Source organism: Candidatus Eisenbacteria bacterium, assembly GCA_016235265.1.
Lineage (GTDB): Bacteria > Eisenbacteria > RBG-16-71-46 > RBG-16-71-46 > JACRLI01 > JACRLI01.
Window position 1 is genome coordinate 115,343 of record JACRLI010000019.1, and the last position, 57,671, is coordinate 173,013.

Annotated in this window: 36 protein-coding genes (2 of these 36 running past the window's edge); 28 read left to right on the plus strand and 8 right to left on the minus strand. The window is 71.3% G+C overall.

The features are described 5' to 3' along the window. The 3 genes in view from gatE to HZB25_11460 are tightly spaced (at most 34 nt apart) and all read left to right on the plus strand, a layout consistent with a single transcriptional unit that may run on beyond the window. Positions 1 to 697, plus strand: the 3' portion of a protein-coding gene (gene gatE / locus HZB25_11450) for a Glu-tRNA(Gln) amidotransferase subunit GatE (GenBank protein ID MBI5837853.1). Its footprint begins 1,385 nt before the window's first position; the window shows 697 of its 2,082 coding nt (coding positions 1,386–2,082); its start codon lies beyond the left edge, outside the window; the stop codon is at positions 695 to 697. Then, positions 694 to 2,082 (plus strand): Glu-tRNA(Gln) amidotransferase subunit GatD, encoded by a 1,389-nt coding sequence (gene gatD, locus HZB25_11455; protein MBI5837854.1) that lies wholly within the window; start codon positions 694 to 696, stop codon positions 2,080 to 2,082. The genes gatE and gatD overlap by 4 nt, the downstream gene beginning before the upstream one ends. A gap of 34 nt (positions 2,083 to 2,116) precedes the next feature. Further along, entirely contained in the window at positions 2,117 to 3,580 is a 1,464-nt protein-coding gene (locus HZB25_11460) for a glutamine synthetase (GenBank protein ID MBI5837855.1), read from the plus strand. A gap of 39 nt (positions 3,581 to 3,619) precedes the next feature. Here the strand turns inward: HZB25_11460 and HZB25_11465 are convergent, their stop codons facing one another. After that, positions 3,620 to 4,168: a BMC domain-containing protein gene (locus HZB25_11465; GenBank protein MBI5837856.1), complete on the minus strand. Its 549-nt coding sequence runs from the start codon at positions 4,166 to 4,168 to the stop codon at positions 3,620 to 3,622. A gap of 20 nt (positions 4,169 to 4,188) precedes the next feature. Next, complete coding sequence (locus HZB25_11470) at positions 4,189 to 5,535, minus strand: 4Fe-4S dicluster domain-containing protein (GenBank protein MBI5837857.1); 1,347 nt, start codon at positions 5,533 to 5,535, stop codon at positions 4,189 to 4,191. Between the two features lie 153 nt (positions 5,536 to 5,688). On the opposite strand from HZB25_11470, the gene HZB25_11475 reads away from it, so the two are divergent. Next, on the plus strand, positions 5,689 to 5,970 hold the full coding sequence (locus HZB25_11475; GenBank protein MBI5837858.1) for an Lrp/AsnC ligand binding domain-containing protein: 282 nt from the start codon (positions 5,689 to 5,691) through the stop codon (positions 5,968 to 5,970). Here the strand turns inward: HZB25_11475 and HZB25_11480 are convergent. Further along, positions 5,919 to 6,368 (minus strand): hypothetical protein, encoded by a 450-nt coding sequence (locus HZB25_11480; protein ID MBI5837859.1) that lies wholly within the window; start codon positions 6,366 to 6,368, stop codon positions 5,919 to 5,921. The two genes, HZB25_11475 and HZB25_11480, sit on opposite strands and share 52 nt — an antisense overlap. 118 nt (positions 6,369 to 6,486) lie before the next feature. On the opposite strand from HZB25_11480, the gene HZB25_11485 reads away from it, so the two are divergent. Continuing rightward, the gene (locus HZB25_11485) at positions 6,487 to 9,144 is read left to right on the plus strand and encodes an alpha amylase N-terminal ig-like domain-containing protein (GenBank protein MBI5837860.1); all 2,658 of its coding nucleotides are present in this window, start codon (positions 6,487 to 6,489) and stop codon (positions 9,142 to 9,144) included. Between the two features lie 46 nt (positions 9,145 to 9,190). Here HZB25_11485 and HZB25_11490 read toward each other — a convergent pair whose 3' ends face one another. Then, the gene (locus tag HZB25_11490) at positions 9,191 to 9,973 is read right to left on the minus strand and encodes a hypothetical protein (protein ID MBI5837861.1); all 783 of its coding nucleotides are present in this window, start codon (positions 9,971 to 9,973) and stop codon (positions 9,191 to 9,193) included. Positions 9,974 to 10,821: 848 nt separating this feature from the next. Here HZB25_11490 and HZB25_11495 point away from each other — a divergent pair. From HZB25_11495 to HZB25_11550, 12 genes are all read left to right on the plus strand, one after another. Continuing rightward, positions 10,822 to 11,883, plus strand: coding sequence for a LacI family DNA-binding transcriptional regulator (locus HZB25_11495; GenBank protein MBI5837862.1), 1,062 nt, complete (start codon positions 10,822 to 10,824; stop codon positions 11,881 to 11,883). A 148-nt stretch (positions 11,884 to 12,031) separates the two neighbouring features. Next, positions 12,032 to 13,951 carry a T9SS type A sorting domain-containing protein gene (locus HZB25_11500; GenBank protein ID MBI5837863.1) on the plus strand — a complete coding sequence of 640 codons (1,920 nt, stop codon included), beginning with the start codon at positions 12,032 to 12,034 and terminating at the stop codon, positions 13,949 to 13,951. Positions 13,952 to 14,045: 94 nt separating this feature from the next. Next, complete coding sequence (locus HZB25_11505; protein MBI5837864.1) at positions 14,046 to 16,712, plus strand: TonB-dependent receptor; 2,667 nt, start codon at positions 14,046 to 14,048, stop codon at positions 16,710 to 16,712. Positions 16,713 to 16,732: 20 nt separating this feature from the next. After that, positions 16,733 to 20,071: a hypothetical protein gene (locus tag HZB25_11510; GenBank protein MBI5837865.1), complete on the plus strand. Its 3,339-nt coding sequence runs from the start codon at positions 16,733 to 16,735 to the stop codon at positions 20,069 to 20,071. 14 nt (positions 20,072 to 20,085) lie between these two features. Next, a complete protein-coding gene (locus tag HZB25_11515; GenBank protein ID MBI5837866.1) occupies positions 20,086 to 21,108 on the plus strand; it encodes a PorV/PorQ family protein in 1,023 nt (340 codons plus the stop codon). 38 nt (positions 21,109 to 21,146) lie between these two features. Continuing rightward, positions 21,147 to 22,673, plus strand: coding sequence for a Tat pathway signal protein (locus HZB25_11520; GenBank protein MBI5837867.1), 1,527 nt, complete (start codon positions 21,147 to 21,149; stop codon positions 22,671 to 22,673). 28 nt (positions 22,674 to 22,701) lie between these two features. Continuing rightward, complete coding sequence (locus HZB25_11525; protein MBI5837868.1) at positions 22,702 to 26,628, plus strand: glycosyl transferase; 3,927 nt, start codon at positions 22,702 to 22,704, stop codon at positions 26,626 to 26,628. A gap of 265 nt (positions 26,629 to 26,893) precedes the next feature. Next, positions 26,894 to 28,237 (plus strand): Tat pathway signal protein, encoded by a 1,344-nt coding sequence (locus tag HZB25_11530; protein MBI5837869.1) that lies wholly within the window; start codon positions 26,894 to 26,896, stop codon positions 28,235 to 28,237. A 53-nt stretch (positions 28,238 to 28,290) separates the two neighbouring features. Next, on the plus strand, positions 28,291 to 29,628 hold the full coding sequence (locus HZB25_11535) for a sugar ABC transporter substrate-binding protein (protein MBI5837870.1): 1,338 nt from the start codon (positions 28,291 to 28,293) through the stop codon (positions 29,626 to 29,628). Further along, the gene (locus HZB25_11540; GenBank protein MBI5837871.1) at positions 29,625 to 30,521 is read left to right on the plus strand and encodes a sugar ABC transporter permease; all 897 of its coding nucleotides are present in this window, start codon (positions 29,625 to 29,627) and stop codon (positions 30,519 to 30,521) included. The genes HZB25_11535 and HZB25_11540 overlap by 4 nt, the downstream gene beginning before the upstream one ends. Before the next feature lie 77 nt (positions 30,522 to 30,598). Further along, positions 30,599 to 31,339: a carbohydrate ABC transporter permease gene (locus tag HZB25_11545; GenBank protein ID MBI5837872.1), complete on the plus strand. Its 741-nt coding sequence runs from the start codon at positions 30,599 to 30,601 to the stop codon at positions 31,337 to 31,339. Positions 31,340 to 31,343: 4 nt separating this feature from the next. Continuing rightward, positions 31,344 to 34,544, plus strand: a complete 3,201-nt coding sequence (locus tag HZB25_11550; protein MBI5837873.1) for a discoidin domain-containing protein — start codon at positions 31,344 to 31,346, stop codon at positions 34,542 to 34,544. 55 nt (positions 34,545 to 34,599) lie between these two features. Here the strand turns inward: HZB25_11550 and HZB25_11555 are convergent, their stop codons facing one another. Then, positions 34,600 to 35,958: a beta-glucosidase gene (locus HZB25_11555; GenBank protein ID MBI5837874.1), complete on the minus strand. Its 1,359-nt coding sequence runs from the start codon at positions 35,956 to 35,958 to the stop codon at positions 34,600 to 34,602. A gap of 251 nt (positions 35,959 to 36,209) precedes the next feature. On the opposite strand from HZB25_11555, the gene HZB25_11560 reads away from it, so the two are divergent. After that, on the plus strand, positions 36,210 to 38,378 hold the full coding sequence (locus tag HZB25_11560) for a protein kinase (GenBank protein MBI5837875.1): 2,169 nt from the start codon (positions 36,210 to 36,212) through the stop codon (positions 38,376 to 38,378). 105 nt (positions 38,379 to 38,483) lie between these two features. Here HZB25_11560 and HZB25_11565 read toward each other — a convergent pair whose 3' ends face one another. Further along, entirely contained in the window at positions 38,484 to 39,290 is an 807-nt protein-coding gene (locus tag HZB25_11565) for a hypothetical protein (GenBank protein ID MBI5837876.1), read from the minus strand. A gap of 476 nt (positions 39,291 to 39,766) precedes the next feature. On the opposite strand from HZB25_11565, the gene HZB25_11570 reads away from it, so the two are divergent. The 10 genes from HZB25_11570 (at position 39,767) to ppk2 (ending at position 55,222) form a co-directional block, all read left to right on the plus strand. Then, positions 39,767 to 42,520 carry a S8 family serine peptidase gene (locus tag HZB25_11570; GenBank protein ID MBI5837877.1) on the plus strand — a complete coding sequence of 918 codons (2,754 nt, stop codon included), beginning with the start codon at positions 39,767 to 39,769 and terminating at the stop codon, positions 42,518 to 42,520. Positions 42,521 to 42,724: 204 nt separating this feature from the next. After that, positions 42,725 to 43,765, plus strand: a complete 1,041-nt coding sequence (locus HZB25_11575) for a class I SAM-dependent methyltransferase (GenBank protein ID MBI5837878.1) — start codon at positions 42,725 to 42,727, stop codon at positions 43,763 to 43,765. A 102-nt stretch (positions 43,766 to 43,867) separates the two neighbouring features. Next, on the plus strand, positions 43,868 to 45,406 hold the full coding sequence (locus HZB25_11580; GenBank protein ID MBI5837879.1) for a S1 RNA-binding domain-containing protein: 1,539 nt from the start codon (positions 43,868 to 43,870) through the stop codon (positions 45,404 to 45,406). A gap of 12 nt (positions 45,407 to 45,418) precedes the next feature. Further along, positions 45,419 to 46,414 carry a prolyl aminopeptidase gene (gene pip, locus HZB25_11585; protein MBI5837880.1) on the plus strand — a complete coding sequence of 332 codons (996 nt, stop codon included), beginning with the start codon at positions 45,419 to 45,421 and terminating at the stop codon, positions 46,412 to 46,414. 181 nt (positions 46,415 to 46,595) lie between these two features. After that, positions 46,596 to 49,598, plus strand: a complete 3,003-nt coding sequence (locus HZB25_11590; protein MBI5837881.1) for a serine/threonine protein kinase — start codon at positions 46,596 to 46,598, stop codon at positions 49,596 to 49,598. 67 nt (positions 49,599 to 49,665) lie between these two features. Then, positions 49,666 to 50,343 (plus strand): hypothetical protein, encoded by a 678-nt coding sequence (locus tag HZB25_11595; protein MBI5837882.1) that lies wholly within the window; start codon positions 49,666 to 49,668, stop codon positions 50,341 to 50,343. A 151-nt stretch (positions 50,344 to 50,494) separates the two neighbouring features. Then, entirely contained in the window at positions 50,495 to 51,136 is a 642-nt protein-coding gene (locus HZB25_11600) for a cobalamin B12-binding domain-containing protein (protein ID MBI5837883.1), read from the plus strand. A gap of 16 nt (positions 51,137 to 51,152) precedes the next feature. Beyond that, complete coding sequence (locus tag HZB25_11605; GenBank protein ID MBI5837884.1) at positions 51,153 to 52,085, plus strand: homocysteine S-methyltransferase family protein; 933 nt, start codon at positions 51,153 to 51,155, stop codon at positions 52,083 to 52,085. Continuing rightward, on the plus strand, positions 52,082 to 54,214 hold the full coding sequence (locus tag HZB25_11610) for a trimethylamine methyltransferase family protein (protein MBI5837885.1): 2,133 nt from the start codon (positions 52,082 to 52,084) through the stop codon (positions 54,212 to 54,214). Before HZB25_11605 ends, HZB25_11610 begins: the two co-directional genes overlap by 4 nt. 132 nt (positions 54,215 to 54,346) lie before the next feature. After that, positions 54,347 to 55,222: a polyphosphate kinase 2 gene (gene ppk2 / locus HZB25_11615; GenBank protein ID MBI5837886.1), complete on the plus strand. Its 876-nt coding sequence runs from the start codon at positions 54,347 to 54,349 to the stop codon at positions 55,220 to 55,222. Here ppk2 and HZB25_11620 read toward each other — a convergent pair. After that, positions 55,147 to 55,722 (minus strand): hypothetical protein, encoded by a 576-nt coding sequence (locus tag HZB25_11620; protein ID MBI5837887.1) that lies wholly within the window; start codon positions 55,720 to 55,722, stop codon positions 55,147 to 55,149. The two genes, ppk2 and HZB25_11620, sit on opposite strands and share 76 nt — an antisense overlap. Positions 55,723 to 55,852: 130 nt before the next feature. Continuing rightward, a protein-coding gene (locus tag HZB25_11625) for an OPT/YSL family transporter (GenBank protein MBI5837888.1) crosses the window boundary here: on the minus strand, positions 55,853 to 57,671 show its 3' portion. It continues 185 nt past the right edge of the window; 1,819 of the gene's 2,004 nt are visible here — the last part of the coding sequence; the start codon falls outside the window, past its right edge — the gene reads right to left on this strand; its stop codon occupies positions 55,853 to 55,855.

Here is a 57,671-nt window from a genome sequence, read left to right on the forward strand (position 1 = left end):
CGCCGAGACCCGCCAGTCGCATCCCGACGGCACCAACGGCTTCGAGCGCATCCTGCCCGGGGCCGACCGCATGTACCCCGACACCGACACCCCGCCCAAGGCCATTCCGGACGCGTGGGTGCACGAGATCACAGCGCGCCTTCCGGAGCGCCCCTGGGACCGAGAGGACCGCTACCGGGTGCTGGGCCTGGACGGGGCGCTGGCGGCGGCCCTGGCGTGCGCGCCGCCGGCTGCGGCGCTCTTCGACGCGGCGGAGCCGCCCGCGGGAGCGCACGCGCGCCGGGTGGCGGGCGCGCTGCTGAAGCTCCCGCCGCGGAGGCTGCGCCGCATGGGCGCGATGCCGGACCCCGGGCCGGAGCGGCTGAAAGCGCTGGTGGCGGCGCTGGCGCGCGGCGACTTCCGGCCCGAAGCGTTCGATCGGGCGCTGGAGCGGGCGCTGCGCCAGCCGGCGCTGGCGGTGGGCGACATCGTGGCGGCCTTTCGCCCGCGGGCGGGCGACGACGCGGAACTGGACGGCCTGGTCCGCGCCACCGCCGCCGCCGCCGCGCGGGAGGCGCGCAGCCCGGACGCCGGGGCGAGGTTGCGCTGGGCGCTCGGCCGGGTGACCCCCGCGCTGCTCGGCCGGGTGGAGCCGGGAGTGATCCGGGAACGGCTGGAGGCGGCGCTGCGGGGGATCCCGGTGGAGGCGGTGCCATGAGCGACAATCCCCACAAGGGCTACCGCGAGCCGTGCCGGGCGGTGATGGAGCGCTTCGGGATCACGGTGTGGTGCGAGGTGCGCGCGCACACCACGCGCGGCGAGTTCGAGGGCCTGGTGCTGCCGCGCTCCGAGACCTCCGATCCCCTGCACCTGGTGCTGAAGCTGGGCAACGGCTACAACGTGGGCCTGCGCCACGACACCGTGCTCACGCTGGAGAAGACCGGCTACCGGGAGGCGCACTACAAGATCCCCGAGAAGGCGTTCCCGGTGGACCCGCGCAAGCCGAAGGTGAAGCTGCTGGGCACCGGCGGCACCATCGCCTCCCGCCTGGACTACCGCACCGGCGCGGTGATCCCCGCGTTCAGCCCCGGCGAACTGTACGGGTCGGTGCCGGAGCTGGCCGACATCTGCAACCTGGACACGCACAAGCTGTTCGGCGTGTTCTCCGAGAACATGGGCCCGGAGGAGTACCTGGCGCTGGCCGAGCACACCGGCCAGGCCATTCGCGCCGGCTACGACGGGGTGGTGGTGGGGCACGGCACCGACACCATGCACCACACCGCGGCGGCGCTCTCCTTCATGGTGCAGCGCCCGCCGGTGCCCATCGTGATGGTGGGCAGCCAGCGCTCCTCGGACCGGCCCTCCTCCGACGCGGCGCAGAACCTGATCAACGCCACCTGGGCCGCCGCCCACGGCCAGATCGCCGAGGTGATGGTGTGCATGTTCGGTCCCACGTCGGACCGCTACAACCTGCTGCACCGCGGCACCCGCGTGCGCAAGATGCACAGCAGCTACCGGAGCACCTTCCGCACCCTGGGCGACATCCCGCTGGCGATGGTGGAGAACGGCAGACTCACCCCGCTCAAGGACGACTTCGCGCCCCGGCGGCGCGACCGGGACGTGACGGTGCAGGCGGCGTTCGAGGAGAAGGTCACCATCGTCTACTACTACCCCAACATGCACCCGGACCTGATCGACGCCCTGGTGGAGAAGGGCTACAAGGGCATCATCATCGCCGGCACGGGGCTGGGGCACGTGAACCGCAAGATCTACCCGGCGCTGGAGCGGGCCCACCGGGCGGGTGTACAGTTGTACATGGCGCTGCAGACCCTGTGGGGCTTCGTGCAGATGTACGTGTACGAGACCGGGCGCGAGATCCTGGAACTGGGTGTGGTGCCCCTGGCGAACATGCTGCCGGAGGTGGCCTACATCAAGCTGGGCTGGGCGCTGGGGGTGCACCCGCACGACCCCGCCGCGGTCCGGGAGTTGATGACGCGCAACGTGGCGGGGGAGACCACCGAGCGGGAACCGCACGACGGCTACCTGGTGTTCCAGGGCGGCGTGCCGGAGATCCACGAGTTCCTGGGCAAGGTCTGGAAATAGGGCGGCGGGGACGCCGCCCGGGGCGGGGGGTGCGATGATCGAACAGGGTGCGATGCCGGGCACGGGGGACGGGCCGGAGGGCGGGGTGGCGGGAGCGGCCGGCACGCCTCCCCGGGTGGGGCAGGGCGGGGCGTTCCCCGCGTGCGCGCTGGAGCGGCTGCTGGGCCGGCCGGCGGCCGCGTGGGCGGTGGATGACCTCGTGGACCTGGTGGCGGAGCGGGGCATCCGCCTGGTCAGCCTGATGCACGTGGGTGGCGACGGCTGGCTCAAGACGCTGGACTTCGCTCCGCGCGACGCGGGCCACCTGCGGGACATCCTCGAGGGGGGCGAGCGCGCCGACGGCTCCAGCCTGTTCAAGGGCCTGGGCATCCGGACCGGCGCGTCGGACATCTTGCTGCGCCCGCGTCTCGCCACCGCGTTCCTCGATCCCTTCTCTCCCCTGCCCACGCTGGCGGTGCTGTGCGGACACGAGGGCCGCGACGGCGCGCCGCTGCCGCAGTCCCCGGACACCATCGTGCGGCGCGCCGCCGTTCGCGCCCGGGCGCGGGCCGGCGTGGAACTGCACGCGCTGGGCGAGGTCGAGTTCTTCCTCGGCCACCGGCCCTCCGACTTCGACATCTACGGCGCCGACGACCTGGGCTACCACGCCACCTCGCCGTTCGTGTTCGGCGAGGGACTGCGGCGGCGCGCCCTGGGTCTGCTCGCCGACATCGGGGTGCCGGTCAAGTACGGCCACAGCGAGGTCGGCTACGTGCAGGCCGGCGAGGCCGAGGGCTGGATCTGGGAGCAGCACGAAGTGGAACTGGCCCTCGCGCCGCTGGAGCGCGCGGCCGATGGGGTGGTGCTGGCGCAGTGGGTGATTCGCAACCTGGCGCGGCGCGAGGGCATGCGCGTCAGCTTCGATCCCATCCTGTCCCGGGGGCATGCCGGCAACGGGCTGCACTTCCACGTGTCTCCCGCGGTGGAAGGCGTGCCCCGCGGGGGTCGCGGTCCCGACGGGCAGCTGTGGCCGCAGGCGAAGTGGCTGATCGGCGGGCTGGTGCGGATGGGCGGAGCGCTGATGGCGTTCGGCAACCGCGGCGAGGAGTCCTTCGTGCGGCTGACGCAGGCCAAGGAGGCTCCGGGCAGCGTGTCGTGGGGCGAGTTCGACCGCCGCGCGCTGGTGCGCCTGCCGGTGGTGGCGGCCACGCCGGAGGGCCGCCCGGTATCCCCGCCGACGGTGGAGTTCCGCCTGCCCGACGGATCGGCCCAGCCGCACCTGCTGCTGGCGGGCCTGGCGCAGGCGATGCTCGCCGCCCGGTCGGAGGCGGACCTCGAGGGCCTGCTGCGCGCCACCGCCTCGGCCTCGCGCGGCGCGGCCGCCTCGCAGGGGGTGCGCGTGCCGCGGAACCTGCGGGAGGTCGCGGTGGAACTGGAACGCCACCGGGCGGCATTCGAAGCCGACGGAGTGTTCCCCGCCGCGATGCTGGACGGGGTGCTGGCCAGGCTGAAGGCCTAGCCGGGAACCCCCGCCCCGGGGCGGATGGGACCACCCCGCCTAGATGAACTGCTGCAGCACTTCCTTGCGCGGCGAGGGGATGACCACCGTCTGCACCAGCAGACCCTTGCGGGCGACCATCGCCGCGCCCGCCTCCACCGAGGCCTCCACGTCGGCGACTTCGCCGGTGAACAACACCCAGCCCTTGCCGCCGATGGCCATGGCCAGGTGGATCTCCACCAGCGTGATGTCGCTGGCCTTGGCGGCGGCGTCGGCGGCCTCCACGATGGAGGCGACCGAGAACGCCTCGATCACGCCCAGTGCGCGGGGCTCGGGCACGTGCGTGGTGCACGCGATCGCGGGGAAGACGCTCGGGTGCACGTTGGGGATGAGCAGGCTGTCCACCACCTGGTGACCGCCGACCTCCAGCCCTGCCTCCACGCTGGCGCGGACCTCCTCGACGTTGCCCCCGATGAGCACCATGTATTTTCCGGGGCAGATCGTGCGATTGACCACGATGCTCACCTGGGCGCGCTTGACCATCGCGTCGGCGACCTCGATCCCCTTGGCGATGCTGGAGAGTTCCACCAGGCCGATGGCAGCTTGCATGGTCTCGTCGTACCTCCGGTTCAGGCCCGTGACTGGATATGGACGCCCCGGCCGTCGACCGCCGTCACCACGCCCTCGATGCTGGCGTGGACGGCGCAGCCCAGCTGGTCGTCCGGGACGGCGCCCACCACGTCGCCGCGCGCCACGCGCGCGCCGGCAGCCACCGTGGGCGTGGCCGGCGCGCCGATGTGCGCGTCCATGGGGATGGTCACCCCGGCGGGCGCGCCGCCGCCCTCCACGAAACGCGCGTGGCGGTCGTAGCCCGTGAGCCCCAGGCGGCGGTACAGCATGGGAATCGGGATCTGTCGCCCGTGACGCATCGGATGGACCGGCCCGAACAGCTGCTCGAGCTCCCCAACGCTCCGGCGGATGCCGCGGGCCTTGAGCTCCCGCTTCGCGTCGGCGCAGATGTTCTTGGGATCGAGCTTCTCGGGGCACGCGAACAGCGTGCACACGTTGCACTCGCAGCAGTGCTCCGCCCACAGGCTCACGCGGTCCTTCTCCTCGCCGGTCATGAGCAGCGAGCGCATCACCTTGTGCGGCTCGATGGGATAGCCAAGGATGTAGCGGGGGCACATTTCCGTGCACAGCGAGCACTGGTCGCAGGTGCTGTGTCCCACGCGGTCGTAGTGGCGCCGCGGGGCGGTCTTGCGCTCCACCAGCGGGTGGTTTGCGGGCAGCACGATCAGCCCGGCGGTGGTCTTGGTGACCGGCAGTGAGAGGTCGGTCTCGGCCCCGCCCATCATCACGCCGCCGGTGAGCACCACCGGGTCGGCGCAGGTGAGGCCGCCGGCCAGCCCGACGCAGTCGGCGATGGAGACCCCCACGGGCACCACCGCGGTGACGGGCTCGGCCACCTCGCCGGTCACGGTCACGAACTTCTCGGTCACCGGCACCCCGTCCAGGGCGGCGGCCACGTTGGCGATGGTCTCGACGTTGTCCACCACCACGCCCACCTGCAGCGGGATGCCGCCGGGGCGCATGCGCCGCCCGGTGATGTCGTACACCAGCACGTACTCGTCGCCGGCGGGGTAGACGTCCTCCATCACGAACAACTCGATTCCCTCCGACGCGGCCGCGGGGCGCAGGGCGTCCAGCACGTCGGCGTTCTTGCGCTTGACCGCCAGCACCACCCGGGACGCCCCCGAGAGCTCACGCTGGATGGCGAGGCCGCGCAGCAGGGCGTCGCGCCGGTGGATCATCACCTCGCGGTCCTTGTACATCAGCGGCTCGCACTCGGCGCCGTTGGCGATGATGGTGTCGGCGCGGCCCTCGAGCTTGCGGTAGGTGGGAAAGCCCGCCCCGCCGGCGCCCACCACCCCCGCCGCGCGGATGGCGCGGATCGCCTCGTCTCTCGCGGTCTGCATGGGGCGGAGACTAGCACAAAGCAGGGCGCCGGGGGTGCGCCGCCGCGGGGGCTCTGGTACGCTCCCGCCGGTCGGTCGGACGGCCCGCCGCGCCGTGGCGCGCGCGCCGGGCGCATAACGAGATGTCCCCATCAACCAGCCCCGGAGGTCCCGATGGTCACTGCAGTCCTGCTGTTGAAGGTGGAGCGCGGACGGGTCAACGAGGTCGCCGAAGCGCTGGCCGACGTCCCCGGGGTCACCGAGGTGTACTCGGTGGCGGGCCGCTACGACCTGGTGGCGGTGTTGCGCGTGCGCGAGACCGAGCAGATGGCGGAGCTGGTGACGCGCGAGGTGGTGAAGGTGCAGGGCATCCGCGAGACGGAGACGCTCACCGCGTTCCGCGCCTACTCGCGCCACGATCTCGAGGCGGCCTTCTCGCTGGGCTTCCAGAAGTAGCGGGGCGCGGCGCCGCGCGGTCCGCGGAGCGTCCGCCGGGGCCCCCGGTGCAGCGCGCGGTACAGCCAGTCGCCGCTGCGATCCCCGGTGAACATCCTCCCGGTGCGGTTGGCACCGTGCGCCCCGGGGGCCAGCCCCACGATCAGCAGCCGCGCGACCGGGTCGCCGAAGCTGGGCACCGGCCGTCCCCAGCAAGTCTCGGCCGCGCAGGCGCGGCGGCGGGTGCGCGCCACCCCGGCACAGTGATCCCGGAGACGGGGACACAGGTCGCACCGCGCGATCCGGGCATTGAGGGCCTCCCACGCTGCCGGGGAATCGGCCTGGTTCCGGCTCCTGCTGATGGCGCTCTCCGTGGACGGGGTTCCTGCTGTTGGTGGCGGCCCGGGGCTCGAGCGCAGCAGACCCCGTGTGGCCCCGGGGCGGGCAATCCCCTACAATGGGGCGTCGCATCGGCAGTTCTCTCCGGCGCGAAGTCCGGCGCCGGCGGTTGGCTTGTATTGCGGGAGGCGGTGGCTCATGTCGAGATCTCGTTGCGATTCCCGGCGGCCGTGGAAATCCACGGTGGCGCTGGTGCCTGTTCTCCTCGCCTGCATGGCGGCCTGCGCGGCCGCCACGCAGGTCACGTTCCGCTACCAGCCGGTCATCGGTGGCGTGTCGTCGGTCGCGGTGGCCGGCGACTTCAACGGCTGGAATGTCAGCGCCAATCCCATGGCCGACCCCGGCAAGACCGGCGTGTACCAGGCGGTGGTGGAGTTGCCCCCGGGGCGCGTGATGTACAAGTTCGTGGTGAACGGCAGCCAGTGGATCACCGACGAGAGCGCCGCGGACTTCTCGCCCGACGGCTTCGGCGGGCAGAATTCGGTGCTGATCGTCACCGACAAGCCGGTGGTCGCGGGCCTGGGCTCCACGGTTAAGAAGGTGGAGGCCCCCAAGGCCGGCCTGCGTCGGGTGCCGTTCCGCTTCAAGCCCGCCACGCCGGTGCAGTCCGTGTGCCTGGCCGGCGCGTTCAACGACTGGACCGTCGGCAAGACCCCGATGACCGCCGCCGGGGGGGAGTACACCGTCACGCTGCTGCTGCCGCCGGGCGAGTATCCGTACAAGTTTGTGCTCGACGGCAGCCAGTGGACCCAGGACAAGGCCGGCGAGGACGGGAACGTGGACGATGGCTTCGGCGGGAAGAACTCCCTGCGCCGCGTGGATGACCGGTTCGCCGCGATCGAAGTGAAGCAGGGCGACGGAGAGATCTTCCCCGACGGGGTCGAGCACGCCCAGGGACCCGGCGAGGTGAACAACCTGGGCGGCGGCCGCGTCCAGTTCACCGCCCGCGCCCACCGCGACGACGTGGAGTCGGTGGACCTCGAGGTGTTCGGCGGCGGCGCGCCGGTGGTGACGCCGATGTCGCCGGTGAACCGGGACAAGGTGTTCGACTACTACCGCGCCGAGGTGACCGTGCCGGCGTCGGGCGCCGGGTACGTGTTCCGCTACACCGACGGCGGCCGGACGCAGTACCTCACGCGCAAGGGCTTCGCCGCCTCCGATGCGCAGGAGCGCTTCACGTTCGACGCCGCGAAGTTCCCCCCGTTCACCACCCCGGACTGGGTGAAGAACGGCGTCATCTACCAGATCTTCCCCGACCGGTTCCGCAACGGGAGCCAGGCCAACGATCCCGATTTCAAGGAGTGGTACTACCGGGGCAAGTCGGGCGCCGAGCCGAAGGGCCCGATCGACGTGGAGATCCAGGAGTACTACCACCTGGTGAAGGACTGGTCGAACAACGCGGTCATGACCCAGTGCCCGTGGACGAAGGACGGCCGCGACTGGATGGCCTTCTACGGCGGGGACGTGGAGGGCGTGCGCCAGAGCCTGGACTACCTCAAGGACCTCGGCGTCACGGTGATCTACTTCAACCCGCTGTTTCAGGGCAAGTCCACGCACAAGTACGACGCCACCGACTACCGGGCCATCGACCCGCACTTCGGCACCAACGGGGAGTTCAGGACATTCGTGAGCGAGGCCAAGGCCAGGGGCATCCGCATCATCCTGGACATCGTCTACAACCACTCCGGCAACACCCACTGGGCGTTCAAGGACGCCGTGGACAACGGCCCGAAGAGCCCCTACTACAACTGGTACGGCTTCCGGCAGTGGCCGCTTCCCGAGGGCTGGCCCAACGTGGGGCGCAGCTGGAAGCCCTCCGACTACTACGAATGCTGGTGGAACTTCGGGGACCTGCCCGCGCTGAAGTTCGACCTGGCGCACTCGCACGCCGAGGCCGCCCGCTTCGAGGACACCACGCAGGTGAAGGTGAACGGGCCGCTGGTGAGCCACCTGCTCGATGCCACCGAGTACTGGCTCAAGGAGGTGGACGCCGACGGCGTGCGCCTGGACGTGCCCAACGAGGTGCCGCGCTGGTTCTGGAAGATGTTCAACCAGCGGGTGAAGTCGGTGAAGCCGGACGCCTACATCGTGGGAGAATTGTGGGGCAACGCCACCGACTGGGTGAAGCCGGGCGTGTTCGACGCGGTGATGAACTACGCCTTCTTCCGCGACCCGGTGAGCAAGTTCCTGGGGATGGGACAGGGCACCGCGGCGGAGTTCGACGCCACGCTGGCCACCGGGCGACTGGCGTATCCCAGCCAGGCCGTCGAGGCGCAGATGAACCTCATTGACAGCCACGACACGGTGCGCTTCCTGACCCAGGTGAACGGCGACGTGAGCCGGCTGAAGCTGGCCGCGCTCTTCAGCATGACCTACGTCGGCGCGCCCACCATCTACTACGGCGACGAGGTGGGCATGACCGGCGGCAAGGACCCGGACTGCCGCCGCACGTTCCCGTGGGAGTGGCAGCAGGATCCGCAGCGGGTGGACCTGCACGACTACTACCGCTCGCTGACCCGGCTGCGCCACGCGCACGCCGCGCTGCGCACCGGCACCTTCCGCCCCGTGCACGCCTCGGGCATGGGTTACGCGTACGTCCGCAGCGGCGGCGGCGAGGACTTCCTGGTGGTGCTCAACGCCGGCCGCCAGCCGCTGGACATACCCTTCGACACCGCGGCATGGGGTGGGAAGGTGACCGCCACCGACGAATTGAGCGGCAAGATCGAGGCGTGGGCCGGTTCGGCCAGCATCGCAGTGCCGGCCTCCAGCGGACGGCTGTACCGAATCACGAAGTAGGGATTGAATCGGGGCAGGCAGGCGGCCGCCTGCCTGCCCCGTACCGTTACCGGCCCGCCGCGTGCGAACGGGGCGGGCCGGCCCCGTTCCAGCGCGCCTCGAGTGCCGGCGCCGGGCCTCGCGCTTCCGCCGGATCCACCCGGTTGAGCGCCGCCGCCAGCGCCGCCGCCGCCCGGGCGGAACCCCGCGGCCCCAGGCGCCGCGCCCCGCCGCGCTCGTCCCCGGCCAGGCCGCCCGGCACCACGGCCACCGGGGCACCCGGGCGCAACAGCCTCGCCCGGGCGAGTGCCGCCGTGGCCGCCAGGTCCAGGTCGGACGATCCCGGGGGACCGTGCGACTGCAAGACTTCGATGGCGTCCACGACCTCCGCCTCCAGCCCGGCGGCGGCCAAGGCCGCCACGAACAGCGGGGCCGCCAGCCTGCCGCCGGCGGCCACCACCTCGTCCCGGCCTTCTGAGTCGATCTCGCCCTGGTCGGCGGCGTGCTCGAGGCGGACCCGCAACCGCCGCATCTGCCGGGCGAAGTCCTCCCGCGCGACCCGCAACGGCCGGCCTGCGGCCACCGCTTCCAGGACCGTCACGTGGCGGGCGTGCAATTCGTCGAGGCCGGCCTCGAACCCGCGCTCGCGGGACCCCGCGGGTGCCGGGCGGAGCATGCGTTCCAGGGCCGGCTCCACCCCGCGCAGCGCGGCGACCACCACCACGGGGGAGGAAGCCTCCGCGGCGGCGCGGACCTGCTGCACGGCTCCATGCAGCAGACCGGGCTCCGACAGCCGGTTGCCGCCGATCCGCAGGACCGGGACACAGGGAAGACGGGGAGTGCGGTGCATCGGATGCTCCTTCCGGTTGCGGCCCGCCGCATCCTGTGGAACCCCGACGTCACCCCCAAAAGCAGAACGACCCGCTTCGGCAGTGCCGCCGCGGGTCCAGAAGGTCGTCGAACCTGGTTGGTGGGGAATCCTAGTCCGAAGCCACTCCCTTGCCGCGCGCGTCCGCACACCACGTAGTGGTGTGGGTGACGAGGCACATATTGGAGTGGAACTGCACGGACGAGTGGGACATAGGAGAATGCTAGTGGATCGGGCCCCGGCTGTCAATCCGTCGTGGCCCGAATGTTGTGGTTCGAAGAATGGCCCCGGCGGGAACCCTGAGCCCAACATCCGGCAAACCGCCCGGTGGCCAGCGCACGGCTCCCATCCCGGCTGTCCAAGCGGTTGCCGCACAACACGCTCACCATCCATGTCCACGGCTCTCCTCCACTCCAGGAAATGCCGCGTGCCCTCTCCGCGCCGCAACCTTGAGCTGGCACCGACACCGCCGGTTCCCTCCGTTGCAATGCTCCGCGAATCGGGGGAGGTTCCGGGGGGGAAGCAAACACGGGCGCCCGGCCCGCTTCGCCGGACACATTCTTCGAAGCACTGAGGAAACGTTTGCATCAGTGAGAATGCATACGTGACATCTTCAGGCCGTCAAGCCCCCGAAACACCCCGATTCCGCCCCCAATCGCGAATTTGTTCTTGACAATCCGCCGCCTTCATGTAATCGTTTACATCCCGAACCAAAATCGTCGATCGCAGTGTTCCTGGGCCCCCCTTGGGGCGGGTCCGCCGCCAGAACGACGGCCGGCCGTCCCGCAGGGTCCTCGCGAATCCGGTCCGGCAGGGAAGGGGAGTACCCCTTGGCAACCATCCGCGACGTGGCCCGTGAGGCCGGTGTTTCGATCGCCACCGTCTCGCGCGTCTACAACAAGACCGCCCTGGTAAGCGAAGAGACCGCGCAGCACGTGCGGGCCGTGGCCTCGCGCATGGACTATTGGCCCAACGGGGCCGCCCGCAGCCTCATCACCAACCGCACGCACGCCATCGGCGTCCTGCTTCCCGACCTGTACGGCGAGTTCTTCTCCGAGGTGATCCGCGGGATCGACCTCGCGGCCCGCCGCGAGCGTTTCCAGGTGCTGGTGTCCAGCTCGCACGCCGACAACGACGCGCTGGTCTCGGCGGTGCGCTCCATGCGCGGGCGCATTGACGGACTGATCGCCATGGCCCCCGACGCGCGCTCGGTCTCCGCGGTCCAGGGCTTCACCCGGAACTTCCCCATCGTGCTGATTGACCCCGGCCGCGAGGTGGGCGAGTGCGGCGCCATCGCCATCGCCAACTACGACGGCGCCTACGAGATGGTCCGCCACCTCCACGGGCTGGGGCACCGATCCATCGCCACCGTGCGCGGCCCGGTCGGCAACTTCGACGCCGAGGAGCGCCTGCGGGGCTACCGCGATGCCATGCGTGACTGCGGCGCCGATTCCGCGCCGGTGCTGGAGATCCAGGGGGACTTCACGGAGTCCTCCGGCTACCGCGCCGCGGCCGAGCTGCTGCACCAGCGCCCGCGTCCCTCCGCGGTGTTCGCGGCCAACGACTACATGGCCATCGGGCTCATCGGCGCCCTGCGCGACGCCGGCTTCCGGGTGCCGCAGGACGTGGCGGTCACCGGTTTCGACGACATCGCCATCGCGCAGTACCTTACGCCGCCGCTGACCACCGTGCGCGTGGACGCCTACGAGCTCGGGGAGCGGGCGGTGCAGCAGCTGCTGCCCATGACCCGGGCGAAGAAATCCGAACCGCAGCCGCTGCAGCTGCTGCCCACCAAGCTCGTCATCCGCAGCTCGTGCGGTTCGCTGCGGCCGGAGCCGGTGGATGCCTGGAGCCGGCGCGGCCGAGGCCGGCCGATGTTGTCGTCCGGTTGAGGGCGGCCGCCGACGGAGGGATGCACCACTGAACCGGCAGGCAGGCGAGGATCCGAAAGACGACGCCCGGAAACCCGATCCCGGTACCGGGATTCCAGAGACCGTGCTGAAGCCACCACTCTTCCCACATCCTTTGGAGGTCTCAACCATGAAGACAGGACTGCTCGGTGTCCTGGTACTCTGCATCGCGCTGGGGCTGGCCGCCCCGGCGGCGGCGCAGGCCCCGCGTCAGGACGTGATCTGGGCCCGCACCACGGACGGCGCGGCGATCACCCTGGACGGCAGGTTCAACGAGCCCGCCTGGGCGCTGGCGGAATCGGTGACCATCAAGTTCGCCATCGGTTTCGACAATGGCATTCCGGGCAGCGGCTGGAAGACCGAGGGCGGCAGCCTGCCCACGGACAAGACCAACTGCACCCTGAAGTTCCTGGTGGCGGGCAACCGGCTGTACATGGCCGCCACCCTCCGCGACAGCTCCCTCGGCGGCTCGCGCGACTTCAATCGCTTCGACGGCCTCCTGATGGGGCTCAAGGACCACTCCGACCCCAACCGGCCGGCGCCGGTGGGGGAGTACTTCTACTCGTGGTGGTACCCGGACACGGTTGCCATGCCCACCATCGGCCCCAGCACCCCGCCGGGCTTCATCGGCAAGTGGGCCACCTGGCCGCCGGGCACGGCGCGCACCCCCACCCAGGTTGACGCCTGGGACGCCGTCAGCGTGATCAAGGGCGTTCCCAACTCCGACACCGGCGTGGACACCAGCTGGAGCGTCGAGATGATGTTCAATCTGACGCCCATGGGCTACGACGTCACCAAGCCCGCGGGTGACGAGGTGGAGTGGAACCTGTCCATCTACGACCTCGACTGGTTCTGGCCGCTGAACGTGTTCCGCATGAGCGCCAACCGCACCTGGTGGCAGAGCCCGTGGGGCAACACCGCCTGGTACCACGAGGTGAAGATCCAGTCGCGGCCCTCGGTCACCATCCACTCCGGCGCGCTGCCCAGCGTGGGCCCGGAGTACCGGGTGCCGAACGCGCAGAACCTGGCCGACCCGGTGATGGACGGCCTGCTCACCGAGTCCGCGTGGGGCGCCGCACCCAGCTTCAAGATCCAGTACGGGAACTCCGACCTGCGCAACGGCTACCAGGGCGTGGGCCCGTGGCGGAGCGGCCAGTACCAGCCCACCGTCAACGGCGGGCAGGCCGCCATCGCCGACACCGGCGCCAACGCGGTGGTGAAGTACTTCTTCAAGGCCGACACGCTCTACCTCGGTTTCGACGTGACCGACCAGGTGGTGCAGTACGTGCCCGACGTGGACCGCTGGGACGGCTTCATCGTCACGGTCAACGACCGCGGGCGCCGCGGCGCGCTGGACCACAACCTGCTCGGCCTGCGCCTGACGTTCCAGGTGGGGCCCACGGGCCTGGCGCTGGCCCAGGACTCGCTCCCCAACCTGATCGCGCGCAACGGCGCCAAGCTGGCGCTGGCGCTCAAGCCGCTGACCACCGTGGACACCACCGGCGCCACGCCCGACCAGGGCTACACCGCGGAGCTGGCCATAGACCTGACCAAGATCGGCTATCCGGCCGGCCGCGGCGACGGCACGCTGTTCCTGGGCGTGGACTGGCTGAACGGCGAATCCTACGGGGGGGACTTCATCTCCAGCTACGCCACCCGCACCTGGTGGTTCCGGCAGTACGAGAACGAGTGCTGCCCCACGTGGGGCTACTTCGACCCGTCCATCCTGCTGGTGGGCGTGGACCAGGGCGGCACGGCCGGCAGCGGCAGGCTGGCGCTCTTCGGTAACTCTCCCAACCCGTTCCGCCGCAGCACCTCGATCCGCTACCGCCTGGCGTCGGCAGGACAGGTGACCGTGGAGGTGTTCGACATCGCCGGCCGCCGCGTCTCGACGCGCTTACTGGGGGTGCAGAAGGCCGGCTCCTACTCGGTGCCCTTCGAGCGGGCGCCCGAGGGAGCGGGGGTGTACATGTACCGGGTGAGGGTCACCGACCCGGGCACCGGGGCGCTGCTTTCGAGCGCATCGGGCAAGATGACGCTGCTGCGGTAACGGCACGGATCCCGGCGCACCCGGCGGGGGCGGGCCCCAGGGCCCGCCCCTTGCCGGGTCGTCACGCGTACGAGGGACGGATGAGGGGCACTCCATGAAGGATCGCCTGGGACGCGCCGGGACGCGCGCGCGGGCCGCGGCGGGGGCCGTTTTCGTGTTCCTCCTGCTGGCGGGCGCGGCGCTGGCGGGGACCACCGGCAAGCTGGCCGGACGGGTCGTGGACCGGCAGAAGAAGCCACTCGCGGGCGTGAACGTGGCCATCCCCGCCTACCGGCTGGGGGCTCCCACCGACGCCGACGGCAAGTTCGTCCTGCTCAACATCCCGCCCGGCAAGTGCGAAGTCCGTTTCCGGCTGATGGGCTACCGGCCGTTCACGGTGCGTGACGTGGAGATCTCGGCCGACAACACCACCCGCCAGGACGCCGTGCTCGAGGACACCACGCTGATGATGCAGGAGATCGTGGTGGAGGCCCGCCGGCCGGTGGTGGAATTGCGCGCCACCAGCAACGTGGCCAACGTGAGCCGCGAGATGATCCGGAGCATGCCGGTGCAGGAGATCCAGGACGTGGTGAATCTGCAGGCCGGGGTCGTGGACGGCCACTTCCGCGGCGGCCGCTCGGGCGAGGTCCAGTACCAGGTGGACGGCGTCTCGGTGAACAACCCCTACGACAACACCAACAGCCTCAAGCTGGACCGCTCGCTGCTCGAGGAGGTGCAGGTGATCAGCGGCACCTTCGACGCCGAGTACGGGCAGGCCATGAGCGGCGTGGTGAACGCGGTGCTGACCCGCGGGGGCGACCGTCTCAAGGCCAACTTCGAGACCTACGGCGGGGGTTTCGTGTACTCCGGGGGCGATCGGCGCAGGACGGACTTCACGCTGCGCCCCTCGGCCATCCAGGGCTACCAGGCCAGCCTCAGCGGGCCCACCGGGCTCCCGGAGACCTACTTCGTGGTGAGCGCGCGGCGCGGGGTCTTCGACGACTACGTGTACGGTTACCGCCTGTTCCGGCCCACCGACAGGAACGACTTCGAGAGGCTGATCTTCCGGCCCACCGGCGACACCGCGCGGGTGCCCCTGGCCTGGTCGCGGGAGTGGTCCGGTGTGGTGAAGCTCACCAACCGCTCCATCCGCAACGTGGAGGTGAGCTACCAGGCCATCTTCAACCACCTGGACGCGCAGCGCGCCGAGTACAAGTTCTTCCTGCTCCCGGAGGCGCAGAAGACCCAGCGCACCCGCTCGGTGGTCCACGGCCTCGAATGGACGCACACCCTGGGCTCCCGGACGGTGTACAAGCTGAGCGTGCGTCAGAACTACTTCGACTACCGGGACATGGCCTACGACGACATCTACGACCCGCGCTACGACGCGGCCGGAGTCCTCAAGGGCGACGACAACTACCAGCAGGGGCCGGTGCTGCAGGGGGTGGACTTCGGGCGCTTCACGCAGCGGACCGACGCGCGGGTGTTCAAGGGCTCCTTCACCAGCCAGTTGAGCAAGGAGCACCAGGTGAAGTTCGGCGCCGAGTTCCAGCTGCCGAAGATCGTGTTCGGCTCTCCCGGCGGGTACCTCCGCTACCTCACAGAGAATGGCGTGGAGCAGCTGAAGCGCAAGGTCAACGAGCCCCCGGACTTCCCGCCGGTGCGCGAGTACCGGCCGGTGCAGGGCGCTGCCTACGCCCAGGAAGAGCTGGAGTGGAACGACCTCACGGTGCACGCCGGGGTGCGGGCCGAGTACTTCGACGCGCGCTCCACCATCCCCAGCGACCTGGAGAACCCCGCGGACTCCATCTCCGGGGTGCCGCATTCGCATCCGCAGGCCACCACCGTGAAGCTGACGGTCGCGCCGCGGCTGGGCGTTTCCTATCCCGTCTCGGAGCGCGCGGCGCTGTTCTTCGCCTACGGGCACTTCTACCAGATGCCCGGCCTGGGCAATGTCTTCGACAACGCCGACTACTCCATCCTGGCGCGGCTGCAGGCGGGGGACCCCGGGCAGTTCGGGGTCTTCGGCAACCCCGACATCCGCCCCGAGAAGACCGTCCAGTACCAGGTGGGCTACAAGCAGGCGGTTTCCGACCGTTTCGGCGTGGACGTGAACCTGTTCTACAAGGACATCCGGGACCTGCTGGGCGTGGAGTTCGTGAAGACCTACACGCAGGCCGAGTACGCGCGCTTCACCAACGTGGACTTCGGCAAGGTGCTGGGGACCACCCTCACGCTGAATCTCCGGCAGAAGGGCCTGTTCAGCGGCTCGCTGGACTACACCTGGCAGATGGCGCAGGGCAACTCCAGCGACCCCCGCGAGACGCTCAACCGGGTGCTCAACAAGGAGGACCGCCAGCCTCGCCAGGTCCCGCTGGACTGGGACCAGCGGCACACGCTGAACCTCACCGCCACCATGTCGAGGCCCGGCCAGTTCGCCGTCACTGGCATCCTGCGGGTGGCCAGCGGCCAGCCGTACACGCCGACCACGTCGGTGAACTTCGGTGGCGGACTGGGGACCAATTCGGGCATCAAGCCCGCCGGCATGACCCTGGACCTGCGGATGGAGCGCCAGGTGCGCATGGGAGGGCTCGCGGGCAGCGCGTTCGCCAAGGTGCTCAACGTATTCGACACGCGCTACTTCAACGGGGCGGTCTTTCCCACCTCGGGCAGCCCGTACTACTCGCGCTACCCGTCGGCCGACGTGGTGGCGCTGAACGACCCGCTGCGCCTGTACCAGCCCCGCAGGATCGAAGTGGGCGTGAGCCTGGGGACGCGGTGATGAGACGAGGAGCCACAAGGATGAACGCGAGGACGATGTGGGCCGGGCTCCTGGTTCCGGCCCTGCTGGCCCTGGCCGCGCCGGGGGCGGGCGCCCTGCCGCGCGCGGCGCGGCAGGATTCGCTGCCGCCCACGCAGCCCGAGCCGCTGCGCGGCCGGCTGGACGCCGAGCGTTCCGGGCAGCACGACGCCAACAACATCCGGACCGAGTTCTGGAACTACGGCATGGTGGGGGGATTTCCCCCCAAGCCGGAAAACGTGGACCTGACCGTGTTCCACTCCGCCGAGGCGCCCCGCGGCAGCGGCATGAACTACAGCGACGGCATCACGCCCTTCGTGCTCGCCCGGATCATCCAGAACGACAGCACCGAGTCCTACATCATGGAGACCGGCTACCGCGAGCGGCAGGGGATGAGCCCGCGCTACAACCGCCAGATGCGCTTCGAGCCGCGGCCGGGCTTCTTCAACCCGGACCCCAACGTGAACAAGGCGCGCTCGCCGGCCATGAGCCACGACATCCGCACCTGGCCGGCCTCCTGGCCCGACAAGGAGGCCGACGCGGACGATCCGGGCTGGCGCGGCAGCTGGAACGGCTACTTCGGCAAGCGCCCGGCGGCCGACCAGGAGAGCTTCACCGTGATGGACGACAACTTCTACGACGCCTGGAACTTCCAGGCCGACAGCCGGGACGCGACCCGCTACGGCCTGGGACTGCGCGTGGAAGTCCGCGGGTTCCAGTGGGCCAACCCGCAGGCGAGCAACGTGATCTTCTGGCACTACGACATCACCAACGAGAGCACCACCTTCTACGACAACAACATCATCTTCGGCCTGTACATGGACTCGGGCGTGGGCGGATCGGCCTACTCCTGCGACGGCCTGTACGAGTCCGACGACGACAACGCCTTCTTCGACAAGGCCTCGGGGCTGAACCTGGTCTACACTTGGGACCGCTTCGGCCGGGGGGTGGACCTGCGCAGCAGCTGCAGCCCCACGGGCTACCTCGGCTACGCCTACATGGAGACCCCGGGCAATTCCGAGGACGGCCTCGACAACGACGACGACGGCATCACCGACGAGAGCCGCTCCAGCGGCGCGGGCGAGGCGATCACCGGGCCGCCCGCCATCCGCGGCTACGTGATGGCGCACTACGACCTGGCGAAGTTCGAGTCCGCCTACGGGCCGCTGGAGAACCGGCCCGGCTACAAGACCGGCGTGTGGTGGACGGGCGACGAGGACATGGACTGGAACATCGAGACCGACGACGTGGGCGTCGACGGCGTGCCCGACTCGCACGACCTCGGCGAGGGGGACGGCGTCCCCACCCTGGGCGAGCCCAACACCGACAAGACCGACCTGGACGAGTCCGACATGATCGGGCTGACCGGCTTCAAGATGAACCGCATCAAGTGCGGCCGGGACAACGACAACTGCACCACCGACGACGTGCTGTTCTTCAGCCAGCTGCGCAACTGGCCGGAGCGGTTGTACAAGATGTGGACCGACCCCAGCTTCGGCGCCCACTTCGACTCGGCGGTGGCGGCCAACTACAACATCGCGTTCCTGTTCGCGTCGGGCCCGTTCAAGCTGCGGCCCGGCCAGCACGAGCGGTTCAGCCTGGCGCTGGCCTACGGCGCGGACCTCCTGGAGCTGCGCAACACCGTGAAGACGGTGAAGCTCATCTACGCGGCGAACTACCAGTTCGCGACCCCGCCGCCGGTGCCCGTGCTCACCGCGGAGGCTTCCGACGGGCGCGTCCGGCTGTCCTGGGACGACCTGGCGGAGCACGGCACCGACCCGGTGGTGCACCTGAACGACTTCGAAGGCTACCGTGTGTACCGCTCCACCGACGCGGACTTCCTGGACCCCCGGGTGATCACCGACGGCCGTGGCAACGGCCCGCTCCCGGGCAGCAACGGCCGGCCCATCGCGCAGTTCGACCTCAGGGACGGGCGGAGCGGATGGTCCAACCAGGTGCTGAACGGCGTGGCCTACTGGCTGGGGTCCGACACCGGCCTCACCCACACCTGGACCGACACCACCGTCACCAACGGGCAGGAGTACTACTACGCGGTGACGGCGTACGACTACGGCCCCAGGTACATCATCAAGAGGGACACCACCGAGTACTTCCCCTCGGAGAACAGCATCTCGATTTCGCGCACCGCGCTGGGAGGGCTGATCCTGCCCACGAACGCGGTGGTGGTGCGGCCCAACAGGCGCGCCGCCGGCTACCAGCCCGCCCGGGCCGGCGCCCCGGCGCACGTGGCCGGCCGCGGCACCGGGAGCGTGGACGTGCGGGTGGTGAACTCCAACCTGGTGCACGACCGGCACGTGATGAAGATCCGGTTCCAGACGCCCTCGTCCGACAGCGTGCGGGCGGTGGAGTACTCGCTGGAGGACAGTTCCGCCGGCACGACGCTCTTCACCCACGGAAACGACCTCGACAGCCTGGGGATCGGCACCGCCGGCGGGGGCCTGTTGCCGGTCATCTTCACCCGGCAGCTTACCGGGATCGACTCGGCGGCCACCGGCTTCCGGGCCGGGGGGGGCACCAACGCGGCTCTCGCGGTCACGCCGCTGCCGGGCCTCTCGCCGAATCTGAGGCGGCCGGGCTACCCCGAGGACCTCACCATCGAGTTCGACTCCGTCATCGTGGACACCTCGTTCAACTGGGACTTCCGCTTCCCGGCGCGCCCGGTGAAGTTCCGGGTGATCGCCCACGGCCCCGAGGGGGACCACGAGGTCCCGTTCCGCTTCAAGGACAACGACCGGGTGGCCGACGGGCGCCTGAACCTGGCCTCCGAGTTCATTGACGTGATCACATACGCTCGCGGCAACACCCCCCCGGGCGCGCAGTTGACCTGGCACATCGTGCTCGACACCACCGGCCAGGCGCTGCGCAACCTGGCCGGGGACACGCTGCGCGTGCCCACGAAGGGGGATGTCTACGACCTGCGCCTGGCGCTGCCGCTGGGGGCGCAGGACGTGTACCGCTTCGTCACCGACTCGCTGAAGATCGGCGGCGACCGGGCGCTCGCGGAGTGGGAGACCAGGCCCTACGTGGTGCCCAACCCGTACCTCGGGGCGGCCAGCTTCGAACCCGCGCGCTTCGCGGTGTCGGGCCGCGGGGAGCGGCGCATCGAGTTCCGCGCCATTCCCGCCGGCTCCACCATCCGGATCTACTCGGTCCACGGGGACCTGGTGAAGACGCTCCATCACGACGGGTCCACCGACGGCTTCGTGCCCTGGGACCTGCGGACGCGCGACAACCTCGACGTGGCCGCCGGCCTGTACATCTTCCACGTGGACGCGCCGGGAGTGGGCACCCACGTCGGCAAGTTCGCGGTGGTCAAGTGAGCGCGGGGGATGCCATGAAGAGAGCCTGGATCCCGGCGGTCCTGGCGGCGGGCGTGACGGTATTCGCGGCCGCCGGCCCGGTCGCCGCGCAGACGAACACCGGCACCTCCTTCGGCAGCTTCCTGCTGATCGAGCCGGGAGCGCGCGTCAGCGGGATGGGCAACGCCGGCGGGGCGCTCCTGGGCGGGCTGCAGTCGGTGTACTACAACCCTGCGGCGGCGGCGGAGCTGCGCACCCGGGCGCTGGAGTTCACCGCCTGCGGCTGGCTGGCCGACATCTCGTATCGCTACGCCGCCGCGGCGCTGCCGCTGGACCGCTTCAGCGCCGTGTACGGCAGCGTCACGGCGCTCAACTCCGGGGACATCGAGGTGCGCACCGTGGAGAAGCCGCTGGGTACCGGGGAGCTCTACGCCGTGACCGACGTGGCGATCTCGCTGGGCTACGGCCGCCGGATCTCGGACCGTTTCTCCGCGGGCTTCGCGGTCAACTACGTGCAGGAGACCATCTGGAACTCCTCGGCCAGCACGGTGACGCTGAGCCTGGGCACGCTCTACCGGGTGTCCGAGCACGGCCTGCACGTGGGCGCGAGCGTGACCAACTACGGCACCAACGCCCGGTTCGGGGGGCGCGACCTGCGCATCGTGTACCCGCAGGACCCCGCCCAGCACGGGAACAACAACATCCTCCCCGGGGAGGTGTTCACCGACAAGTTCTCGGTGCCGGTGCTCTTCCGGGTGGGCCTGGGGCTGCCCCTCGAGTTGGGGCGCGACCTGGGGCTGAACCTGGCCGCAGACGCGTATCACCCCAGCGACAACGACGAGAGCCTGAGCCTGGGCGGGGAGTTGCTGTACCGGAAGTCCCTGGCGGTGCGGGCGGGCTACCAGAACCTGTTCCTCGAGGACTCCGAGACCGGGCTCACGGCCGGCGCCGGCGTGCAGGGCGGTCTCGGGGAAGGCAAGTACCACGTGGACTACGCGTGGGCCGATCACGGCCGCCTCGGTTCGACGAGCCGGCTCACGCTCGGGGTCACGTTCTGACCTCAATTTCGGCCGTTGCGGCGGCGCGGGGAGACATCATGCATCGACACACCACCTGGATCCTGCTGATCGCGCTGTGTGCCACCTGCTGCGCCGGCGTGCCGGGCGCCGCGGCGCAGGGCACCGACGCGCTGCTGGACACCGTGCAGCACGCGGCGTTCAACTACTTCTGGTACGAGGCCAACCCGGCCAACGGCATGGTCAAGGACCGCAGCACCGCCGGCTCGCCGGCCAGCATCGCGGCGGTGGGCTTCGGGCTGAGCTCCATCTGCATCGGGGTGGACCACGGCTGGGTGACGCGCAGCCAGGCCTCCGACCGCGTCCTGGCCACGCTGACCACCTTCTGGACCGGGCCGCAGGGCAGCGCCGCCAGCGGCACCATCGGCTACAAGGGCCTGTACTACCACTTCCTCGACATGGGCACGGCCCGGCGCACCTGGAGCTGCGAGCTGTCCACCATCGACACCGCGCTGCTGTTCGCCGGCATCCTGGACGCCAGGCAGTACTTCACCGGCAGCGACCCCCGCGAGATCCAGATCCGCGCGCTCGCGGACAGCATCTACTACCGCGCCGACTGGAACTTCATGCGCAACCTGAACCCCGGGATCCTGATGGGCTGGAAGCCCGGGACGGGCTTCTCGGGATTCGGGCAGTGGACGGGATACAACGAGGCCATGATCCTCTACATCCTGGCCATCGGCTCGCCCACGCACCCGGTCCCGGCAACGGCCGCGTGGAACACGTGGACCAGCGCCTACTCGTGGCAGACCCACTACGGTTACTCCTTCCTGAACTTCCCGCCGCTGTTCGGCCACCAGTACTCGCACTGCTGGGTGGACTTCCGGAACATCCGCGACGCGTACATGGCCGGCAAGGGCATCACCTACTTCGTGAACTCGCAGCGCGCCACGCGGGCGCAGCGGGCCTACTGCATCGCCAACCCCAGCCACTGGGTGGGCTACAACGACAGCACCTGGGGCCTGACCGCCTCCGACGACCCGCTGGTCGGCTACGTGGCTCACGGGGCGCCGCCCGCGCAGTCCGACAACAACACCCTCACGCCCACGGCCGCGACCAGCTCGATCGCCTTCACGCCGGACATCTGCATCCCGGCGATCCGGAACATGTACAACAACATCCCGCTGCTGTGGGGGGCCTACGGGTTCCGCGACGCGTGGAACCCCGCGCGCTCGTGGTATGACACGGACTTCCTGGGCATCGACCAGGGCCCCATCGTGATGATGATCGAGAACTACCGCACCAACTCGGTGTGGAGCCGGTTCATGCAGAACGCCGACATCCAGCGCGGGCTGCAACTGGCCGGGTTCACCTCGCCGGTGGCGGTGCATCTGGACCTTACAAAGACCGACGGGAATGTATTCGTCTCCGGCGATATAAAGACAGGCATATCCGTTCCATGCAGCAGGTGCTTAATGGACGAGGTCCAGGACCCGGGTGAGCACGCGGCCTCGCTGGACGCGCGCGGCCTGGCCAGCGGGGTGTACCAGTACCGCCTGGAGTCGGGCGGCGCCACGCTGTCGAAGAAATGCATCCTGCTCCAGTGAAGGCCCCGGGGAAGGCGTGCCCATGACGATGCAGAGTGAGCTCCGGCGCACCGGGCGCGACGTGCCCGGGGATCCGGCGCGCGGGGCCAGGCTGCTGTCCAACGGGTCGTACCGCCTGGTGCTCACGGGGGCCGGCACCGGCGCCTCGTCGTGGGGCGGCTACGCCCTGACCCGCTGGCGGGGCGAGCGCCTGGACGACCACGACGGCGTCGCGATCTACCTGCGCGACCTGGCCGGCGGCCCCGCGTGGACGGTGGGCCTGCGGCCGGCGGGCGGTGGTGCGGACGAATACAGCGCGTCGTGGGAGGCCGGCCGGCTCGGCGTCATGCGCCGCGACGGCACCCTGCACACGGAGCTGGACGCCTGCGTCGCAGCCGACCGTCCCCTGGAGGCGCGGCGCCTCTCGATCCACAACCGGGGTGCTGCCGCCCGCGACATCGAGGTGACCACCTGCTGCGAGGTGGCGCTCAACCACCCCGCCGCCGACGCGGGTCATCCCGCATTTTCGAAGCTGTTCATCCAGACGTCCCACGATGCCGCCACCGGCGCGCTGCTGGCACGCCGCCGCCCGCGCGGCGAGGGGGAGACGCACCCGTGGATGGTGCACCTCCTGCTGGGCCCCGGCGAGTTGCAGCACGAGACGGACCGCGCCCGGTTCCTGGGCCGGGGTCGCACCCTGGCCGCGCCCGTGGCGCTGGACTCGCACACCCCTCTCTCCGGCACCACCGGCAGCGTCCTGGACCCGGTCCTGTGTCTTCGGCGCACGGTGCGGATCGAGCCCGGAGGGGCGGCCCGGCTGACGGTGCTGCTGGGCGCCGCGACGGAAGAGGACGCCGCCCGGCGGCTGGTGTCCGGTTGGGAGAGAGCCGGGGCGCTGGACGGGCTCTTCGGTCGGGCCGCCGCGCGCGAGCGGGACTTGCTCGACGCCCTGGGAATCTCGCTCGATGAGGCCGAGCGCTTTCAGGGGCTGGCCGCGGCGATGCTGTACCAGCTGCCGGCCCTGCGCGATCCGGTCCTGGCGGGAGCCGTCCCGGCTTCGGCGGAACTGCTGCGCCGACTGGGCCTGGATCCGGACCTGCCGCTGGTGATGCTCGACGCCTCGGTGGCCGCGGGCCCGGCGCGGCGCTCGCCCTCGGTCGCGCTCGACCTGCGGAGAGCGCACGCGTACTGGTGCGCCCAGGGGCTTCCCACGCAGGCGGTGCTGTTGTGCGACGATCCCGCCGCGCACCCGGTGCCCGCCGGAGGCGAGCCGGGGCCGCCGTGGCCGGAGGCGGGATTCCGGGTGTTGCGCTGGAGTGAAGTGGGGGCGGGCGAGCTGCAGGCGCTCTTCGCGCGCGCGGTCCTGCTGGGCCGGGGCGCCCTGCCGGAGCCATGCGGGGCCGTCCCCCCGGCGGTGGAGCCGGTCGACACCGCAGCCGTGGAGGAATCGCAGGGGCGCCCGGGGAGGGTATCCGCGCCGAATGACGACGACGCGCACGGAACGACCCGCCTCTCCGAGGAACCCCTGCGCTTCTTCAACGGCTGGGGAGGCTTTTCGCAGGACGGCCGCGAGTACGTGGTGCACCTGCCCGGCGCCTCCGTGCCCGGCGAGCGCCGCCCGCCCATGCCCTGGACCAACGTGGTCTCCAACGAGGACTTCGGCTTCCTGGTGAGCGAGAGCGGCGCGGGCTCCACCTGGTGCGGCAACAGCCGCGAACATCGGCTGACTCCGTGGAGCAATGACCCGCTGGCCGACCCGCACGGGGAGGCGCTGTACCTGCGCGACGAGGAGAGCGGCCGGTGCTGGTCGCCGCTGCCCGGGCCGATCGCCGGGAGCGGGCCGCACGAGGTGCGCCACGGCCTGGGCTACACCCGTTTCCGCTCCATGTTCGCCGGACTGCACCAGGATGTGTGCATGTTCGTCCCCGCGCGCGACCCGGTGAAGCTGGTCCGGGTGCGGCTGGCCAACCGCGGCCGGGCCGCCCGCCGGCTGTCCCTGTTCAGCTACCAGCGGCTGGTGCTGGGCGTGCTGGCTTCCGAGACTGCCCCGCACGTGGTCACCGAAATGGATGCGGCCGCCACCGCGCTGCTGGCGTGGACTCCCGCCGCCGGCGAATTCGCGGACCGGGTGGCATTCGCCGCGCCGGTGCTGCCCGTGGAGGCCCGGGCGCTGCGCTTCACCGCGGACCGCGAGGAGTTCCTGGGGCTGGACGGGGGAGTGGCGGCCCCCGCCGCGCTGCGCGCCGGCAGGATCCTCGAAGGGCGCGCGGGCCCGGGCCTGGACCCCTGCTTCGCGCAGCAGGTGGTGATGGAGCTCCCCCCGGGCACCGAGTCCGAGTGCGTGTTCCTGCTCGGCGAGGGCGCATCCCGGAAGACGGCGCTGGAGCTCATCGAGCGCTACCGGGAACCCGGCGCCGTGGCGCGCGCCTTCGACGAGGCGCGGGCGGCCTGGGACTCGCTGGTCTCGGGCATCGAGATCGCCACGCCGGCCCCGGGCCTGGACGTGATGGTGAATGCCTGGCTGCCCTACCAGGCGCTGGCATGCCGCATCCACGGGCGCACGGCGTTCTACCAGTCGGGCGGCGCCTTCGGGTTCCGCGACCAGTTGCAGGATACGTGCGCGCTCACGGTGCTGGACCCCGGCCTCACCCGTCGGCAGATCCTGCTGCACGCCGCCCACCAGTTCGTGGAAGGCGACGTGCTGCACTGGTGGCACCCGCCGCGGAGCCGCGGCATCCGGACCCGCTTCGCCGACGACCTGTTGTGGCTGCCGTATGCGGCCGCGGGCTACGTCCGCGCCACCGGCGACTGGGCGGTGCTGGAGGAGGAGGTCCGTTTCCTCGCCGCGCGCGCCCTGCGCCCGGGAGAGGACGAGGCATACCTCCAGCCGGCGGAATCCGGGCAGGCCGGCGACGTGTACGAGCACTGCGTGCGAGCGCTGGACCGCTCGCTGGACGTGGGCTCGCACGGGTTGCCGCTCTTTGGCACCGGCGACTGGAACGACGGCATGAACCGCGTGGGCCGCGGGGGCCACGGCGAAAGCGTGTGGATGGGTTTCTTCCTGTACGCGGTGCTGGGCGACTTCCTGCCCGCCTGCGAGCGCCGCGGGGACGCGGAGCGCGCCGCCCGCTACCGGGCCCACCGCGCGCGGTTGCGCGAGGCGCTCCACTCGCAGGCCTGGGACGGCGAGTGGTATCTTCGCGCGTGGTACGATGACGGCACGCCGCTGGGATCGGCCGAGGGCGACGAGTGCCGCATCGACGCGCTGGCCCAGGCGTGGGCGGTGCTCTCGGGCGCGGCGCCCCCGGACCGCGCCGCACGGGCCATGGACGCGGTGGAGGAGCACCTGGTATCGGAGGCCGAGGGACTGATCCGGCTCCTTGCGCCCCCGTTCGAGAACACCGCGCACGACCCCGGCTACATCAAGGGCTACGTGGCGGGGGTGCGGGAGAACGGCGGGCAGTACACGCACGCGGCGCTGTGGGTGGTGCGCGCGCTGGCCGAGCTGGGCCGCGCCGACCGCGCCGCGCGGTTGCTGGAGATGCTGGGCCCGGTGGCGCACACTTCCACGCCGGAGCAGGTGCGCCGCTACCAGGTGGAGCCGTACGTGGTGGCCGCCGATGTCTACGGGGCGCCCCCGCACGCCGGCCGCGGCGGATGGACCTGGTACACCGGCTCCGCGGGCTGGATGTACCGGGTGGCGCTGGAATCGGTGCTGGGGCTGACGGTGGAGGGCGGCGACACGCTCCGCCTCAAGCCGTGCGTGCCGCCCGAGTGGCCGGAGTATCGCGTGCGTTACCGCGTCCCCGGCACCGGGTGCCGCTACGATATCCAGGTCATCAACACCGCCGGCGGCAGCGGCATCGTGAAGAGCGCCCGGCTGGACGGCGCCCCGATCGAGGTCGAAGCCGGGGCCGTGCGCGTGCCGCTGACACGGGGCGCCGACTCGCACCGCGTGGACGTCGTGCTGGGCTGAGCCCGCCGAGGTCGCAATCGCCACCCACCGGAGGGAACCGGAAGTGACTGCCCCCATCCGAGCTCGATCCTGGATCGCCTGCTGGGCATTGCTGGCGGTCGCTCTCGTGGCCTCCCCGAGGTCCGCACCCGGCGGGGGGCAGGCCGCCGGACACGCTGCGACGCACTCTCCGGGCCACGTCGCCGGGCCCGCCGCGGGACACGCCGGCACGCCGGCGCCCGGGCATCTCGCCGGGTACGCGAAGGCGGCCCTCCCGCCCGCCGCACTGGCCCCCGCGCAGTCCGCATTCCTGGACACGCTCCAGGAGCGCACCTTCCGCTTCTTCTGGGATCTCAGCGACCCCAACACCGGCCTCACACCGGACCGCTGGCCCACGCAGTCCTTCGTGAGCGTGAGCGCCACCGGCTTCGCCTTGACCGCGTATCCCATCGGGGTGGAGCACGGCTGGGTGGACCGCACCGCTGCGGGCATGCGGGTGCTCAAGACGCTCACATTCTTCTACACCGCGCGCATGGACACCGTTTCCGCCGGGGCCACAGGCTACCGCGGGTTCTTCTATCACTTCCTCGACCCGAAGACCGGCCACCGCTTCCGGGACGTCGAGCTCTCCACCATCGACACCGCGCTGCTGCTCGCGGGGGCCCTGTTCTGCCAGTCCTACTTCGACGGCCCCGACCCGCTGGAATCACAGATCCGGATCCTGGCCGACTCGCTGTACCACCGCGCCGATTTCCAATGGGCGCTGGTCCGCGCGCCGATGCTGGTCCACGGCTGGGATCCCGAGAACGGCTTCCTGGCGTACGACTGGCGCGGTTACAACGAGTCCATGATCCTGCCGATCCTGGCGCTGGCTTCGCCGACCCGGCCCGTGGGCCGGGAAGTCTGGAACTACTGGGACTCCGGCTGCCAGTGGGGCACATTCGAGGGCCTCGGGCACGTGGGCTTCGCGCCGCTCTTCGGGCACCAGTTCTCGCACGTGTGGCTGGACCTGCGCGGCATCCGCGACAGCGTGATGGGCGCCCACGACATGGACTGGTTCGAGAACTCCCGCCGCGCCACCTACGCGCAGCGCTCCTATGCGAGGCGCAATCCGCAGGGCTTCCGCGGCTACGGCGAGCGCCTGTGGGGCCTCACCGCCTGCGACGGGCCGATGGACGGCGAAGCGGTGGTGGACGGCCGCAAGCGGGCCTTCCACACGTACGCGGCACGCGGCGCGTCGTTCCGCGAGGTGATCGACGACGGCACCGTGGCGCCGACGGCCGCGGCCGGCTCCATCGCCTTCGCGCCGGAGATCGTGGTCCCCGCGCTGATGGCCATGCGCCGCGACTACGGGCCGCATCTGTTTCGCCAGTACGGCTTCGTGGACGCCCTGAACCCCACCCTTCGCGACTCCGCCGCCGCGTCCCAGGGCGGCGTGGTGCCGGGCGTGGGCTGGTTCGACTCGGACTACCTGGGCATCGACCAGGGCCCCATCGTGGCGATGATCGAGAACTACCGCACCGGACTGGTGTGGAGGACCATGCGGCGCAATCCGCACATCGTGCGCGGCCTGCGCGCCGCCGGCTTCACCGGCGGGTGGCTGGACTCGCTGAAGGCGGCGGGCCGCTGATGCGGCCGAGGGGCCGCGGGGGAGAGGAAGCCGCGTCGCGCGGGGCGAGGGGTGTGCGTCGCGCGGGGCGCGCGCTGCCCGCGGGCGTCCTGATGCTCGTGGCCGCGCTCTTCGCGGGCGCACTCTCGGTATCCGGCTGCGCCCGGGGCCCCGCCGACCGCGTCACCCTGCGCTTCTGGGCCATGGGCCGCGAGGGCGAGGTGCTCCAGGACGCGGTGGCGGCCTTCGAGCGGCAGAACCCCGGGATTCACGTGGTGGTGCAGCAGATCCCCTGGGGCGCGGCGCACGAGAAGATGCTCACCGCGCACGTGGGCCGCTCCACCCCGGACGCGGCGCAGCTGGGCAACACCTGGGTCTCGGAGTTCGCCGCCCTGCGCGCCATCGAACCGCTGGACCCGCGCATCGCCACGTCCCGCGTGGTGCGCCGCGAAGGCTACTTTCGCGGCATCTGGGACACCAACGTCATTGACGGCGTCACGTATGGCGTCCCGTGGTACGTGGACACGCGGCTGCTGTTCTACCGGCGGGACCTGCTGGCGCGCGCGGGCTACCCGTCCATGCCCACGAACTGGCGCGACTGGCGCGAGGCCATGCGCGCGGTGAAGCGCCTGCCTTCGGACCGCGAGCACTTCGCCATCTTCCTGCCCACGAACGAGTACACGCCCTGGATCGTCTTCGGGATGCAGGCGGGCTCGCCGTTCCTGAAGGACGACGCCACTCGCGGGGCGTTCTCCGACTCCGCCTACCGGGCCGCGATGGACTTCTACCTGGGGCTCTTCCGGGAGCGGCTGGCGCCGGCCATCCAGGGCCAGGGCATCGCCAACCTGTACCAGGAGTTCGAGCGCGGCACCTTCGCCATGTACATCACCGGGCCGTGGCAGCTGGGCGAGTTCCGCAACCGTATTTCGCCGGCCATGCGGGATTGCTGGGCGACGGCGCCCCTGCCCGGCCCCACGGGGCCGGCCTCGGGGGTGTCCACCGCCGGCGGCTCGAGCCTGGTGTTGTTCCGGGAGTCGCGGCACAAGGAGGAGGCCTGGAAGTTCGTGGAGTTCCTGTCGCGGCCGGAGCAGCAGTTGAGGTTCTATCACCAGACCGGCGACCTGCCGGCGCGCGTGGAGAGCTGGGCCGACACCGCGCTCCGGTCCGACCCCAACATCCGCTCCTTCGGCACGCAGCTGGAGCGGGTGCTGTACGAGCCTCGCATTCCGGAGTGGCAGCAGATCTCCATCAAGCTCATGGACAAGGTGGAGCTGGCCATCCTGGGGCACGCGCGGGCGGACTCGGTGCTGGCCGGGCTGGACCGGGAGGTGGACCAGATCCTTGAGAAGCGGCGCTGGCTGGTGGAAAAGGAGCGCCGGCGCAGCGCGGGCGGCGCGGGGGGCGCGCCATGAGCGCGCACGTGGGGCCGACGCGGCAGGACCGGGCCGGCTGGGCATTCGTGTCGCCGGCGCTCACGCTCATCGGGGTGTTCTTCTTCCTGCCGGTGCTGGGCGGGCTGGCGCTCAGCTTCACGGACTTCGACATCTACGCCATCGGACGGCCCGAGACGGTGCGTTTCATGGGGCTGGAGAACTACGCGCAGGTGCTGGGCAACCCCATGTTCTGGAAGGCGCTGGGCAACACGTTCTACTTCGTGGTGCTGGGCGGGCCCCTGTCGGTGCTGACCTCGCTGGTCGCGGCGCTGCTGGTGAACGCGAGGCTGGTGCGCTTCCAGGGCGTGTTCCGCTCCATCTTCTTCATGCCGGTGGTGACCACGCTGGTGGCGGTGGCCATCGTGTGGCGCTACCTGCTGCACCCGCAGTACGGACTGATCAACTACGGGCTGGGTTTCCTGGGGGTGCGGCCCATTGACTGGCTGGGGGACCCGCACTGGGCCATGCCGGCCATCGTGCTGCTCGCGGTATGGAAGAACTTCGGCTACAACATGCTCATCTTCGTGGCCGGGCTGCAGAGCATTCCGGAGGAACTGTACGAGGCCGCGCACCTGGACGGCGCCGGCGGCTGGCGGACCTTCCGCAGCATCACGCTTCCGGGGCTGGCCCCGACCTTCGTGTTCGTGGGCATCATGACCATGCTGGGAAACTTCCAGCTGTTCTCCGAGCCGTACGTGATGACCCAGGGCGGCCCGCTCAAGGCCACCACCACGGTGGTGATGCTGATGTACGAAGAGGGCTTCCGCTGGTGGAGGATGGGGATGGCGGCGTCCATCGCCTTCGTGCTGTTCGTGATCATGCTGCTGGGGACCATGGTCCAGATGCGGCTGCAGCGGGAGCGGCGGCCGTGAACCGCGCCCTCCCGAAGGTGCTGATCCACGCGGCGCTGATCGCCGGCGCGCTGCTCACACTGGCCCCGCTGCTGTGGATGGTGTCCGCCTCGTTCATGTCCACGGGGGAGGCCAACAGCTTCCCGCCGCGGCTGCTCCCGAAGGCGTTCACCGTGTCGCACTACGTGGACCTGTTCACGCGCCTCAACCTGGCGCGCTACTTCCTCAACAGCAGCCTGGTGTCGGTGCTGGCCACGCTGATCTCGCTGCTGGTCAATTCCATGGCCGGCTACGCCTTCGCCAAGCTGCGCTTCCGCGGTCGCGAGCGGGTATTCCAGGTGCTGCTGGCCGCGCTGGTGATCCCCGCGCAGGTGGGGATGCTGCCGCTGTTCCTGCTGCTGAAGTCCATGGGGCTGGTGAACACCGTGGCCGCGGTGGTGGTGCCGTTCATGGCCGGGGTCTTCGGCATTTTCATGATCCGCCAGTACGCGCTGGGGGTGCCCGACGACCTGCTGGACGCCGCGCGGGTGGACGGCGCGAGCGAGTTCAAGATCTTCTGGTCGGTGGTCCTGCCGGTGCTGCGGCCGATCCTGGTCACGCTGGCGGTGTTCACCTTCCTGGGCTCGTGGAACGAGTTCATGTGGCCCCTGATCGTGCTGAGCGACGATTCCAAGTACACGCTGCCGGTGGCGCTGGCGAGCCTCTCCGGGGAGCACGTGCAGGACACCGAGCTGATGATGGCCGGCTCGGTTCTCACGGTGCTGCCGGTGATGCTGGTGTTCCTGTTCCTGCAGCGCTCCTACGTGCGCGGGGTGATGATGGGCGGAGTGAAGGGGTAGCGCGATGTCCTGGATGCGACGGTGCGCGATGCTGGCGGGGGCGGCCCTGGCATTGGTGTCGGGGCCGGTCCGCGGGGCCGGCGCGGTCCTGGATCCGTTCGAGGACCTCTCCGCCTGGTCCGCCCACCCGGCGGACGGGGTGGAGCTGGCGATCCGGCCCGACACCGGCGTCCAGGGCCGCTGTATGCGCCTGGACTTCCGTTTCGTGAAGGGCGGGGGCTACGCGATCGCGCGGCGGGCGCTGGCCCTGGAGCTTCCCGGGAACTACGCCTTCAGCTTCCGGGTGCGCGGCGCCTGCGGCCCCCAGACGCTGGAGTTCAAGCTGGTGGATTCCACCGGCGCCAACGTGTGGTGGAGCACCCGGCGAGATTTCGCCTTCCCGTCCGGCTGGGACAGCGTGGTCATCCGGAAGCGCCACATCCAGTTTGCGTGGGGTCCTGCGGGAGGCGGGGAGATCCGGCACGTGGCCTCCCTGGAGATCGTGGTCACCGCCGGGAGCGGCGGGGCCGGCAGCGTGTGGGTGGACGAGTTGAATCTGCGCCCGCTGCCGCCGCCGGACACGAGCCCGGTGGCCCCCGTGGCCGTGGCCTCGTCGTCGGCGCCGGAATGCGAGACCACCCGGGCGCTGGATGGCGACTCGCTCAGCTTCTGGTCCAGCCGGCGGGACGATCCCGCCCCGTGGCTGATGCTGGACCTGGGCTCGCCCCGCGAGTACGGCGGCCTGGTGTTCGACTGGGTGCAGGGGCGGCAGGTCGCCGGCTACACCGTGGAGGCCTCCGACGACACCGTCACCTGGCGCACGCTGTGGTCGGTGCGCGGCGGCAATCGCGCGCGCGAATACGTGTACGCGCCCGAGTGCGAATCGCGCTACGTGCGGGTGCGCGCCGAGGCGTCCCCGGCCCTGCGGGGCATGGGCATCCGGGAGATCCGGGTGCAGCCCCCGGCGTGGTCGGCCACGCGCGAGACCTTCTTCCAGAACCTGGCCCAGGAGGCCCCCCGCGGGATGTACCCGCGCGGGATGTCCGGCCAGCAGTCGTTCTGGACCGTGCTGGGCCCGGACGGGGGCCCGCGCACCTGCCTCCTCGGCGAGGACGGCGCGGTCGAGTACGCGAAGTCCTCGGCCTCCATCGAGCCGTTCCTGACCGTGGACGGCCGGTTGCTCACATGGAAGGACATGCGCGCCGAGCAGTGGCTCCAGGACGGCGACCTGCCCATGCCCACGGTGCGCTGGCCGGCGAAGGACATCTCGCTCACCGTGTCGGGCTTCGCGGCCGAGGCGGGGGACTCCGTCTCGGGGCTGCGGCGCGACGCCGACCTCAAGGGCGCGGTGTTCGTCCGCTACCTCGTCCGCAACTCGGGCCTGGGCCGCCACCGGATCACGCTGCACCTGGCCCTGCGCCCGTTCCAGGTGAACCCCCCGGCCCAGTTCCTGAACACCCCGGGCGGGACGGCGCGCGTGGGCCGCCTGGAGTACCGGGGCTGCGCGGTCCGCGTCGGCGGGCGGCTGGTGGCGCGCAGCCTCACGCGGCCGGACGCCGTCGGCGCAGCCGCGTTCGGCACGGGCGAGATCACCGACTTCCTGCGCCAGGGCCGGGTCCCGCCGATGCCGGTGGCGGAGGATCCCTTCGAGGCGGCCTCCGGGGCCCAGGCGTTTGACATGACGCTGGGACCGGGGGAGCAGCGCGAGGTGACCCTGCTGCTGCCTTCGCCGGACGCCCGGGCCGGTTCGGAATCGGAGGTGGCGCAGCCGGGCCCGGAAGTGGACCGCGAGTTCGAGGCCGCGCGGAGGGCGTGGCGGGAACGGCTCGATCGCGTGGGGGTGGCGCTCCCCAGGTCCGCCGAAGGCGTGGCGCGCTCGCTGCGTGCGCAGCTGGCGTACATCCTGGTGAGCCGCTCCGGCCCGGCGCTGCAGCCGGGCACGCGCTCCTACGCGCGCAGTTGGATTCGCGACGGTTCCATGATGTGCTCGGCGCTGCTGCGGCTGGGCCACCCGGAGGCGGTGAAGGCCTTCCTGGAGTGGTTCGCGGGGTACCTTTACAACAACGGCAAGGTGCCGTGTTGCGTGGACGCCCGCGGCTCCGACCCGGTCCCGGAGAACGACAGCGGCGGCGAGTTCCTGTACCTGGTGGCCGAGTACTACCGCTACACCGGCGACCGGGCCACGGTGGAGCGATTGTGGCCGCGGGTGACCGCGGCGGTGGGCTACATGGACGATCTGCGCGCGCAGCGGCGCACCGCGGAGTACCGCGCGCCCGGCAAGGAGCCCTACTTCGGGCTGCTCCCGGAGTCCATCAGCCACGAGGGCTACTCCGCGCAGCCGATGCACTCCTACTGGGACGACTTCTGGGCGCTGCGCGGCTACAAGGACGCCGCCTGGCTGGCGGGGGCGCTGGGACACGCCGCCCAGGGCCGCAAGTTCGCTTCGGCGCGGGACCAATTCCAGGCCGACCTGGCGGCCTCCGTCCGTGCCGCCATGAAGAGCAAGGGCATCGACTACGTGCCCGGCTGCGCGGAACTGGGGGATTTTGACGCCACCTCGACCACCGTGGCGCTGGAGCCGGCCCAGGCCGGCGCGATCCTGCCTCCGGGAGCGCTGCGCCGCACCTTCGAGCGCTACGACGAGTTCTTCCTCGGCCGCACCGGTGGGAAGCCGTGGGATGCGTACACCCCGTACGAGACGCGCGTGATCGGATCCTACGTGCGCCTGGGCTGGCGGGAGAAGCTGCCGCGGGTGCTGGAGTTCTTCCTGGGGGCGCGCAAGCCCGCGGGCTGGGCGCAATGGCCGGAAGTGGTGTGGCGGGAGGACCGGGTGCCGAAGTTCCTGGGGGACCTGCCGCACACCTGGGTGGGCTCCGACTTCGCGCGCTCGGTGCTCGACATGCTGGCCTACGTGCGCGAGAGCGACTCCGCGCTGGTGGTGGGCGCCGGTCTGCCGCGCGAGTGGATGACCCAGGACTCCGGCGTGAGCGTGCGCGGCCTGCGCACCCCGTTCGGCCCGCTGAGCTACCGGATGTGGGTGGAGCAGGGGGCGCTGAGGGTGGAGGTGGCGGCGGGGCTCCGGCTGCCCCCGGGAGGGCTGGTGGTCGCGGGTCCCACGGGCGAGAGCCCGGGGCCGCGGGCCTGGACTGGCGTGGCCGCTTCCGCCGTCACCGCGGAGGGTCCGGTGGTGCGCCGGCTGCCGGCCTCGCTGCGCGCGACGTGGTAGGGCCGACGCGCCCGCGAATTCCAGAAGGCGCGGCGCGGACGCGTCCGCTCCCGCCTCAGCGCCCCAGGTTCTCCCCGTTGGACCGGATCACCTCGCGGTAGAATTCCCCGCTGGCCTTGGGGGTGCGCTCCTGGGTCTCGAAATCCACGTGCGTCAGCCCGAAGCGCATCGAATACCCGCAGCTCCACTCGTAGTTGTCGAGCAGCGACCACGCGAAGTAACCCCGCAGATCCACCCCCAGCCGGATGGCCTCGAGCGCGGCGCGCAGGTGGCGGCGCAGGTATTCCACCCGCCGCGGATCCTCCACGCGCGAGCCCTCCGCCCGGGCGGGGTCCGGGAAGGCGGCGCCGTTCTCGGTGACATAGAGCGGGATGTCGCCGTAGAGCTCCTTCACGCGGCACAGGCAGCGGGTGAGGGCCCCGGGCGCCACCTCCCAGTCCATCGCGGTGTACTCGCGCTCCGGGAAGCGCACCGTGGAGGAGCGCACCGGCGCTCCGGCGTCGTCGTGGCGGGTGACGCCGCGGGTGTAGTAGTTGATCCCCAGGAAGTCCAGCGGTTGCCGGATGAGCCGGAAGTCGGCCTCCGGAGGCGCCTGCCATCCGGGGGCATAGGCCTCCACCAGCGCGGCGGGGTAGCGGCCCAGCAGCGCGGCGTCGAGGTACTGGCGGTTCATGTACTCGTCCGCTCGCAGGGTCGCGGCCCGGTCGGCGGGGGAGTCGCTGTGCGGCTCCTTGGGCTCGAGGTTCACCACCAGGCCGATCCGGTTGCGACCCACGGCCCGGTAGGCCTGCACCGCGGCGCCGTGGGCGCGCATGAGGTTGTGCGCCGCCCGTCCGGCCTCGCCGCGGTCCGCGTGCCCCGGCGCGTGCACCCCGAAGAGGTAGCCGGCGTCCACCACCACCCACGGCTCGTTCAGCGTGGCCCACATCGGCACGCGGTCGTCGAGCGCCTCGAACGCCACCCGCGCATAGTCCGCGAACCAGTGCGCGGAGTCCGGGTTGGGCCAGCCGCCCAGGTCGTCCAGCGCGGCCGGCAGGTCCCAGTGGTACAGCGTGACCAGCGGCTGGATCCCGTTCGAGAGCAGCAGGTCCACCAGGCGGTCATAGAAGCCCAGCCCGGCACGGTTGACCCGGCCGCGGCCCCCGGGCAGCACGCGGCTCCACGAGATGCTGAAGCGGTACGCGGCGAGGCCCAGCTCCTTCATCCGGCGCACGTCGTCGGCGTAGCGGCGATAGTGGTCGCAGGCCACGTCGCCGGTCTGGTTCTCGTGGGTGCGTCCGGGGGTGTGGGAGAAGCGGTGCCAGATGCTGGGACCGGCGCCGTCGGCCAGGGGTGAGCCTTCCACCTGGTAGGCGGACGTCGCTGCGCCCCACAGGAAGCCGTCGGGAAAGCGGGTCGGTCCCAGGTCGGGCATGGGTCTTTCGGGGTTGGAGGCGGTTCGCGCGGGCCCCGGAACGGTCGGGGTCCGTTCGCAATCATCGAAGCCATAACAGATTCGGGAATCGGAGTCCATCGCGGGTGTGGCCCGGCGCAACCTCGGGCGCAACCCCGGGCGCAACCCCGGGACTGTTGCATGCGTCCCACCTTGTGAGACACTTCTATCATCCGGAGAACCGCCCATCGTGCCCGGCGCAGTGCCGCCGCGCCGGAGATTCGGGGGATCGCATGGCCGTGCTTCCAGGGGAACGCCTCGCTCACTACGAGTTGCTGGAGACGCTCGGTGCCGGCGGCATGGGAGAAGTGTGGCGCGCCCTGGACACCCGCCTGGGGCGCGAGGTGGCACTCAAGGTCCTTCCCGAGCACCTGGCGCGCGACCCGGGCCGGCTGGCGAGATTCCGGCGCGAGGCCCGCGCGGTGGCCGCGCTGAACCACCCCAACATCGTGACCATCCACTCGGTGGAAGAGCAGGACGGGGTGCACTTTCTGACCCTCGAGCTGTTGCCGGGCACCACGCTGGCCCGGTGCATCCCGCGCGCCGGGATGCACCTCGAGTTGTTCCTGCAGCTGGCCGTGCCGCTCTCGGGCGCGGTGGGCGCGGCCCACGAGCGCGGAATCCTGCACCGGGACCTCAAGCCCGCCAACATCATGGTCACCGGCGACGGACGCGTGAAGGTGCTCGATTTCGGCCTGGCCCGCCCGCGGGATGCCGCCGGCGGGGAACCGTTGCTGCCCGCGCCGGAGCCCGCCGGCGACAGCTCGCTTTCGGGCACGCTGGCGTACATGTCCCCGGAACAGATCCGCGGGGAGGCGCTGGACCACCGCTCGGACATCTTCTCCCTCGGCGTGGTGCTCTACGAAATGGCGGCGGGGCGCCGGCCCTTCCCGGGCGAGTCTTTCGAGGAACTCGCCGCGGGGATTCTGAACGAGCGGCCGGTGCCGCTTTCGGCGCTCCGGCCGGACCTGCCCGTGGAACTGTCGCTGCTGGTGGGGCGCTGTCTGGAGAAGGAGCCGCAGCGGCGCACGCAGTCCGCGCTGGACCTCCGGCTGGCCCTCGAGGACGTGCTCCGCGGGCTGCAGGCGCCGCGGCCCGGGGGCGTGCCCACGGTGGCGGTGCTGCCCTTCGCCGACCTGAGCCGCGAGCGCGACCAGGGTTACTTCTGCGAGGGGGTGGCCGAGGAGATCCTCAATTCGCTGGCGCGCGTGCAGGGACTCCAGGTGGCCTCGCGGATGTCCTCGTTCCGGCTGCACGGCACGCTCCTGGACAGCCGCGAGATCGGGCAGCGGCTGGGCGTGCGCCACCTGCTGGAGGGCAGCGTGCGCAAGGAGGGCTCGCGGCTGCGCATCGCCGTGCAGCTGACGGACGCCGAGGGGGGCTTCAGCGAGTGGTCGGAGCGCTACGACCGCGAGCTCCACGACGTGTTCGCCATCCAGGACGAGATCGCGCGCAGCGTGGTGCGTGAGCTGGAGGTGACGCTGAGCCCCGGGGAGCGCCACGCCATCGGCAGGCAGGCCACCACTCACGTGCAGGCCTACGACTACTACCTCCGGGGACGGAAGTTCTTCTACCACTACGGAAGGCGCGACATCGAGTTCGCCCTGCAGCTGTTCACCCGGGCCATCGAGCTGGATCCCGCGTTCGCGCTGGCCCACGCGGGGGCGGCGGACTGCTGGGCGTACCTGTACTTCTACGCCGAGCGCACCGAGGCCAACCGGCGGGAGGCGGACGCGGCCAGCCGGCGCGCCCTGGAACTGGCCCCGGAGCTGGCGCAGGCGCATGCCTCGCGCGGCGTGGCGCTGTCCCTGGCGGGCGGGGACGCCGGGGCCGAGGAGGCCTTCGAGACCGCGATCCGCATGGATCCGCGCCTGTTCGAGGCGCGTTACTTCTACGCCCGTCACTGCTTCGTGCGCGGGCAGCTGGAGAAGTCGGCCCGGCTCTTCGAGGATGCGGCGGTGGTGCGGCCGGAGGACTTTCAGTCGCTGCTGCTGGTGGGCCAGGTGTACGACGCGCTGGGCCTCCCCGAGGACGCGGCCCGGGTGCGCCGCAGCGGGGTGGCCGTGGTGGAGGAGCACCTGGGGCATCACCCGGACGACGCCCGGGCGCTGTACATGGGCGCCAACGGGCTGGTGTGCCTGGGCCGCCGGGAGCAGGGCCTGCGCTGGCTGGAGCGCGCCATGGGGCTGGAGCCGCTGGAGTCCATGAGCCTCTACAACGCCGGCTGCATCCGTTCCATGGCGGGGCAGGTGGAGGAGGCCATCGCCTGCCTGGAGCAGGCCGTGGACGCGGGGCTGGCGCAGCGGGGCTGGTTCGACCACGACTCCAACCTGGATCCGCTCCGGGAGCACCCCCGCTTCAAGGCGCTGATGGACCGCATTCCCGCCGCCGCGCCGGCCTGATCGGCGCCCGGAACCACGCGCGGATAACGCGACGCCCCGCGGGGTGTGGGACCCCGCGGGGCGCGCTGCTCGAACCAGGTCCCCGGTGGAACCCGGCCGAAAGTCCTACTTGTACTGACGCTTCAGGTTGCCCCAGGTCTTCGACGAGACCGGCGTGGTGCCGGCGCCGTAGAACTCGATCCGCGACCAGGTCACGCGGAAGCGGGCGTCGGTGTTGCCGCAGTCGGCGTACGCCTTCACCGCGCCGCCCACACGACCGTCGTTCAGCATGCCCCACAGACCGTAGGGGGGGTCCTCAGCCGGGTTGGCCATGTCGAAGGCCAGCGGGCCGGAGGAGTGACGCACACCAGCCACCCAGATCACGTACTCGACCGTGGCCGGGTCGCCGGCGGTGAGGCTGTGCGGGAGATAGATCATCTCCATGCGCACCATCTGGCCCTTGGCGTAGGTGAGGCCGCCGTGGGCGGGGATGGTGAACGACCAGAACGGGAGACGGCCGCCGAAGATGGCGATCTCACCCGTGCGGGTGTTCAGCATGAACTCACCGTCGCCGTCCTTCGACCACCACGGCGAGATGCGCATGTAGGCTTCGCCGTCGCCGGTGCCTTCGCACACCACGTCGGCGGCGAAACGGAACTGGGAGTTGTTGTCGAACGCCGCCCAGGTGGCGCCGCCGTCCTCGGAGAAGGACCAGTTATGCAGGTTCGCGAAGCCGCATCCAGAGAGCCCCTCGTCGCTGATGACGATCATGGACGGGTAGCTGTTGATGGACGAAGCCGTCGACAGCGGGCTGTCGTTCCAGATCTTGAGCTTGATGAGCGCGCCATTCGGGCTGGGCGTGGCTGCCAGGGCCGCCGAGGCACAGACGGCGACGAGCAGGAACGCCGCGAGGACCTTGTAGCTGTTCCGCATGGTGAGGGTTCCTCCTTCGGAAGGTTGACAGGGTGACGACGCGTTACGGATCCGACGAGGTGAATCCAAATCTGTGACCCAAGGAGATTCTAACCACCGGGACCTTGATTCGCAAGATATTTTCTTGGCGTATCTCTATGAAACACAATGACTTGTTTCATTTTCATGATCGGTTACATGCCCACTGGGCGGCCGCGGGTGTAGTTGCTGAAAACGCTTACATTTACGCTCAGCACGGACCCCGCGGAATGACGGACTTCGCCGTCCTGGACCGGCGACGCCCCCGATTCAGGACCGAGGGAGCTCTGGCCGCCGGGGAGCAAGGGCCGCAACGAGTTGGGCGTCGCATTCTCATCGGTCTTTGACGCGTTATTGCGCGGGTGCTAGTCTTCCGCCTTCACCCACGGTTGGGTAAGGCCCCGCGCGGCGCCTCCGGGCTCCGCGGCCGCTGCGTCGTCCTCCCTCGGAGGTGCCCCGTGAATCGATGGATCCTGCGTACACTGCCGGCCGTCCTGCTCCTGGTACTCGTCGCGGTGGGGGCGCTGGCGCAGTCCAGCAAGCTCGACCCCCGCGCGCGCATCGCGCTCTCGCAGCTTCGCGCGGGCAGCCCCGCCGGCGCGGTGCGCGCGGCGGGAGCCGCGGTGGACATCAGCGGCGACCTGGACGTGTTCGTCACCGGCACCGTGACGCGCGCGCAGCTCGAGTCCTTCGGCGCGCGTGTGCGCACCGTGGTGCCGGGCGTGATGACGGCCTTCCTGCCGGTCTCCGCGGTGGACGCCATCGCCGCGCTGCCGGAGGTGACCGGCATCCACGGCGCCGCGCCGGTGGAGCTGGAACTGGACAGCAGCGTGCCCGCGACCAACGCGAGCGCGCTGCGCGGCGCCGGCCCGGCCTTCACCGGGCTCAACGGCGCGGGCGTGGTGGTGGGCGACGTGGACACCGGGATTGACTACAAGCACGGCGCCTTCAAGGACGCCGCGGGCCTGACCCGCATCGTCGGGCTGTGGGATCAGACCGACGCCGTGGGGCCAAACCCGGGCGCCTACCCGTACGGCTCCGAGTGGACCCCGGCCAGCATCAACGCCGGCACCGCGCGCGAGAAGGACACCGGCGGCCACGGCACGCACGTGATGGGCATCGCCGCCGGCGACGGCAGCCAGACCGGTGGCTCGGTCGCCGCGTACACCTACACCGGCATGGCGCCGATGGCCGACATCGTGATGGTCAAGAGCGACCTCACCACCACGCACATCCTCGACGGCGTGGCCTACGTGTTCGGCGTGGCCACGGCGCTGGGCCGGAACTCGGTGTGCAACCTGTCGCTGGGCTCGCACTACGGCCCGCATGACGGCACCAGCCCCTTCGAGGCCGGCCTCTCGGCGCTCACCGGGGCGGGACGCGTGATCATCAAGTCCGCGGGCAACGAGCGCGGCCAGAGCCGGCACGCGGAGGTCCAGGCCGCCGGCGCGGGCACGCCCATGACCTTCCTGGTCTCGGGCTCGGCGAACGGGCGCCAGCTGGCCTTCGACGGCTACTACGAGGCCACCGAGGCCATCAACCTCACCGTCACCACGCCCAACGGGACGGTGATCGGCCCGATCGCGCTGGGTGCGGCGGACTCGGCCTATCCCGGCGTGACCACCACCAGCGGGCGCGTGTACGTGGAGAACGGCCTGTCGGTCACCTCCACCGGCGCCCGCGAAGTGTACGTGGAGCTCACGGCGCTGAACTCCGGCGCCAGCCCGGGGAGCATGAACGGCACCTGGACGCTCACCTTCATCCCGGTCTCCCTGGGGCCCGCCAACGGCCAGGTGGACCTGTGGCGCTTCTACAACAGCACTTCGCTGGCGGGCAACTTCGTCGTCGGGATGAGCGAGCAGAAGCTGGTCTCCGAGCCGGGCAACGCGACCGACCTGATCACCACCGCCGCGTGGGTGAGCCGGCGCTACTGGACGGACTGCGGCGGGCGCAACGTCGGCTACACCGGTGCGCTCAACCCGGGCAACCTGGCCTCGTTCTCCAGCCCCGGCCCCACCCGCGACGGCCGGCAGAAGCCCGACATCGCCGCGCCGGGCACGGCCATCGGCTCCACGCGCTCGTTCGACATCAGCTTCACCTGCGGGGCCAGCGCGACCACCTACCTCTTCGACAACAGCAACCACGTGATCAACCAGGGCACCTCGATGGCCGCCCCGCACACCACCGGCGCGACGGCGCTGCTGATGCAGAAGTACGGCGCGGTCACGCCCGCGTTCGTGCGGACCTTCCTGGCCGGCCGCGCGATCGTGGACGGCTTCACCGGCGCCACGTGGAACAAGGACTGGGGCTACGGCAAGCTGTGGCTGGGAGACCTGGTGGACCCGGCGGTCACGGTCACCGCGCCCGACGGGGGCGAGCTGTACTTCATGGGCAGCCTCGCGAACCTCACCTGGAACGCCACCGACAACGTGGGCGTGACCACCGTGGACCTGCTGGTGTCCCGGGACAACGGCGCCACCTTCGCGGCGGTGGCCTCCGGCGTGCCCAACACCGGCGTCCACTCGTGGACCATCGCCGGCCCGCCCTCGCTGCAGTGCCTGCTGAAGGTGGTGGCGCACGACGCCGCCGCCAACACCGGCTCGGACGTGAGCGACAACGTGTTCATGATCGTGGATCCGGCCACGCCGGTGCTCATGTCCACGCTGTCCGCCGAGCCGCTGGCGGAGGGTGTGGCCATCCACTGGCAGCTGAACGCCCCGCGCATGCTGCGCGAGGTGGCGCTGGAGCGCGCCGCGGGCGCGCAGGGACCGTTCGCCCGGGTCCAGGCGGTGTCCTCCGGCGCGGAGGGCCCGGTCACCGTGCTCGACCGCACCGCCCAGGCCGGCAGCACCTACTGGTACCGGGTGTCGGCGCTGGAGGGCGCGGGCCGGGCCGTGACGCTGGGGCCCATCCGGGTCACGGCCGGCGTGCCGGTGACGCGCTTCGAGCTGGGCCGGGCGATCCCCAACCCCAGCCGCGGCGCGGTGCGCGTGGACTACGCGCTGCCGCGGGCGGCGCAGGTGACGCTGGCGGTGATGGACGTGCAGGGCCGCGAAGTGGCCCGCCTCGTGGATGGCTCCCGCGGCGCGGGACGCCACCAGGCCGCGTGGAACGGCGAGACCCGATCGGGCCGCGCCCCCGCCGGGATGTACTTCCTGCGGCTTCAGGCGGGGGAGGTGCGGCTGAGCCAGCGGATGGTGCTGTCCCGCTGAGGCGGCCCCAGCCCTCAGGAGTTCGGACGGCCGCTCCCGGTTCGGTGGGGGCGGCCGTCCTCGCGTTCTCCCCGCGCATTGAGCGGCGACTTCTCCGGTGCTAGTGTGCGCGGGTCGGGCGGTGCGGCGGAGCTTCCGTCGTGCCGGCGAAGTCGAGGAGGGTTCAACGATGTGGTTCCATCGATTGTCCGTGAATCCCGCGGCATGCGGCTGGGCCGTCGCCGCGCTGCTGGCGGTGCTCGCGTGGGCGCCGTCGGACGCCGCCGCGCGCCGGGGTGTCCGCGCGCCGCGCATCCAGGGCGCCTGGGAGCTGGTGTGGCCGGAGCCCGGTCCGCACCAGCGCGAGATCAAGCTCATCACCGCGACCCACTTCACCTGGACCTCGTGGGACACCGGGACCCGCCAGGTGCTGGGCAGCGGCGGCGGGCCCTACGTGCTGCACGGCGACACGTACCAGGAGCAGCTGCTGTTCGCGTCGGGCGGCGCGGAGAGCATCGCCGGGACCGTGCAGGCGTTCCACGTGCAGGTGAAGGGGGACTCGCTGTTCCAGTTCCGGCCTCCGGGCCAGGGCGAGGGACGGGAGATCTGGAGACGGCTGAGGTGAGCCGGCGGCCGTCGCCGCCCGTGCGGGATCCCGCGCGTGAGAAGGTCTACGACCGGGGCTACTTCGAGCGCTGGTACCGCGACCCGCGCTACACGGTGGTGCAGCGGGACGTGCTGCGGCGGCGCGTGCGGCTCGCGGTGGCCGCCGCCGAGTACCTGCTGGAGCGGCCCATCCGCTCGGTGCTGGACGTGGGCTGCGGGGAGGGAGCGTGGTTTCCGCTCCTGCGACGCCTGAGGCCGCGCGTGCGCTACGTGGGGGTGGACTCCAGCGAGTACGCCGTGCGGCGCTTCGGGAAGCGGCGCCACCTGCGCCTGGGCAGCGTGGGCGCCCTGGCCCGGCTCGGCCTGCGCGGTCCGTTCGACCTGGTGGTGTGCTCGGACGTGCTGCACTACGTGGGAACGCCGGAGGCGCGCCGGGGCCTCAAGGCCATCGCCCGGCTGACGCGGGGCGTGGCGTTCCTGGAGCTCTTCGCGAAGGAGGACCAGACCGAGGGCGACCATGCCGCGTTCCAGCAGCGCCCGGCCGCCGCCTACCGCCGGCTCTTCCGGGAGGCGGGGATGGTGCCCCTGGGGCTCCACTGCTACGCGGCGCCCGGTCTGGCGCAGCAGCTCACGGTGTTCGAGCGCGGCGGACCGGCCTGAATTTCCTCCCGGGATCTGCTAGAATCCCCTGTTGTTCCCCTGCTGCATCCATCCGCGTCCCCCCGGGGCGTCCGTTCTCCACACGCACGAGGCACACATCCGATGAACCTGCTTCCTCCCGTCGATCCCGACTCCGAGATTGAACCGGTTTCCTCCGACTTCGCCAAGGCCCTGGAGGAGTACGAGCGCGGCCGCGGCACGGCTGCGGTCGCGGCGGGCGCCGCCGCCGACATCGCCGTGGGCTCCCGGGTGCGTGGCAAGGTGGTGCACGTCGGCGAGGAGACCGTGCTGGTGGACTTCGGCGGGCGCAGCGAAGGCGCGGCGGAGACGGCGCAGTTCCGGGCCGACGACGGCACCGTGCGCGTGAAGGTGGGCGACGAGCTGGACTTGTTCGTGTCCGAAGCCGGCGACCAGGTGCTGCTGGCGCCATCCATGAAGGCCGATCCCGCCGTGGCGCTCAAGCAGGTGCGCGAGGCGCAGGCCGCGGGCATGCCCATCACCGGCAAGGTCACCGGCGTGAACACCGGCGGGCTGGAGGTGGACCTGGGCGGCGCGCGCGGCTTCTGCCCGCTCTCCCAGGTGGAGTCCGGCTACTGCGAGGACGCGTCGAGCTACGTGGGCCGCTCGCTGGAGTTCCTGGTCACCGAGGTGAAGGACGGGCGCGGCGGCGCGGTGCTCTCCCGGCGCCAGCTGCTGCGGCGCGAGGAGGAGGTGCAGGCCCGCCAGATGCTCGCCACCCTCAAGCCCGGCGACGAGCTCGACGGCACGGTGGCCCGGCTGGAGGCCTTCGGCGCCTTCGTGAACCTGGGCGGGGTGGACGGCATGGTGCACGTGTCCGAACTGAGCCACGAACGCCTGGGGCACCCGCGGGAGGCGGTGCAGGTGGGCCAGAAGGTGCGCGTGCGCGTGCTGCGCCTGGACACCGGAAAGGACGGCCGGCCGCGGATCGCGCTCAGCATCAAGGCCACCGCGGCGGACCCGTGGTCCGAGATCGCGCCGAAATTGGCGGTCGGCACCCGGGTGCAGGGAAAGGTGGCCCGCCTGGCGGACTTCGGCGCCTTCGTCACCCTGGCGCCGGGTGTGGACGGGCTGGTGCACGTGTCGGAGGTGGCGCTGCACCGCGTGGCGCACGTGAAGGAAGTGCTCTCGCCCGGGCAGGTGATCGAGGCCGTGGTGCGGGAGGTGGACCTGGTGAAGAAGCGCATCTCGCTGTCCATCCGCGAGGCGCTGGCCTCCGAGTTGCCCCCCGCGCGCGATCCGGTGCTGAACGAGGTGGTGGAGGGCCTGGTGGGCAACGTGAAGCCCTTCGGCGTATTCGTGGACCTGCCGCAGTTCGGCCCGCGTGTGAGCGGCCTGCTGCCGCGCGAGGAGACCGGCGAGCCGCGCAACGCCGACCTGTCGAAGGCGTTCGCGATCGGCCAGCCGCTGCGCGTGGAGATCCTCGAGATCAAGGAAGGCAGGATCCGCCTCGGCATGGCCGCGTCGCAGATGCCGTCTGCGGCGGGCGCGGCGGCCGCGGAACCGCGCGGAGCCGCGCCGCCGCCATCCGCCACGCCTTCCCCGGCCCGGGGAACCGGGGGGCAGGAGGCTCCGCTGACCGCGATGGCGCTGGCGATGAAGAAGGCGCTGGAAGGCAGGTAGGCGGGAGGCCCCATGCAAGCCGATCCCCCGGTGCGGGCCGCGCACCCGCTGAAGGACCCGCTGACCTGGATGTACCCGCCGCTTGAGCCGTACCGCACCGGCCGGCTCCGGGTCACCGGCCCCCACGAGCTGCACTTCGAGGAGTGCGGCAATCCCGACGGCATCCCCGCGGTGTTCCTGCACGGCGGGCCCGGCGGCGGCACGGATCCGCGCCAGCGCCGGTTCTTCCACCCCGGCAGGTACCGCGTCGTGCTGCTGGACCAGCGCGGCTGCGGCAGGAGCACGCCCCATGCGTGCCTGGAGGAGAACACCACCTGGGACCTGGTGGCCGACCTGGAACGCCTCCGGGAGCACCTGGGCATCGCGAAATGGCTGGTGTTCGGGGGCAGCTGGGGCTCCACGCTGGCTCTCGCCTACGCCCAGCGGCATCCCGAACAGGTCACCGGGCTGGTGCTGCGCGGCATCTTCCTGGCGCGGCGCCACGAGGTGGACTGGCTGTACCGGCGGGGGGCCTCGCAGGTCTTTCCGGACGCCTGGGAGCACTACCTGGCCCCGATCCCGGAGGCCGAACGGGGTGACCTGCTGCGCGCCTACCACTCCCGGCTGACCTCCCCGGACCCGGAAGTGCGGCTCTCCGCAGCGAAGTCCTTCAGCGGCTGGGAGAGCGCCGTCTCGCGCCTGGTGCCCGCGGAGGCGTTCCGGCTGCCCCAGGAGGAGGACGCCGTGGCCCTGGCGATGGCCCGGATCGAGGCGCACTTCTTCGTGAACGGCACCTATCTCGAGGGCGACGACCAGCTGCTGCGGGACGTCCCGCGCATCCGGCACCTCCCTGCGGTGATCGTCCAGGGGCGCTATGACGTGGTGTGCCCGGTGGATAGCGCCTGGGCGCTGCATCGGGCCTGGCCCGAGGCGGACCTGGTCATCACGCCGGACAGCGGTCACAGCGCCTTCGAGCCTCCCAACAGCCGGGCCCTGGTGGCGGCGACCGACCGATTTGCAGGGATTTGACGTCCCTTCCGCTGCTATGATCTGAGTCGGGGTTCGCGACAGCGTGCGCCCCGGCACCGTTGTCTCCTCCCGCGTACCGATACAACGCAACCTCCTGGTGCGAGTTGACATCCAACCGAGGGCCGGGATTCCGCTTCGCCCGGCCCCCATGCCACGACCCCCAGGCAGCTTGGAGGACCCGATGTCCCTCGACCCCCGCAAGCCCGACCGCGGCAACGTCCCGCGCGGCCCGGAACCCGCCAGCGAGTTCGATCGCACGCTGGCCACCGGCCCCGACCTCGCCGCCTCGTCCGGCGCGTCCCCGGAGGACGTGCCGGACCGCACGATTTCCGTGGGAGGCTCGGGCCCCGCGGTGCCCGAGCGCACCATCACCGTGGGCGCCACCGTCTCGGCGTCGCCCGGCGCCGACCCGGGCCTCGCGGGGGAGACGGTCGGGCGCTACCGCATCCTCGGCAAGCTGGGCGAGGGCGGCATGGGGATCGTGTACGAGGCCGAGCAGCAGAATCCGCGGCGGCACGTGGCGCTGAAGGTGGTCCGAGGCGGGCACTTCGTGGACGAGTCCACGGTGCGCATGTTCCAGCGCGAGGCGGACACGCTGGCGCGGCTGCGCCACCCCAACATCGGCGCCATCTACGAGTCGGGCCGCACCGACGACGGCCAGCACTTCTTCGCCATGGAGCTGGTGCGCGGCGAGAACATGGACGTCTACCTGGGCAGGCGCCCGAAGGCGGTCTCCCAGGACGAGATCCGCTTCCGGCTGGCGCTGTTCCGGCGCATCGCCGAGGCGGTGCACTACGCGCACCAGCGCGGCGTCATCCACCGGGACCTGAAGCCCTCCAACATCATCGTCACCGACGAGACCGCCTCCGAGGGCACCGTGGTCAGTTCCACGGGGGTGCGCACCCCCGAGGTCAAGATCCTGGACTTCGGCCTGGCGCGGATCACCGAGGGCGACGTGCAGATGTCGCAGGTGACCGAGGTGGGCGTGATCAAGGGCACGCTGCCGTACATGTCCCCCGAGCAGGCGCGCGGCAGCGGCGAGCTGATTGACGTGCGCACCGACGTGTACGCGCTGGGCGTGATCCTCTACGAGATGCTCACCGGCTCGAAGCCCTACGACGTGGGCCGCGGATCGCTGGTCGAGGCGGTGCGCGTGATCTGCGAGGAGGCCCCGAAGTCGCTGCGCCTGACCATGTCGGGCGGGCGCCGCCTGGACCCCGACATCGAGACCATCGTGGGCAAGGCGCTGGAGAAGGACGTGGAGCACCGCTACGCCAGCGCCGCGGCGATGGCCGAGGATGTGGACCGCTACCTTTCCTCCCAGCCCATCCTGGCCCGGCCGCCCAGCACGCTGTACCAGCTCCAGAAGTTCGCGCGCCGCAACCGGGCGCTGGTGGCGGGTGTGGCCGCCACGTTCGTGGTGCTGGTGGCGGGCGTGGTGGTGAGCTCGCTGCAGGCGGTGCGCGCCACCCGGGCGGAGGACCTGGCCAAGTCGCGCATGTCCCGGGCGCTGTCGGCCGAGGCGCTGGCGAAGTCCCGCCAGAAGGAATCGGAGCAGGCGCGGCTGCTGGCCGAGCGGCACCAGGTGGAGGCCGAGCACGAGCGGGCCAGCGCGCTGGCGGCCCGCTCGGCCGCGGAACGCTCCCGCTCGGCCGCGGTGAAGGCCCGCGCCGCCGCCGAGTCCGCGCGCGAGTCGGCCGAGACGGCGCGCGCCGCCGAGGCGGCCCAGCGCGCCGCGGCCGAGGCCAGCGGGGAGCGCGCCCGCACCGAGGCGGCCAAGGCGACCGCCATCAACCGGTTCCTGCAGGACATGCTGGCCACCGCCGACCCGTGGGCCGGGGAGGGTGGCCGCGTGACGCTCGACGCGGCGCTGCAGAAGGCCCAGGGCAAGATCGGCACCACCTTCCAGGCCCAGCCGGAGGTGGACTTCGCGGTGCGCCGCACGGTGGCCTCCGCATTCGAAGGCGTGGGACGCTTCGCGCAGGCCGAGTCGCTGCTGAGCGGCGGCATCGAGCGGCTCTCGAAGGAGCCGGACGCGCCTCCGGGGATCCTCGCGGGCTTCCAGAGGGAGCTGGGCGGCACGCTGCTGCGGGCGGGCGAATACGACCGCGCCGAATTGCAGATCCGGGAGGCGCTGCGCCTCCAGGCGCTGGCCGGCAGTCTTACCAGCGACACCATGGTGTCCACGCTGAACCAGCAGGCGGTGGCGATGGCCTACCGGGGACGTTATACCCAGGCCGACTCGGTGGTGCGCGTGGCGGGCGACATCCTGCGCCGCGAGGGCCGCGAGCGCGGCCCCGCCGCGCCGGGGGTGCTGTCCACGCAGGCTTACCTCGCCACCAACTGGAAGGAGGACTACCAGGCCGCCGACCGGCTATACCAGTCGCAGTACGACGTGCTGCGATCTCTGCTCGGCGACCACGCGATGGAGACCTCGGACGTGCTGGAGGAGCTGGCCACCAACCGGGTGCGTCTGAACGACTTCACCGCGGCCGATTCGCTCTTCCGCCAGGCGCTGGAAATCAAGCGCGCCGCGCTGGGGGACGATCATCCACTGGTGGCGCACCTGCTGGAGAACCGTGGCAACGTGCTGATGCGCTCGGGACGCATGGACGAGACCCTGGAGACGCTGCGGCGCGTGCTGGGCATCCGCCAGCACGGGCTGGGACCGGAGAGCGTGCCGGTGGGCCGCACCTGGACCAACCTCGGCTCGGTGTACACCCGCGCGGGCCGCCTGGCGGAGGCCGAGGACGCCTTCACCCGCGGCATCGGCATCCTGCGCCACGGCCTGGGCGAGCAACACCCCGACCTGGCCGCGGCGCTGCGGGACCGCACCACCCTGCAGGTGCAGCAGGGCCGGATGAAGGACGCGGAGAAGTCCATGCGCGAAGCCCTGGCGATCCGCGTCGGGCACAGCCCCCCGGGCAGCCCCGCGGTGACCGGGTACCAGTTCGCGCTGGCCGCGATCCTGAAGGACCGCAGGGACTTCTCCGGGGCGGAGGCGATCCTGCTGCAGGCCCGGGCGCAGGCCGACTCGGCGCGCGGGTCGAAGGATCCGGCGGTGGCGAAGGCCACCGAGGCGCTCGTGGAACTGTACACCGCCTGGAAGAAGCCCGAAGCCCTGGCCACCTGGCGCGCCGTGCAGGGCGGGCAGGCGCCGCCGGCGGCCAGGGGAACCAACTGAGTTGAAGTCCACCGGCCCGGTCCCTCGAAGGGACCGGGGCATCTGTTCCATCCCAGAGGAGGTCCCCATGAACCTGGCTCACATATTCGCATCGCGGACCCACGCCACGCGCCCGGCACCGCCGGGGCTGCTCATCGCCCTGGTGGCGGCAGCCCTGACCGTGCTGGCGGGCAGCGCGCTGGCCCAGAACTGGAACGAGGCCGGCGACGCCGGCAACATGGTGTTCGGCGCGCAACAGACCTCGGGAGCCGGCGCGCTGACCACCATCAACGGCAACCTGCACAGCGCCGGCGACGTGGACATGTTCTGCATCCGGGTCACCGACCCGGCCAACTTCCGCGCGTACCTCAACTGCGTGATCCACCAGGAGAACCACCTGTTCCTGTTCAACGGGGCCAGCATGGGCCTCACGCACAACGACGGCTGCGCCGCCGGCCAGAGTTCCATCGGCGCGCCGCTGGTTCCGACCATCGGCACCTACTACCTCGCGGTGGGCGGCTGGGGCGCGCTGGCGATCAACGGGCCGAGCAACCAGTTGTGGACGTTCTCGGCCGGCAATCCGATCGTCGGTCAGCGCGCGCCGGACGGTCCCGGCGCGGGACTGCCGCTCAACCTCTGGGCCGGGGGAAACCTGAGCGTGATCGGCACCAACTACACGGTGCACCTGGTGGGCGCGGCGTTCTGCAACGCCACCACGCCGGTCGGGGCCCGCACGTGGGGGAACATCCGCTCGATCTACCGGTAGGGTTGGAATTCGCGCCGGCGGCATTTGCGCCCGGGGTGGGCTGCGTTCTCGCGGGCCCCATCCCGGGCGCCGATGCGTTATCATGTGCGGCCTGGGCTGGCCGGTCTTCGCGCGTCGGGTCGCGCGCCGCCGCCGGTCCCGCGGGAGGACCATGCCGCCGCCACCGTGTACCGAGCTCGCACAGGCTGTCGTGGAGGGAAACGTCGCCGCCGCGCGCCGGCTGGCGCGGGAGTGGGGTGAAGCGGGGGGGGAGCCGCTGCGCGCGATCGAGGAAGGCTTCGCCCCCGGCATCCGGCGCGTCGGGGAGCTGTGGGAGGAAGGCGAGTACTTCCTCCCGGAGTTGATCCAGGGCGCCGAGGCCATGAAGGCCGCCATGGAGGCGCTGGGCCCGTGGATGGCCGCCGCGCACGTGGGCCAGCCCCGCAAGGGATGCGTGGTGATCGGCACCATCCAGGGCGACCTGCACGACATCGGCAAGAGCCTGGTGGCGACGATGCTCACCGCCCACGGCTTCGAGGTGCACGACCTCGGCAGCGACGTGCCGGTGGCTGCCTTCGTGGATGCGGCGCGCACGCGACGTGCCGACATCGTGGCTGTCTCCGCCCTGCTTACCACCACCATGGGCCTGCAGCGGGAGGTGGCGGACGCGGTCCGGGCGGCGGGGCTGGGCTGGCCGGTCCGGATCCTGGTGGGTGGCGCGCCGACGGGCCCGGCATGGGCCGCGGAGATCGGCGCCCACCACGCGGAGAATGCCCTGCGTGCCGTCGCGATGGCGGAGAGCCTGGTGTCGTGACCTTGAGCCGGCCGCGATGAGCCCCTTCCTCGACCGCCTCGCCCGGGGACCGTGCCTGCTGCTGGATGGCGGCTTGGGCAGCGAGCTCATCGCCCGGGGCCTGCCTCCGGGCGCGCCCCCCGACCTGTGGACCCTCGAACGCCCCGAAGAGATCCTCGCCGTCCACCGCGCGTACGTGGAATCCGGCAGCGACGTCGTCCATGCGAACACCTTTGGCGCCAATGCGGCCCGGCTCGCGTGCTTCGGCCTGCTGGAGCGGCGGGCCGAGGTGAACCGCGCGGCCGTCCGGCTGGCCCGCGAATCGGGCGCCTCCCTGGTGGTGGCCGACATCGGGCCCACGGGGGAGTACCTGCCGCCCGTGGGCCACGGCGATCCCGCGCGCTGGCGCGCGCACTTCCTGGAGCAGGCCCGCATCCTGTCGGATGCCGGCGTGGACGCCTTCCACGTGGAGACCATGAGCGACCTGCGCGAAGCCCTGGTGGCGCTCGAGGCGCTGCGCGAGGCGGCCCCCGGGGTTCCGGCCATGGTCTCGCTGACCTTCGATCGCAAGAAGCGGGGCTTCTTCACCCTGATGGGCGACGCCGCGGTGGCTTCCCTGGCCCGGTTGCGCGAGGCGGGGGCGGACGCCGTGGGCGCCAACTGCACCCTGGCGAGCGGCGACATGCGCGACCTGGCGCTGGAGGCCGCCGCCGCGGGGCTGGCCCCGCTGGTGTTCCAGCCCAACGCGGGGCAGCCGGAGCGGCTGGCGCACGGGGTGCGCTACGCCCAGGAGCCGGACCGGTTCGCGGCGGAGATGGCCCCGCTGGCGGGGGTCGCGGGCGTGGCGGCACTGGGCGGATGTTGCGGGACGGACCCGCGCTTCATCGCGGCGCTGCGCGCCAGGCTGGACGTGATTGCGGCGGGCCCGGCATCGCCGGGCCGCGCGGGAAGTGTGGAGGGCACCGCATGAGCGCGCGCACTCTCGAAGTGCCGCTGAAGCGGGAGGACGTCCTGCATTTCCTGGGTTATCGGGGGCGGGGTGCGCCCGCGGCCTGGATCGAGGCGGGCCTGGGGCCGGCGATGGAGGACGCGCGCGCGCTGATCGCGCCCCGGGGCGTGAGCGTGTCCCCCCCGGCCGAGGCGGTCCTGGCGCTCGGGCTGCAGCCGCGGGTCGGAGCCCGGTTGGAACTGGGACTGGTGACCGTGGGCCCGGCCCTCGGGAAGCGGGTGGTGGAGCTGCTGGAGCGGGGCGAGCCCACCCGGGCGCTGTTGCTGGATGCCTCCGGGAGCGCGGCGGTGGAGGAGGCTGCGGACGCGCTCGAGGGCACCCTGCACCCGGGGCCGGTCCCGCGGCGCTTCAGCCCCGGCTATGGCGACTGGCCCCTGGAAGCGCAGCGCGGGCTGTTCCCGCTTCTGCCGCACGCGGAGCTGGGGGTGCAACTGCTGCCTTCGTGCCTGATGTCACCGCACAAGTCGATCTCGTTCGCGGTGTGGGTGGGTGGCGAGGAGCCCCGGGGTGTCCCGTCGGAATGCCGCGGCAGCCGCTGCGCGAGTTGTGGATGGACCACGTGTCCGTATCGCCACGACGCGCCGCCGGAAGGGCAGCCCGGGGGGGGAACGGGGGACGAGGACGGAGGAAACGTCATGAGCGAGAGCCTGCGGCCGAAACTCACGCTGTTTCCCGAGGCGGAGCCGGCGCGCATCGTGGAGGAAGGCTGCCGGGTGCTCGAGACGGTCGGCGTGCGGGTGGAGAACGACGCAGGCCGCCGGCTGCTCTCCGGGGCGGGGGCGCGGGAGACGAACGGGCGGCATCACATTCCCGAGACCCTGGTGCGCGCCTCGCTGGCCGGCGCGCCCGGGCGGCTGGCGCTTCACGACGTCCGCGGCGGGCTCGCGTGCGACCTGGGGGGCGACCGGGTCCACTTCGACCCGGGCTCGGCCGCGATCCACGTGCTGGACGCGGGCACCGGGCGCCGGCGAGAGGCCACCACGGCGGACGTGATTCGCCTGGTGCAGCTGGTGGACCGGCTGCCGCTCTACGCGGCGCAGTCCACCGCGCTGCTGCCCTCCGACGTGCCGCGCGAGCTGGGGGACCGCTTCCGGCTGTACCTGGCGCTGCGCCACGGCAGCAAGCCGGTGATCACCGGCACGTTCCTCAAGGACGGCTTCGCCCCGATGCGCGACATGCTGGCGGTGGTGCGCGGTGGCGCGGCGGAACTGGCGGCGCGGCCCCTGGCGGTGTTCGACTGCTGTCCCAGCCCGCCCCTGAAGTGGAGCGACCTCACGTGCCAGTCGCTGCTGGACTGCGCGCGCTCCGGGATCCCCGCGGAGCTGATTTCCATGCCGCTCACCGGCGCCACGTCGCCGGTGACGCTGCGCGAGGCGGTGGTGCAGCACTGCGCGGAGAGTCTGTCCGGAGTGGTGCTGCACCAGCTCGCGTGCCCGGGGGCGCCGATCGTGTGGGGCGGGGCGCCCTCGGCCTTCGACATGCGGCACGGCACCACCCCGATGGGCGCCGTCGAGACGATGATGATCTGCGTGGGCTACGCGCAGGTGGGCAAGAGCCTGGGCTTGCCGGTGCACGGCTACCTGGGGCTCTCCGACGCCAAGACGCCCGACTACCAGGCCGGTCTGGAGAGCGGCATCGGCGCGGTGCTGGCGGCGCTGGCCGGGATCCACATGGTGTCCGGGCCGGGGGCGCTGGACTACATCCTCACCCAGTCGCTGGAGAAGCTGGTGCTGGACCACGAGGCCTGCGCCATGGCGTTGCGCCTGGCGCGCGGCATCGCACGACACGGCGAAGATCCGGTGGCGCTGATCGCGGAGCTCGTGGACCGCGGCGAGTTCCTCTCGCACGAGCACACCCGCGCCCACTGGCGGGAGGAACTGTCGGTGCCCTCGGCGGCGATCGACCGCCAGACCTACGGCGACTGGGAGGCCTCCGGCGCGAAGACCGCCCTGGACCGCGCCCGCGCGGAAGTGGAGCGGCTGCTCTCGAGGGAGAAGCCGCCGGCCCTGCCGGAGGACCGGCTGGCCGCACTGGACGAAGTGATGGCCGCCGAGGCCCGCCGCGTGGGCTGGACCCTCCCGCGAGCCTGACCATTCTGCGAACCCGCCCATCGGGGCCCTTCGCCGTCCCCTGGTGCCGGTCCCGCACGCCCCTCAAGATGCGCCCCCCACGGCCGATAACAGCCCAATGGACCCAGGCCCTCGCTGGCCGGAGGATGCACGATGAATGAAGTCAGAAAGAAGCGCCTTGCGGTCGTTCGTGGCGGCACCGCCTCCGGGGCCGGGACCCCGGACCTCCCCGCCCGCATGTCCCGCAAGGACTACGAGAAGGGCAAGGCCCGTCTCCAGATTGAACTGCTGAAGATGCAGAACTGGGTGAAGGCCAGCGGGGAACGCGTGGTCATCCTCTTCGAGGGGCGGGACGCCGCCGGCAAGGGCGGCACCATCAAGCGGTTCATGGAGCACCTGAACCCGCGCGGCGCGCACGTGGTGGCGCTGCAGAAGCCCTCCGACGTGGAGCGGGGCCAGTGGTACTTCCAGCGCTATATCGCGGAGATGCCCACGGCGGGTGAGATCGTCCTCTTCGACCGCTCCTGGTACAACCGCGCGGGCGTCGAGAGGGTGATGGGATTCTGCACCCCCCGCGAGCACCTCGAGTTCCTGAGGCAGGCCCCGGTGCTGGAGCGCATGCTGGTGGGTTCCGGGATCCGGCTGTACAAGCTGTGGTTCTCGGTCTCGCGGGAGGAACAGGCCCGGCGCTTCCGGGAGCGTCAGCGCGACCCGCTCAAGCAGTGGAAGCTGAGCCCCATTGATGTCGCCTCCTTCGGAAAGTGGGACCAGTACACGCAGGCGAAGGAGGAGATGTTCTTCCACACCGACACGCCGGACGCCCCGTGGACGGTGATCAAGTCCGACGACAAGAAGCGGGCCCGGCTGGAGAGCATGCGATTCCTGCTGCACTCCCTGCCCTACGAGGGGAAGGACCTCAAGCTCGTGACCGCGCCGGATGCGCGGCTCGTCGGTCACGCCCGGGACCTGTTCGAGCGCGGAGAACGCAAGATCCTGGACCTGCCGAGGAAGATCGAGAAGGCCGCGTAGCCCGGATTCTCCGGGACTGCGGGCAGATACGCGGAAGGGCGGTCGCGCTCAGCGGCCGCCCTTCCGCTTGCGGCGCCCCTGGTCCAGCGCAGGAGGAAATAATAGGGGAGCGCGCCCAGCACGATGGCCAGCCCGTAGCGCGGCACCGGGTAGCCGCCCGCGGCGGCCACCAGCTTCAAGGGGGCATCCGGGAGCGGGGTGGCACGCGCCACCAGGATGGCGAGGAAGGACACCGACGGATTCGCGCGCATCACCGTTTCGAGCCGCTCGCGCGAGGGGGCCAGTCGGCGCATCCACGGCCGCCCCGAGGCCATCACCCAGCGCAGCGCCAGCAGCTGCAGCATGCTTCCCCCCGCGCTGGCCACGCTCCCCGCCAGCGCGACCTGCCAGGCCGGGTGGAACTTGCCGTACTCCAGCAGCAGCGGGGTGGTGGCGAATGCGAAGGTGGCGCCGTCGGCGAAGAGCAGCGCGCACAGCAGCCACAGGGATTCTGGGTTCACGAGGGCGCAGGGTACGCCTTCCGGGGGCCGATGACCACCGCCGCCTCCGGATCCCGCCGCCGGGACGTCAGCCGGCTTCTCCCTGTGGGTGAGACAACCCCCGAAAACCGCTGCAACACAGCGCGATAGATCACTTCCTGCCCGCCAGCCCGATGGCCGTGGCCAGCATCGCCAGCAGCGCCTTCATCAGCGATTCCCCCGCGATCAGACCCGAGGCCACCGGCACGTTGAAGGTCTCCTGGCTCCGGCGATGCCCCACGCTCCAGGCCCACGCGATCGCCGCCCCGATGGCGAACGAGAGGGTGTTGCTGAAGAACACCACCCAGCCCAGGCCGAGGCCCATGGCGGAGGGCATCCAGCGGCGCGCCCGGGGGAACAGCTTCTCGAGCACCGGGATCAGCACTCCCACGAAGGCGCCGACCAGGATGGCCCAGCGCGCCGAGACCGGCAGGCTCTCGAGCCCGCTGGAGAGCACCCGCGCCACGGCCACCCAGGTCTGAGTGGCGGGCAGCGGAAACTTCTCCAGCGCGGCGTCGTTGGGGATCATCAGGTACCACGCGGGCACGATGGCCAACGTGCCGAAGAACACCCCGACGAACTGGGCCAGGAACTGCTGGCGCGGGTTGGCGCCGAGAAGATAGCCGCTCTTCAGGTCGGTGAGCAGGTCGGCGGCGGCGGTGGCGCTGTTGGCGCCGATGCCGGCCGCGGCGAGGTTGTGCGTGGTGTTGCCGGGGGAGAGGACCGCGAACACCAGCTGCATCACCTTTCCCATCGCGCCGATGGGGGTGGTATCGGTCTCGCCGGTGGCGCGACTGGCCACCATCGCGAGCACGAAGGACATGCCCACCGCCACCAGCCCGGCCCACCAGTGGATTCGGAACGCCAGCACCTGCACCGCCAGCATGGCGATCGAGAGCGGGAGCACCCCGGCCAGGAACCACGAGTTGGGCACTTCGATCGCGGCCATGCGCGCCTCCACGTCCTCACTCAATTCGCTTCCGGCGCGCCGGCTGCGCAGCAGCTGGAACGACCGGGCCACGGTGCGCCATTGCAGCGCCAGGGAGGCGAGGCTGGCGAACACCATCACCGAAGTGCCGCCCCACAACGCCCAGCGCACCGGGTGGTACAGCGTGCCGCCGCCCACCATCGGAATGGAGGCCACCCAGCCGGGCGTGGCGGCCTGGGCCGCGTCGAGGCCCTGCAGCCACGGCGCCACCACCAGGTTCAGCGCCAGGGCGCTGGCGAACATGGACAGCGACACCCGCAGTCCCACGATCATCCCGGCGGCGATGAGCAGCACGCTGGGCTCGAAACCGAACGCCACCATGGGCTTGCCCGCCAGCATCCGGAACCCGTTCGCCGGGATCAATTCGGGCATGTGGATGTCGAAGGCGTGCGCGCGCATCCACACGAAGAACCGGCCGAGCGCCACGAACTGGTCCTCGGCGGTGTTCAGCACCCCCACGCCGGCGCCCACCGCCAGGGAGGCCACCAGCGCGTAGGCCTTGCGCATGGCTTCCGCGCCGTGGCTGTAGAGGCTGCGCAGCGTGGTCGCGGCGGCGATGCCCGACGGGAACGCCAGCTGCTCCTGGTTGATCAGCTGCCGCTTCATGGGGATGGCCAGGAACACCCCCATCGCGCCGGTCACCAGCGTGAAGGAGGCGACGATGGTCCAGGGCATGTGGTGGTGGTTGGGATCCAGGATCAACAGCGCCCCGAAGCAGGTGGCGATGGTGGCTCCGGTGGAGTAGCCGGCCGCCGACGCGGTGGACTGCATGCAGTTGTTCTCCAGCACCGACATCGGGCTCACCCGCCCGCCCAACAGCGTGCGGAGCGCGTTCCACAGCACGAACGAGAGCACGCAGGAAGTGATGGCCACGCCGAAGGACCAGCCCACCTTGAGCGTGGTGTACAGGTTCGAGACCGACATCAGCATGCCCAGTGTGGCG

Excerpts from the sequence above, each read along its gene's own strand:
- gatD (MBI5837854.1), top strand. The coding sequence starts at position 694 with ATGAGCGACAATCCCCACAAGGGCTACCGCGAGCCGTGCCGGGCGGTG.
- HZB25_11460 (MBI5837855.1), top strand. The coding sequence starts at position 2,117 with ATGATCGAACAGGGTGCGATGCCGGGCACGGGGGACGGGCCGGAGGGC.
- HZB25_11465 (MBI5837856.1), bottom strand. The coding sequence starts at position 4,168 with ATGCAAGCTGCCATCGGCCTGGTGGAACTCTCCAGCATCGCCAAGGGG.
- HZB25_11470 (MBI5837857.1), bottom strand. The coding sequence starts at position 5,535 with ATGCAGACCGCGAGAGACGAGGCGATCCGCGCCATCCGCGCGGCGGGG.
- HZB25_11475 (MBI5837858.1), top strand. The coding sequence starts at position 5,689 with ATGGTCACTGCAGTCCTGCTGTTGAAGGTGGAGCGCGGACGGGTCAAC.
- HZB25_11485 (MBI5837860.1), top strand. The coding sequence starts at position 6,487 with ATGTCGAGATCTCGTTGCGATTCCCGGCGGCCGTGGAAATCCACGGTG.
- HZB25_11490 (MBI5837861.1), bottom strand. The coding sequence starts at position 9,973 with ATGCACCGCACTCCCCGTCTTCCCTGTGTCCCGGTCCTGCGGATCGGC.
- HZB25_11500 (MBI5837863.1), top strand. The coding sequence starts at position 12,032 with ATGAAGACAGGACTGCTCGGTGTCCTGGTACTCTGCATCGCGCTGGGG.
- HZB25_11505 (MBI5837864.1), top strand. The coding sequence starts at position 14,046 with ATGAAGGATCGCCTGGGACGCGCCGGGACGCGCGCGCGGGCCGCGGCG.
- HZB25_11510 (MBI5837865.1), top strand. The coding sequence starts at position 16,733 with ATGAACGCGAGGACGATGTGGGCCGGGCTCCTGGTTCCGGCCCTGCTG.
- HZB25_11515 (MBI5837866.1), top strand. The coding sequence starts at position 20,086 with ATGAAGAGAGCCTGGATCCCGGCGGTCCTGGCGGCGGGCGTGACGGTA.
- HZB25_11520 (MBI5837867.1), top strand. The coding sequence starts at position 21,147 with ATGCATCGACACACCACCTGGATCCTGCTGATCGCGCTGTGTGCCACC.
- HZB25_11525 (MBI5837868.1), top strand. The coding sequence starts at position 22,702 with ATGCAGAGTGAGCTCCGGCGCACCGGGCGCGACGTGCCCGGGGATCCG.
- HZB25_11540 (MBI5837871.1), top strand. The coding sequence starts at position 29,625 with ATGAGCGCGCACGTGGGGCCGACGCGGCAGGACCGGGCCGGCTGGGCA.
- HZB25_11545 (MBI5837872.1), top strand. The coding sequence starts at position 30,599 with ATGGTGTCCGCCTCGTTCATGTCCACGGGGGAGGCCAACAGCTTCCCG.
- HZB25_11550 (MBI5837873.1), top strand. The coding sequence starts at position 31,344 with ATGTCCTGGATGCGACGGTGCGCGATGCTGGCGGGGGCGGCCCTGGCA.
- HZB25_11555 (MBI5837874.1), bottom strand. The coding sequence starts at position 35,958 with ATGCCCGACCTGGGACCGACCCGCTTTCCCGACGGCTTCCTGTGGGGC.
- HZB25_11560 (MBI5837875.1), top strand. The coding sequence starts at position 36,210 with ATGGCCGTGCTTCCAGGGGAACGCCTCGCTCACTACGAGTTGCTGGAG.
- HZB25_11565 (MBI5837876.1), bottom strand. The coding sequence starts at position 39,290 with ATGCGGAACAGCTACAAGGTCCTCGCGGCGTTCCTGCTCGTCGCCGTC.
- HZB25_11575 (MBI5837878.1), top strand. The coding sequence starts at position 42,725 with ATGCGGCTGGGCCGTCGCCGCGCTGCTGGCGGTGCTCGCGTGGGCGCC.
- HZB25_11580 (MBI5837879.1), top strand. The coding sequence starts at position 43,868 with ATGAACCTGCTTCCTCCCGTCGATCCCGACTCCGAGATTGAACCGGTT.
- pip (MBI5837880.1), top strand. The coding sequence starts at position 45,419 with ATGCAAGCCGATCCCCCGGTGCGGGCCGCGCACCCGCTGAAGGACCCG.
- HZB25_11590 (MBI5837881.1), top strand. The coding sequence starts at position 46,596 with ATGTCCCTCGACCCCCGCAAGCCCGACCGCGGCAACGTCCCGCGCGGC.
- HZB25_11595 (MBI5837882.1), top strand. The coding sequence starts at position 49,666 with ATGAACCTGGCTCACATATTCGCATCGCGGACCCACGCCACGCGCCCG.
- HZB25_11600 (MBI5837883.1), top strand. The coding sequence starts at position 50,495 with ATGCCGCCGCCACCGTGTACCGAGCTCGCACAGGCTGTCGTGGAGGGA.
- HZB25_11605 (MBI5837884.1), top strand. The coding sequence starts at position 51,153 with ATGAGCCCCTTCCTCGACCGCCTCGCCCGGGGACCGTGCCTGCTGCTG.
- HZB25_11610 (MBI5837885.1), top strand. The coding sequence starts at position 52,082 with ATGAGCGCGCGCACTCTCGAAGTGCCGCTGAAGCGGGAGGACGTCCTG.
- ppk2 (MBI5837886.1), top strand. The coding sequence starts at position 54,347 with ATGAATGAAGTCAGAAAGAAGCGCCTTGCGGTCGTTCGTGGCGGCACC.